The sequence below is a fragment of the Dyella ginsengisoli genome (assembly GCF_044904665.1).
Taxonomy (GTDB): Bacteria; Pseudomonadota; Gammaproteobacteria; order Xanthomonadales; family Rhodanobacteraceae; genus Dyella_A; species Dyella_A ginsengisoli.
In genome coordinates this window covers 508,232-565,902 of sequence record NZ_JADIKM010000002.1, presented here as the reverse complement: position 1 = coordinate 565,902, position 57,671 = coordinate 508,232, and the positions used below count along the sequence as shown (strand labels likewise).

50 protein-coding genes (2 of these 50 running past the window's edge) are annotated in these 57,671 nt (G+C 60.3%); 37 read left to right on the top strand and 13 right to left on the bottom strand.

The window, feature by feature from the left end; all coding sequences use genetic code 11:
• Positions 1-87 carry the 3' end of a thiol peroxidase gene (tpx, locus tag ISP17_RS09445; protein WP_404632424.1) on the top strand. It extends 417 nt beyond the left edge of the window, so only the last 87 of its 504 coding nucleotides appear in the window; its start codon lies off the left edge, out of view; it ends in the stop codon at positions 85-87.
• Positions 88-362: 275 nt separating this feature from the next.
• On the opposite strand, the gene gap is transcribed toward tpx, so the two are convergent.
• Positions 363-1,364 carry a type I glyceraldehyde-3-phosphate dehydrogenase gene (gap, locus tag ISP17_RS09440; RefSeq protein ID WP_404632422.1) on the bottom strand — a complete coding sequence of 334 codons (1,002 nt, stop codon included), beginning with the start codon at positions 1,362-1,364 and terminating at the stop codon, positions 363-365.
• Between the two features lie 150 nt (positions 1,365-1,514).
• Here gap and ISP17_RS09435 point away from each other — a divergent pair, with 150 nt between their 5' ends.
• From ISP17_RS09435 to ISP17_RS09415, 5 genes are all read left to right on the top strand, one after another.
• Positions 1,515-2,387, top strand: a complete 873-nt coding sequence (locus ISP17_RS09435; RefSeq protein WP_404632420.1) for a S1/P1 nuclease — start codon at positions 1,515-1,517, stop codon at positions 2,385-2,387.
• A gap of 76 nt (positions 2,388-2,463) precedes the next feature.
• Positions 2,464-3,939 (top strand): pyruvate kinase, encoded by a 1,476-nt coding sequence (gene pyk / locus ISP17_RS09430; protein ID WP_404632418.1) that lies wholly within the window; start codon positions 2,464-2,466, stop codon positions 3,937-3,939.
• 36 nt (positions 3,940-3,975) lie between these two features.
• On the top strand, positions 3,976-4,527 hold the full coding sequence (locus ISP17_RS09425; protein ID WP_404632416.1) for a hypothetical protein: 552 nt from the start codon (positions 3,976-3,978) through the stop codon (positions 4,525-4,527).
• A 36-nt stretch (positions 4,528-4,563) separates the two neighbouring features.
• On the top strand, positions 4,564-5,001 hold the full coding sequence (locus ISP17_RS09420; RefSeq protein WP_404632414.1) for an energy transducer TonB: 438 nt from the start codon (positions 4,564-4,566) through the stop codon (positions 4,999-5,001).
• Positions 5,002-5,136: 135 nt separating this feature from the next.
• Positions 5,137-6,144, top strand: coding sequence for a class I fructose-bisphosphate aldolase (locus ISP17_RS09415; protein ID WP_404632412.1), 1,008 nt, complete (start codon positions 5,137-5,139; stop codon positions 6,142-6,144).
• 93 nt (positions 6,145-6,237) lie between these two features.
• On the opposite strand, the gene ISP17_RS09410 is transcribed toward ISP17_RS09415, so the two are convergent.
• Together ISP17_RS09410 and ISP17_RS09405 are read right to left on the bottom strand one after the other, a co-directional pair.
• Positions 6,238-6,831, bottom strand: coding sequence for an outer membrane protein (locus tag ISP17_RS09410; protein ID WP_404632410.1), 594 nt, complete (start codon positions 6,829-6,831; stop codon positions 6,238-6,240).
• Positions 6,832-7,018: 187 nt separating this feature from the next.
• Entirely contained in the window at positions 7,019-7,663 is a 645-nt protein-coding gene (locus ISP17_RS09405) for an outer membrane beta-barrel protein (RefSeq protein ID WP_404632408.1), read from the bottom strand.
• Positions 7,664-7,941: 278 nt separating this feature from the next.
• On the opposite strand from ISP17_RS09405, the gene tkt reads away from it, so the two are divergent.
• Both tkt and ISP17_RS09395 read left to right on the top strand, forming a co-directional pair.
• Entirely contained in the window at positions 7,942-9,951 is a 2,010-nt protein-coding gene (gene tkt, locus ISP17_RS09400; protein WP_404632406.1) for a transketolase, read from the top strand.
• Positions 9,952-10,016: 65 nt separating this feature from the next.
• Positions 10,017-11,195, top strand: a complete 1,179-nt coding sequence (locus ISP17_RS09395) for a DegT/DnrJ/EryC1/StrS family aminotransferase (RefSeq protein ID WP_404632404.1) — start codon at positions 10,017-10,019, stop codon at positions 11,193-11,195.
• Between the two features lie 88 nt (positions 11,196-11,283).
• On the opposite strand, the gene ISP17_RS09390 is transcribed toward ISP17_RS09395, so the two are convergent.
• Entirely contained in the window at positions 11,284-12,462 is a 1,179-nt protein-coding gene (locus ISP17_RS09390) for a phosphoglycerate kinase (protein WP_404632402.1), read from the bottom strand.
• A gap of 171 nt (positions 12,463-12,633) precedes the next feature.
• Between ISP17_RS09390 and maiA the strand changes: the two genes are divergently transcribed.
• Positions 12,634-13,299 (top strand): maleylacetoacetate isomerase, encoded by a 666-nt coding sequence (gene maiA / locus ISP17_RS09385; protein ID WP_404632400.1) that lies wholly within the window; start codon positions 12,634-12,636, stop codon positions 13,297-13,299.
• A 145-nt stretch (positions 13,300-13,444) separates the two neighbouring features.
• Here the strand turns inward: maiA and ISP17_RS09380 are convergent, their stop codons facing one another.
• The gene (locus ISP17_RS09380; RefSeq protein ID WP_404632398.1) at positions 13,445-14,563 is read right to left on the bottom strand and encodes a PilT/PilU family type 4a pilus ATPase; all 1,119 of its coding nucleotides are present in this window, start codon (positions 14,561-14,563) and stop codon (positions 13,445-13,447) included.
• A 137-nt stretch (positions 14,564-14,700) separates the two neighbouring features.
• Between ISP17_RS09380 and ISP17_RS09375 the strand changes: the two genes are divergently transcribed.
• The 7 genes from ISP17_RS09375 to ISP17_RS09345 all read left to right on the top strand — a co-directional run bounded on the left by ISP17_RS09375 (position 14,701) and on the right by ISP17_RS09345 (position 21,975).
• The gene (locus ISP17_RS09375; RefSeq protein WP_404632396.1) at positions 14,701-15,228 is read left to right on the top strand and encodes a DUF4398 domain-containing protein; all 528 of its coding nucleotides are present in this window, start codon (positions 14,701-14,703) and stop codon (positions 15,226-15,228) included.
• Positions 15,225-15,866 carry a hypothetical protein gene (locus ISP17_RS09370; RefSeq protein ID WP_404632394.1) on the top strand — a complete coding sequence of 214 codons (642 nt, stop codon included), beginning with the start codon at positions 15,225-15,227 and terminating at the stop codon, positions 15,864-15,866. Before ISP17_RS09375 ends, ISP17_RS09370 begins: the two co-directional genes overlap by 4 nt.
• Before the next feature lie 331 nt (positions 15,867-16,197).
• The gene (locus ISP17_RS09365) at positions 16,198-16,425 is read left to right on the top strand and encodes a YdcH family protein (RefSeq protein WP_404632392.1); all 228 of its coding nucleotides are present in this window, start codon (positions 16,198-16,200) and stop codon (positions 16,423-16,425) included.
• A 179-nt stretch (positions 16,426-16,604) separates the two neighbouring features.
• Complete coding sequence (locus ISP17_RS09360) at positions 16,605-17,975, top strand: pyridoxal-phosphate dependent enzyme (protein ID WP_404632390.1); 1,371 nt, start codon at positions 16,605-16,607, stop codon at positions 17,973-17,975.
• Positions 17,976-18,105: 130 nt separating this feature from the next.
• Complete coding sequence (gene glmS / locus ISP17_RS09355; RefSeq protein WP_404632388.1) at positions 18,106-19,935, top strand: glutamine--fructose-6-phosphate transaminase (isomerizing); 1,830 nt, start codon at positions 18,106-18,108, stop codon at positions 19,933-19,935.
• Positions 19,936-19,948: 13 nt separating this feature from the next.
• The gene (locus ISP17_RS09350) at positions 19,949-20,569 is read left to right on the top strand and encodes a DedA family protein (RefSeq protein ID WP_404632387.1); all 621 of its coding nucleotides are present in this window, start codon (positions 19,949-19,951) and stop codon (positions 20,567-20,569) included.
• Between the two features lie 53 nt (positions 20,570-20,622).
• Positions 20,623-21,975 (top strand): phosphohexomutase domain-containing protein, encoded by a 1,353-nt coding sequence (locus ISP17_RS09345; RefSeq protein WP_404632385.1) that lies wholly within the window; start codon positions 20,623-20,625, stop codon positions 21,973-21,975.
• A gap of 166 nt (positions 21,976-22,141) precedes the next feature.
• Here ISP17_RS09345 and ISP17_RS09340 read toward each other — a convergent pair whose 3' ends face one another.
• The 5 genes from ISP17_RS09340 to rfbB all read right to left on the bottom strand — a co-directional run bounded on the left by ISP17_RS09340 (position 22,142) and on the right by rfbB (position 27,236).
• Positions 22,142-23,554: a mannose-1-phosphate guanylyltransferase/mannose-6-phosphate isomerase gene (locus ISP17_RS09340; RefSeq protein ID WP_404632383.1), complete on the bottom strand. Its 1,413-nt coding sequence runs from the start codon at positions 23,552-23,554 to the stop codon at positions 22,142-22,144.
• A 232-nt stretch (positions 23,555-23,786) separates the two neighbouring features.
• On the bottom strand, positions 23,787-24,716 hold the full coding sequence (gene rfbD, locus ISP17_RS09335) for a dTDP-4-dehydrorhamnose reductase (RefSeq protein ID WP_404632381.1): 930 nt from the start codon (positions 24,714-24,716) through the stop codon (positions 23,787-23,789).
• Positions 24,713-25,270 carry a dTDP-4-dehydrorhamnose 3,5-epimerase gene (gene rfbC, locus ISP17_RS09330; RefSeq protein WP_404632379.1) on the bottom strand — a complete coding sequence of 186 codons (558 nt, stop codon included), beginning with the start codon at positions 25,268-25,270 and terminating at the stop codon, positions 24,713-24,715. Before rfbC ends, rfbD begins: the two co-directional genes overlap by 4 nt.
• Positions 25,267-26,169, bottom strand: coding sequence for a glucose-1-phosphate thymidylyltransferase RfbA (gene rfbA / locus ISP17_RS09325; RefSeq protein WP_404632377.1), 903 nt, complete (start codon positions 26,167-26,169; stop codon positions 25,267-25,269). The genes rfbC and rfbA overlap by 4 nt, the downstream gene beginning before the upstream one ends.
• Positions 26,166-27,236 (bottom strand): dTDP-glucose 4,6-dehydratase, encoded by a 1,071-nt coding sequence (gene rfbB / locus ISP17_RS09320; protein ID WP_404632375.1) that lies wholly within the window; start codon positions 27,234-27,236, stop codon positions 26,166-26,168. The genes rfbA and rfbB overlap by 4 nt, the downstream gene beginning before the upstream one ends.
• 264 nt (positions 27,237-27,500) lie before the next feature.
• On the opposite strand from rfbB, the gene ISP17_RS09315 reads away from it, so the two are divergent.
• The 18 genes from ISP17_RS09315 (at position 27,501) to gmd (ending at position 50,922) form a co-directional block, all read left to right on the top strand.
• Complete coding sequence (locus tag ISP17_RS09315; RefSeq protein WP_404632373.1) at positions 27,501-28,667, top strand: trans-sulfuration enzyme family protein; 1,167 nt, start codon at positions 27,501-27,503, stop codon at positions 28,665-28,667.
• A 156-nt stretch (positions 28,668-28,823) separates the two neighbouring features.
• The gene (locus tag ISP17_RS09310; RefSeq protein ID WP_404632371.1) at positions 28,824-29,654 is read left to right on the top strand and encodes an ABC transporter permease; all 831 of its coding nucleotides are present in this window, start codon (positions 28,824-28,826) and stop codon (positions 29,652-29,654) included.
• The gene (locus ISP17_RS09305; protein WP_404632369.1) at positions 29,644-31,059 is read left to right on the top strand and encodes an ABC transporter ATP-binding protein; all 1,416 of its coding nucleotides are present in this window, start codon (positions 29,644-29,646) and stop codon (positions 31,057-31,059) included. The genes ISP17_RS09310 and ISP17_RS09305 overlap by 11 nt, the downstream gene beginning before the upstream one ends.
• Positions 31,056-33,806, top strand: coding sequence for a methyltransferase domain-containing protein (locus ISP17_RS09300; protein ID WP_404632367.1), 2,751 nt, complete (start codon positions 31,056-31,058; stop codon positions 33,804-33,806). The genes ISP17_RS09305 and ISP17_RS09300 overlap by 4 nt, the downstream gene beginning before the upstream one ends.
• Before the next feature lie 472 nt (positions 33,807-34,278).
• Positions 34,279-35,214 (top strand): GDP-L-fucose synthase family protein, encoded by a 936-nt coding sequence (locus tag ISP17_RS09295; protein ID WP_404632365.1) that lies wholly within the window; start codon positions 34,279-34,281, stop codon positions 35,212-35,214.
• Positions 35,211-37,253, top strand: a complete 2,043-nt coding sequence (locus ISP17_RS09290) for a glycosyltransferase family protein (RefSeq protein ID WP_404632363.1) — start codon at positions 35,211-35,213, stop codon at positions 37,251-37,253. Before ISP17_RS09295 ends, ISP17_RS09290 begins: the two co-directional genes overlap by 4 nt.
• A 287-nt stretch (positions 37,254-37,540) precedes the next feature.
• Entirely contained in the window at positions 37,541-38,617 is a 1,077-nt protein-coding gene (locus ISP17_RS09285; protein WP_404632361.1) for a glycosyltransferase family 2 protein, read from the top strand.
• On the top strand, positions 38,617-39,771 hold the full coding sequence (locus ISP17_RS09280) for an FAD-dependent oxidoreductase (RefSeq protein ID WP_404632359.1): 1,155 nt from the start codon (positions 38,617-38,619) through the stop codon (positions 39,769-39,771). Before ISP17_RS09285 ends, ISP17_RS09280 begins: the two co-directional genes overlap by 1 nt.
• 15 nt (positions 39,772-39,786) lie before the next feature.
• Complete coding sequence (locus ISP17_RS09275) at positions 39,787-40,572, top strand: NAD-dependent epimerase/dehydratase family protein (protein WP_404632357.1); 786 nt, start codon at positions 39,787-39,789, stop codon at positions 40,570-40,572.
• 4 nt (positions 40,573-40,576) lie between these two features.
• Positions 40,577-41,419 carry a sugar phosphate isomerase/epimerase family protein gene (locus ISP17_RS09270; RefSeq protein WP_404632355.1) on the top strand — a complete coding sequence of 281 codons (843 nt, stop codon included), beginning with the start codon at positions 40,577-40,579 and terminating at the stop codon, positions 41,417-41,419.
• A complete protein-coding gene (locus ISP17_RS09265) occupies positions 41,412-42,248 on the top strand; it encodes a glycosyltransferase family 2 protein (RefSeq protein WP_404632353.1) in 837 nt (278 codons plus the stop codon). The genes ISP17_RS09270 and ISP17_RS09265 overlap by 8 nt, the downstream gene beginning before the upstream one ends.
• Entirely contained in the window at positions 42,245-42,655 is a 411-nt protein-coding gene (locus ISP17_RS09260) for a GtrA family protein (protein ID WP_404632351.1), read from the top strand. The genes ISP17_RS09265 and ISP17_RS09260 overlap by 4 nt, the downstream gene beginning before the upstream one ends.
• A 5-nt stretch (positions 42,656-42,660) precedes the next feature.
• Positions 42,661-44,025: an FAD-binding oxidoreductase gene (locus ISP17_RS09255; RefSeq protein ID WP_404632349.1), complete on the top strand. Its 1,365-nt coding sequence runs from the start codon at positions 42,661-42,663 to the stop codon at positions 44,023-44,025.
• Positions 44,025-44,768, top strand: coding sequence for an SDR family NAD(P)-dependent oxidoreductase (locus tag ISP17_RS09250; protein ID WP_404632347.1), 744 nt, complete (start codon positions 44,025-44,027; stop codon positions 44,766-44,768). Before ISP17_RS09255 ends, ISP17_RS09250 begins: the two co-directional genes overlap by 1 nt.
• Positions 44,769-44,844: 76 nt before the next feature.
• Positions 44,845-45,615, top strand: coding sequence for an FkbM family methyltransferase (locus tag ISP17_RS09245; RefSeq protein ID WP_404632345.1), 771 nt, complete (start codon positions 44,845-44,847; stop codon positions 45,613-45,615).
• Positions 45,616-45,675: 60 nt separating this feature from the next.
• Positions 45,676-48,162 (top strand): hypothetical protein, encoded by a 2,487-nt coding sequence (locus tag ISP17_RS09240; protein WP_404632343.1) that lies wholly within the window; start codon positions 45,676-45,678, stop codon positions 48,160-48,162.
• A 506-nt stretch (positions 48,163-48,668) separates the two neighbouring features.
• Entirely contained in the window at positions 48,669-49,811 is a 1,143-nt protein-coding gene (locus ISP17_RS09235) for a glycosyltransferase (RefSeq protein ID WP_404632341.1), read from the top strand.
• A 25-nt stretch (positions 49,812-49,836) separates the two neighbouring features.
• Positions 49,837-50,922 (top strand): GDP-mannose 4,6-dehydratase, encoded by a 1,086-nt coding sequence (gene gmd / locus ISP17_RS09230; protein ID WP_404632339.1) that lies wholly within the window; start codon positions 49,837-49,839, stop codon positions 50,920-50,922.
• Between the two features lie 100 nt (positions 50,923-51,022).
• Here gmd and ISP17_RS09225 read toward each other — a convergent pair whose 3' ends face one another.
• Together ISP17_RS09225 and ISP17_RS09220 are read right to left on the bottom strand one after the other, a co-directional pair.
• The gene (locus tag ISP17_RS09225) at positions 51,023-51,970 is read right to left on the bottom strand and encodes an electron transfer flavoprotein subunit alpha/FixB family protein (protein WP_404632337.1); all 948 of its coding nucleotides are present in this window, start codon (positions 51,968-51,970) and stop codon (positions 51,023-51,025) included.
• A gap of 111 nt (positions 51,971-52,081) precedes the next feature.
• Complete coding sequence (locus tag ISP17_RS09220; RefSeq protein WP_404632335.1) at positions 52,082-52,828, bottom strand: electron transfer flavoprotein subunit beta/FixA family protein; 747 nt, start codon at positions 52,826-52,828, stop codon at positions 52,082-52,084.
• Between the two features lie 202 nt (positions 52,829-53,030).
• Here ISP17_RS09220 and ISP17_RS09215 point away from each other — a divergent pair, with 202 nt between their 5' ends.
• Positions 53,031-54,005, top strand: coding sequence for a glycosyltransferase family 2 protein (locus ISP17_RS09215; RefSeq protein WP_404632333.1), 975 nt, complete (start codon positions 53,031-53,033; stop codon positions 54,003-54,005).
• The gene (locus tag ISP17_RS09210) at positions 53,998-54,906 is read left to right on the top strand and encodes a glycosyltransferase family 2 protein (RefSeq protein ID WP_404632331.1); all 909 of its coding nucleotides are present in this window, start codon (positions 53,998-54,000) and stop codon (positions 54,904-54,906) included. Before ISP17_RS09215 ends, ISP17_RS09210 begins: the two co-directional genes overlap by 8 nt.
• Before the next feature lie 53 nt (positions 54,907-54,959).
• Here the strand turns inward: ISP17_RS09210 and ISP17_RS09205 are convergent, their stop codons facing one another.
• A complete protein-coding gene (locus tag ISP17_RS09205; protein WP_404632685.1) occupies positions 54,960-56,561 on the bottom strand; it encodes an electron transfer flavoprotein-ubiquinone oxidoreductase in 1,602 nt (533 codons plus the stop codon).
• 173 nt (positions 56,562-56,734) lie between these two features.
• Here ISP17_RS09205 and ISP17_RS09200 point away from each other — a divergent pair, with 173 nt between their 5' ends.
• On the top strand, positions 56,735-57,671 hold the 5' portion of the coding sequence (locus tag ISP17_RS09200) for an amidase (protein ID WP_404632329.1). It continues 461 nt past the right edge of the window; the window shows 937 of its 1,398 coding nt (coding positions 1-937); its start codon is at positions 56,735-56,737; the stop codon falls past the right edge of the window.

Sequence of the window (57,671 nt, the reverse complement as noted above, 5' to 3'; positions counted from 1 at the left end):
GAGCACGACCACGTGAAGTACGCCGAGCTGGTGCCGGAGATCACCCAGGAGCCGGATTACGAGGCGGCGCAGGCGGCGTTGAAGTAATCAGCTCAGAGCCACTCGGCAGCGTGCCGCTCAGCGGTCCCTGATCGCGCCCCGTGGCCGCCTCCGGCGAAAGCCGGAAGGACTCTGCAGCGGCAAGGCCGGTCATCCAGAACCGCCGTCGCGTCACGCGACTTGAGTCACGGGATCCCGGCTTTCGCCGGGATGACGCCTCTGGCTAGCCACCGTGCGTCGTGGTCGGTGATGCGAGCACGGCTATAACGATAAAAAAGAAAGGCGCCCTTGGGCGCCTTTCTTCATCTCGCGACCATGGCGAATTACTTTGCCACCACCCGCACCATCTCCAGGCACTTGTTCGAGTAGCCCCACTCGTTGTCGTACCAGGACACCAGCTTGACGAAGGTGGAGTCCAGCGCAATGCCGGCCTCGGCGTCGAAGATGGAGGTGCGCGCGTCGCCGCGGAAGTCGGTGGCAACCACCTTGTCCTCGGTGTAGCCCAGGATGCCCTTGAGCGCGCCTTCGCTCTGCGCCTTCATCTCGGCGCAGATCTCGGCGTAGGTGGCGGGCTTTTCCAGCTCGCAGGTCAGGTCGACCACCGACACGTCCGAGGTCGGCACGCGGAAGCTCATGCCGGTGAGCTTCTTGTTGAGCTCGGGGATCACCACGCCCACCGCCTTGGCCGCGCCGGTGGAGGAGGGGATGATGTTTTCCAGGATGCCGCGGCCGCCGCGCCAGTCCTTGTTGGACGGGCCGTCGACGGTCTTCTGCGTGGCGGTGGTGGCGTGCACGGTGGTCATCAGGCCGCGCTTGATGCCCCACTTGTCGTTGAGCACCTTGGCCAGCGGCGCCAGGCAGTTGGTGGTGCACGAGGCGTTGGAGATGATCGCCTCGCCCTTGTAGCTCTTGTCGTTCACGCCGTAGACGAACATCGGCGTGTCGTCCTTGGACGGGGCGGACAGGATCACCTTCTTCGCCCCGGCATCCAGGTGCTTCTGCGCGCCTTCCTTGGTCAGGAAGATGCCGGTGGACTCGATCACCACCTCGGCGCCGACCTCGTCCCACTTCAGCGCGGCCGGGTCGCGCTCGGCGGTGAGGCGGATCTTCTTGCCGTTGACGACCAGGGTGTTGCCCTCGACCGCCACGGTGCCATTGAAGCGACCGTGCACGGAGTCGTACTGCAGCATGTAGGCGAGGTAGTCGGGCTCGAGCAGGTCGTTGATGGCGACGATCTCGATGTCGTCGTGGAAGTTCTGCACGGCTGCACGCAGCACGTTGCGCCCGATGCGGCCGAAGCCGTTGATGCCCACCTTGATCGTCATTGCCTCGACTCCTGCGCCTGGCGTGGATTGGGGAAATAGCGTCCGAATTCTAGCAGGGCACCGTCGGCCATTGGACCGGACAAGGGGTCGCGGCGGCGTCATCGGGCTATGGCAGACTTGCCCGCTTTCGCTATCCGTCCGAGTGTCCGCATGTCCCTGCGCCTGCCCCGACCCGCTTCCGTCTTCTGCGCTGCCGCGTTCGCCCTGGTTGCGCCGCTTGCCCAGGGCTGGGGCCCGGAGGGCCACGCCATCGTCGCCGACATCGCCCAGCAGCACCTCGACCCGACGGCGGCGGCGCAGGTGCAGGCGCTGCTTCAGCTCGAAGGGTTGAGCCGGCTGGACGACATCGCGTCGTGGGCCGACAACACCCGCAAGGAGCGTCCCCGCACCGGTGGCTGGCACTACGTCGACATCCCCCTGCGCGCCGACGCCTACCTGCCCCCGCGCGACTGCCCCCGCGACAACTGCGTGATCGCGCAGATCAGCCATTTCAGTCAGGTGCTGGCGGATCGTTCCGCGGCGCCGGCGGCGCGGCTGGAAGCGCTGAAGTGGGTGGTGCATTTCGTCGGCGACGTGCACCAGCCGCTGCACGCCGAGGACGACGACGACAAGGGTGGCAACACCGTGCAGCTGCAGTTCTTCGGCCGCGGCACCAACCTCCACGCGGTGTGGGACGGCGGCTTGCTGCGCCACGCGCTGAACCTCGTGCCCGGCCCCAACTACAGCTTCGATCACGCCCTCGTGCAGGCCGATGCGATGCAACTGGATGCATCGATCAGCCCGGCCGATCGCGCCGCCTGGTCCGCCATCGGCGGCCTGCCGCAGCTGTACACCCAGACAGTGGCGTGGGCCGGCGAGTCGCATCGGCGCGCACGCGACGTCGCCTATGCACATCTGGACGGCCGCAGCCAGGCGGCCTGGTCGCAGCGTTATCAGGACGTGGCCTGGCCGGTGGTGCGCACGCGATTGCAGCAGGGCGGCGTGCGGCTGGCGGCGGTGCTCAACGAGTTGCTCGGCAGCTGAGGCGCGCGGCCGTTCGGCCGCGTATTGAAATCGAATGCAGTATGGCGCGATGCGCCGCTTCTGCTAGGTTTGCCGGATGACCCAGACTCCTCTCCGCCGCACCAAGATCGTCGCCACCCTCGGCCCCGCCACCGACGCGCCGGGCATGCTCGAGAAGATCATCGCCCAGGGCGTGAACGTGGCCCGCCTCAATCTCTCGCACGGCACGCCGGACGACCACCGCGCCCGCGCCAACGCGGTGCGTGACGCGGCGGCCAAGGTCGGCGTGGAGGTCGGCATCCTGGCCGACCTGCAGGGCCCGAAGATTCGCGTGGAGAAGTTCGCCGACGGTCCGGTGATGCTGGAGCCGGGCGATGCGTTCACGCTGGACTGCCGCGCCGATGCGCCGGAAGGCGACGCCACCCGCGTCGGCGTGAGCTACCTCAACCTGCCGCACGACGTGCATCCCGGCGACGTGCTGCTGTTCGATGACGGCCTGGTCGCGATGGATGTCGTGTCGATCGACGGTGACCAGATCCACTGCCGCGTCACCATCGGCGGCAAGCTGTCCAACCGCAAGGGTCTCAACCGCCAGGGCGGCGGGCTGTCGGTCGACGCGCTGTCGGACAAGGACCGCAACGACATCAAGCTCGCCGCCGAGATCGGCGCGGATTTCCTCGCCGTGTCGTTCGTGCGCTCGGCCGCGGACATGCACACTGCGCGCCGCCTGATGGAGGAAGCCGGCGGCGATGCCGGCATGGTCGCCAAGATCGAGCGCGCCGACGCGATTCCGGTGCTGGGCGAGATCATTGACGCCTCCGACGTGGTGATGGTGGCGCGCGGCGACCTGGGCGTGGAGATCGGCGACGCCGAGCTGCCCGGCCTGCAGAAGAAGATCATCCGCGAGGCAGTCCAGCGCAATCGCGCCGTGATCACCGCCACGCAGATGCTGCAATCGATGGTGCGCTCGCCGATCCCGACGCGCGCCGAAGTACTGGACGTGGCCAACGCCGTGATCGACGGCACCGACGCCGTGATGCTGTCGGAGGAATCCGCCGCCGGTGCACACCCGGACAAGGCGGTAGCCGCACTGTGCCGCATCTGCCTGGGTGCCGAGCGTCAGTTCGAGCCCAAGGACGAGCGCATGCTCGATGCCAGGCTGCAGCTGGACCGCGCCGACCAGGCCATCGCGATGGCGGCCATGGTGCTGGCTGGTCATCTGGGCGTGCGCGCCATCGTCGCGCTGACCGAATCGGGCGCCACCGCGCAGTGGCTGTCGCGTTACCGCAGCGCCGTGCCGATCTATGGCATGTCGCCGTTCGGCGAAGCGCGTCGCCGCATGCAGGTGCTGCGTGACGTGCATCCGGTAGCCTTCAGCCACGGCGACCAGCAAAGCATGGCCGCCTCCACCCGCGCCGCCGTGCGCCTACTGTTCGAGCAGGACAAGCTGGGCGAGGGGGACCGCGTGGTCATCACCTACGGCGATCGCGTCGGCCACGCTGGCGGCACCAACACGCTCAAGCTGCTGCTGGTGGGCGCCGATGGCATCGTGGAGAGCTTGCGCGATCTGTAAGCTCCGGCTGGAAGCCAACATCAGGCGAGGGACCGCATGAAGACAACGCTCCACACGGCACTTTGCATCGCCATCCGCATTGGCGCAGTGCTGCTTGCCCTTGATGCGCTGGAACGGGTGGCCTCGCTGCTGACGATTGGCGAGGCTGATCCGCATCGCTTCTTCGGAGCCATGTTGTTCTCCGCGCTATATCTGGGGGTGGCTGTCGTGCTGTGGCTCTGGCCAGGCATGCTTGCCTGGTGGGCGAGCAGCCGGGCCAGCAACGAGGTTTTCGTGAGCTACCTTGCCGGGTACGACTGGCAGCGGATTGCGCTCGCTGTCGTGGGGGTCTGGCTTGCAGTAACCGGGCTGTCGGGATGTCTCGGCCATGGTCTGCTCATGGTTTTTCTGGGCGAGCGCATGCGGGATTATTCAACCGGCCTGCTGCCCACCACGGAGTGGTACTGGCTGATCCACTATTCAGTTCAGACGGTGGCAGGTGCGGCGATCCTGTTGGGCTCGTCGGGCCTCGTGTCGCTTTTGGCACGAATCCGCCGCTATCCGGCTGTCACGGCGATCGAGGAGCCGGATGGTCAAGGTAGAGGCTAGACTGAGTCTCCCACCTGCGATCCCCGGAGGCTTCCCATGAATACCCTGTTTCGCGTGCAGCTGCCGATCTGCCTGCTGGCGTTGGCGGCCGCCTTTCCGGCCGTTGCGCAGAATCGCCGGCTGCCGCCGGAACGGCTCAACGCCTACTGGATCCTGCTCAACCAGCACGTCGGCGTGGATGTGCCCAACAGCGGCCGCAACCTTTACAAGCCCGGCTGCGTGGCGGTGACCTATACCGTAGGTTCCGACGGCCTGCCTCGCGACGTGAAGGCGGTGAAGGTGGTGCCCGACAGCGACCTGGGCAAGGTCGCCGAGAGCGCGGTGAAGAACTTCACCTACGGCCCGTCGCTGACCAACCGCGCCGGCGAGCCGATCGATACGTACTACGTGATTCCGTTCAACGGACCGAGCGACAAGGCCGGCCAGCAGGCCTTGATGGCACCCTGCCAGCTGCCCGGTTACGACGCCGGCTGATCCGCGCGGGGCGCCGCATGGTCGGTGCCGCCGGGCGATCTGGCCTATAATCCGCCGCTTTCAGCCTTGCCGCTCCTTCGGAGCGGCTTCCATCTGGCGCGGTCGAGCGGCCGCCGTCGTTTCCACGGAGTCGTCATGAGCATCGAAGATCTGGAAAGCATCGCGCTGGCGATGGTCGCGCCCGGCAAGGGCATCATCGCCATCGATGAGTCGACCAAGACCATCGCGAAGCGGTTTGAGGCCGTCGGCATCGAGAACACCGAGGAAAACCGCCGCGCCTACCGCGAGCTGCTGCTCACCGCCCCGGGCCTGAACGAGCACATCTCCGGCGCGATTCTTTACGACGAGACGATCCGCCAGTCGACCAAGGACGGCGTGCCGTTCACCCAGGTCATGAAGAAGCTCGGCATCATCCCCGGCATCAAGGTGGACAAAGGTCCGGTGCCGCTGGCCGGCTTCCCGGGCGACGTGGTCACCGAGGGCCTGGACGGCCTGCGCGAGCGCCTGCAGGAATACGCCAAGCTCGGCGCGCAGTTCGCCAAGTGGCGCGCGGTGATCAACATCTCCGAGGACAACCCCAGCTCCACCGCCATCGAGGCGAACTGTCACGCGCTGGCCCGCTACGCCGCACTGTGCCAGGAAGCGGGCATCGTGCCGATGGTCGAGCCGGAAGTGATCATGGATGGCGACCACAGCATCGAGGTCAGCTACGAAGTGCACGAGGCGGTGCTGCGCAGCCTGTTCAACGCGCTGTACGAGCAGAACGTGATGCTCGAAGGCACCATCCTGAAGGTCTCCATGGTGATCGCGGGCAAGGATGCCGAGGAGCAGGCTGACGTGGAGGAAGTCGCCGAGGCGACCGTGCGCGTACTCAAGAGCACCGTGCCGGCCTCGCTGCCGGGCATCGTGTTCCTCTCCGGCGGCCAGACCGACGAGCAGTCCACTGCCCACCTCAATGCGATGAACCGCATCGGCCCGCATCCGTGGCCGCTGTCGTTTTCCTACGGCCGCGCCATGCAGCAGGCTGCGCTCAAGCTGTGGGCGAAGGACATGAAGGCGAACTACGCCGAGGCACAGAAGACCGTCGCCGCCCGCGCGAAGGAAAACGGCCAGGCCGCGCTCGGTCGCTGGACCGGCAAGTAAGCTTCGTCGCGCCTCGCGCGTCGGAAAACAAAAAAAGGGGCGCCCATTGGGCGCCCCTTTTCCGTTTGGCCCGGGGGCCGTGCGGCGGGTCGATCAGAAGCGGTATTCAGCGCTCACCGAGACCATGTCGGTGCTCAGATCGACGTTGCTCTTCTTGGCGTCGAAGTAGTCGTAGTTGACGCCGACACTGACGTTGTTGCTGAAGTCGTAGCCCACGCCCGCGCCGGCATACCAGCTGGTCTTGTCCAGGCTCTGGCGGATCGGGTTGGAGTCGTTGCTGAGGCCGTGGCCCTTCCACGCGTACAGGCCGGTGCGCGCGCTGACGTACCAGTTCGGGGTCACGTTGAAGTGCCCGTTCACGCCTGCGGTCCAGCCGTGCAGCTGCGACTTGCGCTGGTCGACCACGTTGTTGCTGTTGAAGATGTTCTTGACGTGGATGTTGCCCAGGTCGTTGTAGCCGGCCTCCACACCAAGCGCCACGCTCGGCGCCACGCTCCAGCGGTAGCCGCCGTTGAGGGCGTAGCCGGTGTCATGGCCGTCGTACGGACCCTTGTTGATCGACGTGCGGCCGACGTTGCCGTTGACGAACCAGCCGCCGTTGTCCGCGGGGGCGTTCTGCGCGAAAGCGGCCGGTGCGGCCACCAGGCCGGCGGAGACGAGGGCGAGAGCAAGCAGAGTCTTTTTCATCGGGGATATTCCTTTGTTTTTGTTCGCGACCGCGGCGTGGGGAGCGCCGGTGCGGTCGTCGGGGAGTGCGTCATTGCAGCAACGCACTGGGCTTAGATAAGGCAATCCGCAGAAGATTCAATACCGATGAGTTCAGTATTAATCCAGAGTTAAGAATGGGCGCCGCGCCGGGCGACGCCCGGATGCCTCAGAAACGGTATTCGGCGGTCACCGACGCGGTGTCGGTGCTCAGGCTCACACCGTCCTTCTTGGCGTGATAGACGTCGTAGGACACGCCCAGACCGAAGTGATCGCTGAAGTCGTAGCCGACGCCGGCGCCCGCGTAGTAGTCGACCTTGTCCAGGTTGTGACGGTTGATGTCCTGGTTGTTGTAGCCGTGGCCCTTCCAGCCGTAGACGCCGGCGCGCCCGCTCACGTACAGCCCGCGATACACATCGATGCGGCCGTTCACGCCGGCGGTCCAGCCGCGCAGCGCGTTGCGCTGGTCGGTGAGGTTGACGTCGTTGCTGTTGAAGGCGTTCTTGACCTTGAAGTTGCCCAGGTCGTTGTAGCCCACCTCGACGCCCAGGCCCATGTCCTGGCCGACCTTCCAGCGGTAGCCGCCGTTGATCGCATAGGTAGTTGGGTGATCGTTGTACGGGCCCTGGTACAGGTGTGACTGGCCCACGCTGCCACTGAGGAACCAGTTGCCGCTGCCTACGGCCTGGTTGGACTGATAGTTGCCCGAGGCGGCCGGGGCGGTGGTATCGGTGCCGGAAGCATCCTGTGCGAGAGCGGGGAGCGCGCAGGCGCCGGCGGAAATGAAAGCAAGGGCAAGCAGTGACTTCTTCACGGAGATATCTCCTTCTTATGGTCTTGTGCTGCCGACGCGTGGGGACACGATCGGCAGGGCGCTTGGGGATGAGCGCGGCGCCATTGAACGAAGGCGAGGCTGAAGCGTTCCGGTATTCGGACCGGAAAAGTTAAGGGCCAATTAATCGTGCCGGCTCTACGCGGGTGCGAGCGCGCTGCTGCAAACGAAGTGCGATGCGTGACTTTCACGGCGCCGGCGCACGCACCTCCCGGGAATCGGCGACAATAGTCATTTTTACGCACCCTCCGGAGACGCCGATGACCACCCGCCGCGAACTCGCCAACGCCGTGCGCGCCCTTGCCATGGACGCCGTGGAGGCGGCCAAGTCCGGCCATCCGGGCATGCCGATGGGCATGGCGGACATCGCCGAAGTGCTGTGGAACGATTTCCTGCGCTTCAACCCGACCAACCCGAAGTGGGCCAACCGCGACCGCTTCGTGCTCTCCAACGGCCACGGCTCGATGCTGCAGTACGCACTGCTGCACCTGACCGGGTTCGACCTGCCGATGGACCAGCTGAAGCGCTTCCGCCAGCTGCATTCCAAGACCGCCGGTCATCCGGAAGCCAGCGAGACGCCCGGGGTCGAGACCACCACCGGCCCGCTGGGTCAGGGCCTGGCTAATGCCGTGGGCATGGCGCTGGCGGAAAAGGTGCTTGCTGCGCATTTCAACCGCCCCGGCCATGCCGTGGTCGACCACCACACTTACGTGTTCCTTGGCGACGGCTGCCTGATGGAAGGCATCTCGCACGAAGTCGCCTCGCTGGCCGGCACCTGGGGTCTGGGCAAGCTGGTGGCGATCTACGACGACAACGGCATCTCCATCGACGGCGAGGTGCACGGCTGGTTCACCGACGACACCCCGGCGCGCTTCGAGGCCTACGGCTGGAACGTGATCCGTCACGTCGACGGCCACGACGCCGAGGCGATCAAGGCGGCCATTACGCAGGCCACCGCGCAGTCCGCCAAGCCCACGCTGATCTGCTGCAAGACCATCATCGGCTTCGGCGCCCCGCACAAGCAGGGCAAGGAAGAGAGCCACGGCGCGCCGCTGGGCAAGGACGAGATCGCCGGTGCGCGCGACGCGCTCGACTGGCGTCATGCCCCGTTCGAGATCCCCGCCGAGATCTACGCCGGCTGGGACCACAAGGCCAAGGGCGCGGCCATCGAGCAGGCCTGGAAGGACGCCTTCGCGGCGTACGCCAAGGCCTATCCGGAGCTGGCTGCCGAGTTCCAGCGCCGCTTCAGCGGCGAACTGCCGGCCGACTGGGCGGAGAAGTCGCAGGCATACATCGACAAGCTGCAGCTGGAAGGCCCGGAAGTGGCTTCGCGCAAGGCGTCGCAGATGACGCTGGACGCGTTCGGCCCGCTGCTGCCGGAACTGATCGGCGGCTCGGCCGACCTGGCCGGCTCCAACCTCACCAAGTGGAAGGGCAGCCTGGACGCGGGCAACGGCGACAGCGCCGGCGGCAAGGGCAACTACGTCTACTACGGCGTGCGCGAGTTCGGCATGACCGCGATCGCCAACGGCCTGGCGCTGCACGGCGGCTTCATCCCGTACGACGCCACCTTCCTGGTGTTCTCCGACTACGCTCGCAACGCGGTACGCATGAGTGCGTTGATCCCGGCGCATGCCATCCACGTCTACACCCACGATTCGATCGGCCTGGGCGAGGACGGCCCGACCCACCAGCCCGTCGAGCACCTCGCGTCACTGCGCTACATCCCGAACAACCAGGTGTGGCGCCCGTGTGATGCGGTGGAATCGGCGGCGTCGTGGAAGGCGGCGATCGAGCGCAAGGGTCACCCCGCCTGCCTGGTGTTCTCGCGCCAGAACCTCAAGCACCAGCACCGCACGGCCGAGCAGGTGGCGGACATCATGCGCGGCGGCTACGTGCTGTCCGATCCGGCGGATACCAAGTTCCAAGCGATCCTGATCGCCACCGGTTCGGAGGTGGAGCTGGCGATGGAGGCGATGCGCACGCTGGCCCAGCAGGGCGTGGCGGTGCGCGTAGTGTCGATGCCGTGCACCGAAGCGTTCGACGCCCAGCCGCAGGCCTACCGCGAAGCAGTGCTGCCGGGCTGGTGCCGCGCGCGCGTGGCGGTGGAAGCGGCCACGGCCGACTTCTGGCGCAAGTACGTGGGCCTCGACGGCGAGGTGATCGGCATGACCACCTTCGGCGCCTCGGCGCCGGCGCCGCAGCTGTTCGAGTACTTCGGCTTCACCGTCAGCCACGTGGTGGATGCGGTCAAGCGCGTGGTGGGCTGAAGCCACTGACCTCGTTCTCGATCGGGCCGCGCAAGCGGCCCGATCGCTTTCATCAGGACGCCCGCATGGCCGAGCACGACCGATTCATTGTCTTTGGCGCACCGAGCATCGGCGAGGAGGAGATCGCCGAGGTCACGGCCTGCATGCGTTCGGGCTGGCTGGGTACCGGACCAAGGGTCGCGCGCTTCGAGCAGGCGTTCGCAGCCTACAAACAGACACGAGCCGACCAGGTGGCGGCAGTGAACTCCTGCACCGCCGCGTTGCACGTAAGCATGGTGGCGGCGGGGCTGGAGCCCGGCGCCGAGGTGATCACTACCCCGCTGACGTTCTGCGCCACCGTCAACGCCATCGAGCACGCCGGGCTCACACCGGTGCTGGCCGATGTCGACCCGCGCACGCAGAACATCGATCCGGACGCGATCGAGGCGGCGATCACGCCACGCACGCGGGCGATCCTGCCGGTGCACTTCGCCGGGCATCCGTGCGCGATGGATCGCATCATGGCGATCGCGCAAAAGCATGAGCTGGTGGTGATCGAGGACTGCGCGCACGCCATCGAAACCACGTTCCGCGGCCAGCCGGCCGGTACGTTCGGCGACTTCGGCTGCTTCAGCTTCTACGTCACCAAAAACGTGGTGACCGGCGAGGGCGGCATGATTCTCGGCGGTGATGCAGGGCGTATCGCGCGGGCGCGGATGCTCGCGCTGCACGGCATGAGCAAGGACGCCTGGCACCGCTTCGGCGACGCGGGCTACAAGCACTACCAGGTGCTCGAGTGTGGCTTCAAGTACAACATGATGGATTTGCAGGCGGCCATCGGCCTGCCTCAGCTGGCCAAGGTGGAAGACCACTGGCAGCGGCGCCAGGCGATCTGGAAGCGCTACGACGAGGCCTTCGCCGATCTGCCCATTGATCTGCCGGCGACGCCCGAGGCCGACACCCGCCACGGCCTGCATCTGTACACGGTGATGATCGACGAGGAGCGCTGCGGCATGACGCGCGACGCTTTTCTGGATGCCATGAACGCCGCACGCATCGGCACCGGCGTGCACTACCTGTCCGTGCCCGAGCACCCTTACTACCAGCAGCGCTACGGCTGGCACTCCGAGCAGTGGCCGAACGCGATGCGGCTGGGTCGGCAAACCGTCAGCCTGCCGCTGTCGCCGGGGTTGTCCGACGACGATGTGGAGCGCGTCATCACCGCCGTGCGCCGCATCCTGCTGCAGGGTGCGGCGCCAAGGTGAGTGGCTTTTGCGGGAGCGCACTCCGTGTTCGCGACGGGCTGGAGCGTCATGTACACACGCCCCGCATCGCATGCGCTCCCACGAAATTTCAGGAGCGCGCGCGCGCCTTAAGCGCCGCTACCGCCGGCAGCTCCTTGCCTTCCAGGAACTCCAGGAACGCGCCGCCGCCGGTGGAGATGTAGGACACGTCCTGCTCGATGCCGTACTTCTCCACGGCCGCCAGCGTGTCGCCGCCGCCGGCGATGGAGAACGCCTTGGAAGCGGCGATGGCGCGGGCCAGCGTCTCGGTACCCTTGCCGAATGCGTCGAACTCGAACACGCCGACCGGGCCGTTCCACACCACGGTGCCGGCCTTGGCGATCAGCTCGGCGTAGCGTTTGGCCGTCTCCGGCCCGATGTCGAGGATCATCTCGCCGTCCTTGACCTGGTCCACCGGCTTCACCGTGGCCGGGGCGTGCGCGGAGAACTCCGGCGCTACCACCACGTCCACCGGCATCGGCACCTCGGCGCCGCGGCGCTTGGCGTCGGCCAGCACCTTCTTGGCTGCGTCGAGCAGGTCGCGCTCGTACAGCGAGTTGCCCACGTTGTGCCCGGCAGCCGCGATGAAGGTGTTGGCGATGCCGCCGCCGACGATCAGCTGATCGACCTTGCCGATCAGGTTCTCCAGCAGGGTGAGCTTGGTGGAGACCTTGGAGCCGGCGACGATCGCCAGCAGCGGCTTGGCCGGGTGCTCCAGCGCCTTGCCCAGTGCGTCGAGCTCGGCCGCCAGCAGCGGACCGGCGGCGGCCACCTTGGCGAAACGGATCACGCCGTGGGTGGAGGCCTGCGCGCGGTGCGCGGTACCGAAGGCGTCCATGACGAAGATGTCGCACAGGGCGGCGTACTGCTTCGACAGTGCCTCGTCGTCCTTGCCTTCGCCGACGTTCATGCGGCAGTTTTCCAGCACCACTACCTCGCCGTCGGCCACCTCGACGCCGCCGAGGTAGTCGCGCACCAGCCGCACCGGCTTGCCGAGCTTGTCGCCCAGCCAGGCGGCGACCGGCGCCAGCGACGATTCCTCGTCGAACTGACCTTCCTTCGGACGGCCCAGGTGCGAGAGCACCATCACCCTGGCGCCGGCATCGCGCGCAGCCTTGATGGTAGGCAGCGAGGCGTCCAGCCGCTGGGTGGAGGTAATGCGGCCGCCCTCGATCGGCACGTTGAGGTCTTCGCGGATCAGCACGCGCTTGCCGCGCAGATCGAGGTCGCTCATGCGGAGAAAGGACACGGCAGGACTCCTGGTGTGATCGTGTGATGTGATCATGATTGACACGATGGCCGGCGAGACCGGCTCGCCGCACCGCGGCCCTGCATTGTCGCGGCCGCCTTGCGACGATGCAAACCCGCTCGCGGGTATGCTTGGCGCCGGTTCCACCCCCTTTCTGCGGAGGATGCACGCATGGCTTCGGACCTCGCCCTGTACGGCTACTGGCGCTCCACTGCGGCGTATCGCGTACGCATAGCGCTCGAACTCAAAGGCCTCACCTGGGAAAACCGGCCCGTCCATCTGCTGCGCGACGGCGGTGAGCAGCACGGCGCGGCCTTTCGCGTGCTCAATCCGCAGGAGCTGGTGCCGGCACTGCTGGACGGCGAGCGCGTGTTCACCCAGTCGCTGGCCATCGCCGAATATCTGGACGAGACGTATCCGGAGCCACCTTTGCTGCCGGTCGATCCACGCGGTCGCGCACGGGTGCGCGCGCTGGCGCTGACCATCGCCTGCGACATCCATCCGCTGGGCAATCTGCGCGTGTTGCAGCAGCTGGAGCGCCAGTTCGGTGCCACCGAGGCGCAGCGGGCCGAGTGGGTGCGGCACTGGATGGCGCAGGGGTTTGCCGCGATCGAGACCCTGCTGGCCGACAACGTCGCCACCGGCGCGTTCTGCCATGGCGACACGCCCGGGCTTGCGGATATCTGTCTGGTGCCGCAGGTATACAACGCGCTTCGCTGGCAGCTGCCGCTGGACCCGTATCCCAACGTGCAGCGTATCCATGCGGCGTGCACCGAGCTTGAGGCGTTCCGCACCGCAGTGCCGGAGCTGCAGCCGGACGCGCCGGTCGCGGGATGAGGCGAATATCGACCTGTCGGGGCTGAAGCCCCTCCTGCAGAGGGCCAGGCGCAGGGCGAATGTGGGAGTAGCCTCAGCCGCGACGCTTCCGGACTGAGCCGACCGGGTCATCGGGGCTAAAGCCCCTCCCACAGAGAACAACGAATCAAAAGCCCAGCCCGTACGGATCGTTGCCGGCCAGTTCGTTGTCCGCGCTGGCGCCGCCGCCTTCGGACAGGCGGATCTTCAGCGCCAGGCCGTCGCGCGAATCGGCCTTGGCCAGCGCCTCTTCCAGCTCGATGCGACCCTCGCGGTAGAGCTTGTAGAGCGACTGATCGAAGGTGCGCATGCCTTCCTGCAGGCTGCGATCCATCGCTTCCTTCACCTCGTGGATCTGGCCGCGGCGGATCATGTCGCGAATCAGCGGGGTGTTCAGCAGTACTTCCACCGCGGGCAGGCGGCGCCCGTCCTTGCCGATCACCAGGCGCTGGCTGATCACGGCGCGCAGGTTGAGCGCCAGGTTCATCAGCACGTTCTTGTGCGCCGACTCGGGGAAGAAGTTGAGAATGCGCTCCAGCGTCTGGTCGGCGTTGTTGGAGTGCAGCGTGGCCAGGCAGAGGTGGCCGGTCTCGGAGAAGGAGATCGCCGCCTCCATCGTGTCGGTGTCGCGGATCTCGCCGATCATGATCACGTCCGGCGCCTCGCGCATCGCGTTCTTCAGCGCCTCGTGATAGCTGTGCGTATCCAGGCCCACCTCGCGCTGGTTCACGATCGACTTCTTGTGCCGGTGCAGGAACTCGATCGGATCCTCGATGGTGAGGATATGGCCGGGCGAATGGGCGTTGCGATGGTCGATCATCGCCGCCAGCGTGGTCGACTTGCCCGAGCCGGTCGCGCCCACCACCAGGATCAGCCCGCGCTGCTCCATGATCAGGTCGCGGAAGATGCTCGGCAGCTGCAGCTGCTCGACGTTGGGGATGTCGCTCTTGATCGCGCGGATCACCATGCCCACTTCGCCGCGCTGCTTGAACACGTTGATGCGGAACCGCCCGGCTTCCTTCACCGCCAGCGCCATGTTCAGTTCGAGGTCGCGCTCGAACTGCGGCACCTGGCCCTCGTCCATGAGCGAATAGGCGATCTTCTTGACCATGCCACCCGGCAGGCCGGTGTTGCCGAGCGGATAGAGCTTGCCCTCGACCTTGATGTTCACCGGGGCACCGGTCGTCAGGAACATGTCCGACGCGCCCTTGTCCACCATCAGCTTGAGGAAGTAACCGATATCCACCTGAAGTCCCCTGAATTCAACTACATTGCATTGGGCGATTATGCCCACCGACAATACGCCGCAACACTACGAGGTACTGAGTGATGGTGCACAGCTTTTCCCGGCCTGCTGCACGCCCCGGAAGTATCGGCAGGAGCATGCAGGGCTTGACCCTGTGCGCCCTGCTGGCACTCGGTGGCTGTGCCAGCGTCCCCCCGCCCGATGGCGCCATGAACATGGCGCAGATCCAGTTGCAGGCTGCCCGCGACGCCGACGCGGCCGATTATGCGCCGGTGGACCTGGGTTTTGCGCAGAACAAGTTCCAGCAGGCGCAGGCGGCCATGGCCAGTCGCAAGTACGAAGACGCGGCCAATCTCGCCGACGAGGCGCGTTCCGATGCCGAGCTGGCCCTGGCCAAGGCACGCCTCGGGGCGGCGCGCGCCAAGATCCAATCCAAGGTGGATGAAAACAGCCGTCTGCGCGAGCGGATGGAGCAGGCGCATCCGGAGCTTTCCGGCCAGCCATCTTCGATGCCCACCGGCCTGCCGGCGGCGGCCCCCACGGGCGACATGCCGGCGCCTTCGTCCTCGGTACTGCAGGCGCCATTGCCGGGTGCCGGCGGCTTCCAGACGGTGCCGCAGGACGGCGCCCCTCCCACCGATACCCATCAGGGAGCCCAGCCATGAAGCGTTTGACGATTCTGTTCGCCGGCGCGGTGTTCGCGCTCGGCAGCAGCGTTGGCCGTGCGGCCAGCGACGACATCGACGTCAGCCGTCTCAACGGCAGTCTCGACCAGCTCGCGAACGACCCGGTGCTGGGCCACTACGCGCAGGCCGAGCAGGCGCGCGCGCGCGACGCGCTGGCCCAGCTCGCGCAGGCGCGCTCGAAGGAACGGCCGCATGCGCTGTATCTGGCCGAGCGCCGCGTCGACCTCGCACGCGCCGCGGCGCAGCTGCAGGACGCGCAGGCCAAGCTGGCCCAGCTCGACCGCGAACACGACCAGATCATGCTCGAATCGGCCCGCCGCGACGCCGAGGCGTCGAGGCTCGAGCTGGAGCGGCAGCGCTTGCAGTACCAACTGGCCCAGGAAGAAGCGGCCCGCCTGCAGCAGCAGGGAATGGAGGCCAACCAGGCGGCGGAGCAGGCCAGGGCCGAGGCTGAACGCGCCCGCAAGCTTGCCGCGGCGCAGAGCCGGGTGGCCAACGCGGCCAAGCGCGAAGCGGCCCTGGCTGCCCAGGCGGCGCGCGCCTTGCGCTCGCAGATGCAGGACGGCGACACGGTTTCCAAGCCGGCTTCCAAGCCGCCCAAGAAAGGCAAGCCCTGAGCCGATCCGGCCTTTCGGGACGATGTTGGCCGGCACGCATCGCGTGCCGGTGCTCCCCGGGCAACAAGCTGTTTTGACAGGCTTTTGTCCTGCGCCTTGATTGCATCAGGCATGCCACGGGCTGCGCTTGCGAGGCCCGGTTGGCCGGAGTAGCGTCGGTCATCCGCGTGGCATCTGCGCCGCGTGGATCACTGACCTGAAGCATGCGCTCATCCTTCCGAAGCTCAGTCGTTGCCGCGCCGACCGTTCTCGGCGCGGGGATGATGCGCACGCGTCACACCGCCACGGGCGCACCGGTCACGCGCCCGCTTGTCCTGCGAGGAGGTCGCTCATGTTCGAAAACCAGCAGCGTGATGATGTCGAGGCATTGCTGAAGGCCGATGCGGAGTTCCGCCGCCTTTACCAGCGTCACCGCGAACTCGACAGCAAAGTGCATGACGCCGATATCGGCGTACTCCCGATCCCCGAGGCCAAGCTCTCGGTCATGAAACGCGAGAAGCTCTACGCCAAGGATCGACTGCAGCGCATCTGGGACGCGAAGATGCAGCGACGACACTGATTCACCCTGCCAGATTCGACTCCGTTCGCCACATCCGCGGCCCGGCTTTCCTGACGAAAGCCGGGCCGCTTCCGTTTGAGCCGGCTCAATCCGGGCGGCCGTACCGCTCGGTTATCATGGCCGCCCGCCGGCGCCGGTTCGCGCGCCCGGTTGCCTCTTTCCTGCCCAACGGAGTTTCCATGTCGGTTCACCAGAGCGTCCTCGATCTGATCGGCCACACGCCCATGGTGCGGGCCAACCGCCTGGACGCAGGGGAGTGCGAGCTGTTCCTCAAGCTGGAGAGCGCCAACCCCGGGGGATCGATCAAGGACCGCATCGGCCTGTCGATGATCGAAGGCGCCGAAAAAGCCGGCAAGATCCGACCGGGCGCCACGCTGGTGGAGGGCACCGCCGGCAACACCGGCATCGGCCTGGCGCTGGTCGCCCAGCAGAAGGGCTACAAGCTCACCCTGGTGGTGCCGGACAAGATGAGCCGCGAGAAGATCTTCAATCTCAAGGCGATGGGCGCAGAGGTGGTGCTCACGCGCTCGGACGTGGCCAAGGGCCATCCCGAGTACTACCAAGACATGGCCGAGCGGATCGCCCGCGAAACGCCCGGCGCCTACTTCATCAACCAGTTCGGCAACCCCGACAACCCGCGCGCGCACTACGAGACCACGGGCCCGGAGATTCTCGAGCAGATGGACGGTCGCGTCGACGCCATCGTGTTCGGCTGCGGCTCGTCCGGCACCATGACCGGGCTGTCGCGCTACTTTGCCGAGCATTCGCCGCAGACCGAGCTGATCCTGGCCGATCCGGTGGGTTCCATCCTCGCCCAGTACATCAACGAGGGCGTGCTCTCGACCAAGTCCGGGAGCTGGATGGTCGAGGGTATCGGCGAGGATTTCCTGCCCGTCATCAGCGATTTCTCGCGGGTGAAGAAGGCCTACGCGATCTCCGACAAGGAGAGCTTCCTGGCCGGCCGCGAGTTGCTGGCCAAGGAGGGCGTGCTGGGTGGCTCGTCCGCGGGCACGCTGCTTGCCGCGGCACTCAAGTATTGCCGCGAGCAGACCGCGCCCAAGCGGGTGGTGTCGATCGTGTGCGACACCGGCAACAAGTACCTGTCGAAGATGTACAACGACTACTGGATGCTCGACAACGGCTTCCTCGAGCGCGAGCAGCATGGCGACCTGCGCGATTTGCTGCTGCGCCCGTTCGCCCAGCGCGACACCATTGTGGTGGGGCCGAACGAGCTGCTGATGACGGCTTACACACGCATGAAACTGTACGACGTCTCCCAGCTGCCGGTGATGGACGGCCAGCAGCTGGTGGGCATCCTCGACGAGTCCGACGTGCTGATGCACGTGCACGCGGACCAGTCGCGATTCCGCGAGGCGGTGTCCACCGCGATGATCACCACGCTGCAGAAGATCGACATGCGCTCGCCCATCGAGGCGCTGCTGCCGGTATTCGAACGCGGCCTGGTGGCGATCGTGATGGATGGCGAACACTTCATGGGCCTGATCACGCGGATCGATCTGCTGAATTACCTGCGCCGACGCGTGCCCTGAGCGAGGCGGCCCGCCGCTGGCCCGCCTCGGGCCACGAGGGCGCCATGAAAGGGCGTTGGAATGATCGGTTGCCAGCATGCCGCGGCATCGCGGGTGGTGGCGCCCGATCCCTCAAGAAGGACACCAGAACATGTGCGGAATCGTTGCTGCAGCAGCCCAGCGTGACGTGGCTCCCCTGCTGATCGCCGGCCTGAAGGCTCTGGAATATCGCGGCTACGACTCGGCCGGCCTGGCCGTGCTCGACGGCGGCGACATCCAGCGCGTGCGCGCCAAGGGCAAGGTGCGCGAGATGGAGGCGCTGTACCTGGCCGATCCGCTGCCGGGCGGCACGGGCATCGCGCATACGCGTTGGGCCACGCACGGCGTGCCCAGCGAAGCGAACGCTCACCCGCACGTCGCCGGCCGCGTGGCTCTGGTGCACAACGGCATCATCGAAAATTACGCCGGACTGCGCTCCACGCTGCAGGCGGCCGGGCACGTGTTCACCTCCGAGACCGATACCGAGGTGATCGCCGCCCTGATCGAGGCGCGTCTCAAGCAGGGCGGTCGCCTGCGCGACGCCGTGCTCGCCGTCGTGCGCGAGCTGGAGGGCGCCTATGCCATCGCGGTGATCAATCGCGACGAGCCCGGCCACGTGGTGGGGGCGCGCCGCGGCGCGCCCCTGCTGGTAGGCGTGGGCATCGGCGAGAACTTCCTGGGCTCCGATGCCCAGGCGCTGATCCAGGTCACCAACCGCATGATCTATCTGGAAGAGAACGACGTCGTCGAGATCACCCGGGAGCGCGTGCAGATCTTCGACATCGCCGGCGTACCGGTCGAGCGCGCGGTGCACGAGAGCGAGCTGTCCACCGATGCGGTGGAACGCGGCGAATACCGCCACTACATGCAGAAGGAAATCTTCGAGCAGCCGCGCGCGGTGGCCGACACGCTGGAGTCGCGCATCGGCCCGCACGGCGTGCTGCCGAACATCTTCGGCGTGGGCGGTGACGAGTTGCTGGCGAAAGTGCAGGGCATCCACATCGTCGCCTGCGGCACCAGCTACCACGCCGGCATGGTGGCGCGTTACTGGATCGAGGAGTTCGCGCGCTTGCCGGTCAGCGTCGAGGTGGCCAGCGAATACCGCTACCGCGACGTGGTGGTACCGGCGAACACGCTGTTCGTGGCCATTTCCCAGTCCGGCGAGACTGCCGACACGTTGGCGGCGATGCGCGAATCGCGCCGTCGCGGTTATCTGGGCACGCTGGCCATCTGCAACGTGCCGGAGTCCTCGGTGGTGCGCGAGGCCGACCTCAAGCTGATGACCCGGGCCGGTCCGGAGATCGGCGTGGCTTCGACCAAGGCATTCACTACCCAGCTGACCGCGCTGGCCCTGCTCACGCTGCAGCTCGCGCAGCAGCGCGGGCTGGATGCCGCACGCCATGCCGACCTCTGCCAGCAGCTGATTTCGTTGCCGCGCGCCATCGAGCGTGCGCTGGCGCTGGAGCCGCAGGTGATCGAGCTGGCGACGCGCTTCATCCATCGCCAGCATGCGTTGTTTCTCGGTCGCGGCGCGCAGTATCCGGTGGCGCTGGAGGGCTCGCTCAAGCTCAAGGAAATCTCCTACATCCACGCCGAGGCCTACCCGGCCGGCGAGCTCAAGCACGGTCCGCTGGCGCTGGTCGACGAGGAGATGCCGGTGGTGGCGGTTGCCCCGAGCGGTCCGCTGCTGGACAAGCTCAAGTCCAACCTGCAGGAAGTGAAGGCACGTGGTGGCGAGCTGATCGTGTTCGCCGCCGGCGACGCCGGCATGGATACCGAAACCGGCAAGGGCGTGGCGCTGCGGCTCGATCCGGTGGGTGAGTTCATCGCTCCGGCCGTGTTCACCATCCCGCTGCAGCTGCTCGCCTACCACGTGGCCGTGCTGCGCGGCACCGACGTCGACCAGCCGCGCAACCTCGCCAAGTCGGTGACGGTGGAATAGGCCGGCCCGCTCCGTGATCGAAAAACTGATCGCCGCACTCGCCGGCTTCGTCATCGGGGTGATCTCGCACCTGCAGTACGCCGGCATCGCGTTGCTGATGGCGATCGAGAGCGCGTGCGTGCCGCTGCCGTCGGAGATCATCATGCCCTTCTCGGGTTATCTGGCTTCCCGGAGCGAACTGGTGCTGTGGCTGGTGGCCCTGGCGGGCGCCGTGGGTTGTGTGCTCGGCTCCTGGCTGGCCTATGCGGTGGGCGCGTGGGGCGGTCGGCCGCTGGCCGAGCGTTACGGTCGTTACCTGCTGGTGTCGCATCACGATCTGGACCTGGCCGACCGCTGGTTCCAGCGCCACGGCGACATCACCATCTTCGTCGGCCGGCTGCTGCCGGTGGTGCGCACCTTTATCGCGTTTCCCGCCGGCGTGGCGCGCATGCCGCTGTGGCGCTTCACCGCCTACACCTTTCTCGGCTCGCTGATCTGGTGCTGGGGGCTGGCCTGGATCGGGCTGAAGCTCGGCGAGCACTGGAATACGCTGGGCGTCTATTTCCACCGCTTCGATGCGCTGATCGGCGTGCTGATCGTGCTGGGCATCGTGCTCTATGTATGGCGGCACGTGCGGCATACGCGTCGAGGCTGATAAGTGGTGACGACCTTAATTACCCGCAAAAAAACCGAAGGAACGAAAACAGCATGAAGTGCTTCAAGGCCTATGACATCCGTGGGCGCCTCCCGGACGAGTTGAATGCCGACATCGCCTACCGCATCGGCCGCGCCTTTGCCGAGACGGTCGGTGTCGGCAGCGTGGTCGTCGGCTACGACGTGCGGCTGGATAGTCCAGCGCTGGCCGATGCGGTCAGCCGCGGTCTCAACGACGGCGGCTGCGACGTCATTGACATCGGGCTGTGTGGCACCGAGGAGGTCTACTTCCAGACCGCCCACCGCGGCGCGGCCGGCGGCATCATGGTGACCGCCAGCCACAACCCCATCGACTACAACGGCATGAAGCTGGTGCGCGAGGGCGCACGGCCGATCAGCGGCGACACCGGCCTGCGCGAGATCGAGCGCAAGGTCGAGGCGAACGCTTTCGCCGCGCCCGTGGTGCCGGCGGGCAAGGTCACCCGCGACCACGACAAGTCGGCCTACATCGCGCATCTGCTGGGCTATGTCGACACGGCCAAATTGCGGCCGCTGAAGATCGTGGTCAATGCCGGCAACGGTGGCGCCGGGTCCGTGGTCGACCTGCTGGCACCGCACCTGCCGTTCGAGTTCGTGCGCATCCACCACGAGCCAGACGGCCGCTTCCCGCACGGCATCCCGAACCCCCTGCTGCCCGAGAACCGCGAGGCGACGGCCCGTGCAGTCATCGAGAACGGAGCCGACTTCGGCATCGCCTGGGACGGCGACTTCGACCGCTGCTTCCTGTTCGATGCGGCCGGTCGCTTCATCGAGGGCTACTACATCGTGGGACTGCTCGCCGCGCAGATCCTGGAAAAACATCCGGGCGCGAAGATCATCCACGACCCGCGCCTGACCTGGAACACCATCGACATGGTGCAGGCGGCAGGCGGCGTGGCGATCGAGAGCAAGACGGGCCACGCCTTCATCAAGGAGCGCATGCGCAGCGAGGACGCGGTGTACGGCGGCGAGATGAGCGCACACCACTACTTCCGCGATTTCGCGTATTGCGACTCGGGCATGATTCCATGGCTGCTGGTCGCCGAGCGCATCGGTTCTACCGTTACCCCGCTGGCCACGATGCTCGAGGAGCGCATGCAGGCGTATCCTTGTAGCGGCGAGATCAACTTCCGGGTCGCAGATGCAGCTGCCACCGTGGCGCGGGTGCTTCGCTTCTACGCGCCGCAGCAGCCGCAGGTGGAGCACGTGGACGGCGTCAGCGCCACCTTTGATCGCTGGCGCTTCAACCTGCGCTCGTCCAACACCGAGCCGCTGCTGCGGCTCAATGTGGAATCGCGCGTTGATCAGGCGCTGATGCGTGAGAAGACCGCCGAGCTGGAAGCGCTGATCCAGCAGGGAGCCGGATAGACTCGGCCTGCCAAGAACGTCGTGGCTGAAGCCCCTCCCACAAATAGCCATCAAGTCCATGGCCTCTTGTGGGAGCTACTTCAGTCGCGACGCTCTGGGTTTGAGCTGATCAAGTCAGCCGCGGCTGAAGCCTCTTTCGGAGAGCCGCGATAACGTCAGGCGAAACTCAAGCGCGCCCGTAGACATCGTCGAAGCGCACGATGTCATCCTCGCCGAGGTAGCTTCCTGACTGCACCTCGATCAGCTCAACCGGTACCTTTCCCGGGTTGCGCAGGCGGTGGACGCTGCCCAGCGGGATGTAGGTGCTTTGGTTCTCGCCGAGCAGAAATACCTTCTCATCGCAGGTCACTTCGGCGGTGCCTGATACCACGATCCAGTGCTCGGCGCGGTGGTGGTGTTTCTGCAGGCTCAGGCTGGCGCCGGGCTTCACCACGATGCGCTTGACCTGGAAGCGGTCGGCCGCTTCCAGCGAGTCGTAGCTGCCCCAAGGGCGCAGCACCATGCGGTGCAGCGAGTGCTCGCTGCGGCCAGATGCTTTGAGCTGATCCACCACTTTCTTTACGTCTTGGACTGCATCGCGATGGGCAACCAGGGTTGCATCGGGAGTGCTCACCACGATCAGATCATCCACGCCCACGCTGGCGATCAGGTGCCGATCATGCGAACGCAACAAGCAGTTGCGACTGTCTACCGCCAGAGTATCGCCTTCGCGCACGTTGCCATCGGCGTCCTTTGCCCCGGTCATCCATAGCGCCGACCACGAGCCAATATCGCTCCAGCCGCAGCTCACAGGAAGCACCGCAGCGCGATGGGTCTTCTCCATCACCGCGTAGTCGATCGAGTTGTCGGGTACGGCGGCAAACAGCTGCGCATCAATCCGAATGAAGTCGAGGTCGTGGCGCGCCGAAGCGTATGCCGCGCGCACAGCCACCAGCATGCCTGGCGCATGCAACTCCAGCTCCTCCAGATAGCGGGCGGCCCGGAAGAGGAACATGCCTGAGTTCCAGTCGTAGCCGCCATCGGCCAGGTAGGCCTCGGCGGTGGCTAGGTCAGGCTTTTCCACAAAGCGCTCCACCTGAAAGCCGCCTTCGGGTAATGCCTTGGCGCGACGGATGTAGCCGAACCCGGTTTCCGGGCGATCTGGTCGGATGCCGAATGTGACCAACCATCCTTTCTCGGCCATGGGTAGCGCCTGCACGACAGCTTCCTCGAATTGGCCGGTGTCGCCGATGAGGTGGTCGGCAGGCAAGACCAGAATGATCGCGTTCCGGTCGGCTTCGAGCGCACGCAAGGCACCCAGGGCAATGGCCGGAGCGGTATTACGCGCGCATGGCTCCAACAGAATGGTTGGGGTCGATACGCCCGCTTCGAGCAGCTGCTCTGCGGCAAGGAAGCGATGATCTTCACTTGCCACCACGATTGGTGTGCCTACCGCCGTGAGGCCTCTGGTGCGTTCCACGGTCTGCTGAAAAAGCGTGCTCTGTCCAGTGAGAGCAAGAAACTGCTTCGGGAGGTTGCGCCGGGACAACGGCCACAGGCGCGTACCGCTTCCGCCGCTGAGAATGAGGGGGGTCAACATTAAGTCCGGATCCTTATGGTGCGCCGTAGGCGACGACTGTTCGTCTCGCCAAGGGAGAATTTGGGCATTTTCACGCAGCCGGGCGTAAGTGGCTAGCCTCCCACGCTAGAACTTGCGCACAGACGCCGCGCGCCACCCGCGCTTGAGGATCGTTTGGCCGAAATCTTGCAGTCAGAGCCACCCATTGCCCGTTGCCGCGCCCCTGCGGTGCCTGCGGCACAATGACAACTGATCAGCCCCCCTCTAGCTGATCCATCACGCGATCGAGCGCAGCTCGCCACCCCGGTGCCGCGTAGCCGAAGTGCGTGAGCATGTCCTCGTTCGACAGCACCGACCAGGCCGGCCGTCGCGCCGGGGTCGGGAACTGGGCGGTGCCGATCGCGCGGACCGTGGGCACCCGCGCAAGCAGTCCGCGCTGGTGGGCGGCCTCGAAGATCGCCTCGGCGAAACCGTGCCAGGTGGTCGTGCCGCTGGCGACGAGATGATGGATGCCCCGCATGGTCTCGCGCGTCTCGACGTCGGCCGACTTCCACGCCGCGAGCGCGGCCAGCGTGCCCTCGACGATGACCTCGGTGCTGGTGGGGGCGCCGAATTGATCCGCCACCACGTTCAGCACGTCACGCTCGCCGCCGAGGCGAAGCATCGTGCGCATGAAATTGTGGCCGTGGGCGGCGTAGACCCAGGCCGTGCGAAAAATCAGATGATTCGCTCCGCTGGCAGCCAGGGCCTGTTCGCCGGCCAGCTTGCTTCGTCCGTAGGCACCGAGTGGGCCGGTTGGATCGTCGGTGCGGTAGGGCAACCGTGCGCCGCCGTCGAAAACGTAGTCTGTCGAGTAATGCATCACCAGCGCGTCGTGCGCGGCGGACCATCGGCCGATGACTCCCACCGCCTCGCCGTTCACGCGCGTGGCCAATGCCTCCTCCTGCTCGGCGCGGTCGACGGCGGTGTACGCCGCGGCGTTGACGATCACGTCGGGGCGTCGCGCGTCCAGCAGGGATTCGAGCGAGCCCGGCGCCGCCAGGTCGGCGGTATCGATGGACACGCCGTCGAAGCGCTGGCCGTCACGGCTCGCCGTGTGCAGGTCACCTGACAGAGCCAGGCGACCGTCTTCCACAAAGCTGCGGCCAAGCTGGCCGTTCGCGCCCAGCAACAGGATCTTCATGCACCCAGTACCGGAAGGCGCTCGGCAGGCACGTCGCGCAGCAGGGGGGCCTTGTCATCCTTGCCCGAGAGCAGCGGCTCGCTCACTGGCCAGTCGATGCCGATCTCAGCATCGTTCCACGCGATTCCCGCATCCGCCCTGGCGTCGTAGAGCGCCGTGCACTGGTAGATGAAGGTCGCGTATTCGGAGAGCACGCAGAAGCCGTGGGCGAAGCCTTCGGGGACCCAGAAGTGGCGGTGGTTCTCCGCCGTGAGCATGACGCAGGCCCACTGACCGAAGGTGGGCGAGCCGCGGCGGATGTCCACGGCCACGTCGAACACCTCGCCCTCGAGCACGCTCACCAGCTTGCCCTGCGGATTCGGCCACTGGTAATGCAGGCCGCGCAGCACGCCGCGCGCCGAGCGCGAGACGTTGGATTGCACGAAACACCGGTCGATGCCCGCCTCGCGGTACTTCGCCTCGTTGTAGCTCTCGTAGAAGAAGCCGCGCGCGTCGCCGAACACCTGCGGTTCGATGACCACCGCGCCCGGCAAGCGAGTCTCTATCACCTTCATCGGGCATGCCCTTCTTCGACCAGCTTGCGCAGGTATTGGCCGTAGCCGGTCTTGGACAGCGGTTCGGCGAGCTTCAACAGCTGGGCGTCGTCAATCCAGCCGTGAAGGTGGGCAATTTCTTCCGGACAACACACCTTGAGGCCCTGGCGGTTCTCGATCGTCTCGATGTAGTTGCCCGCTTCCATCAGCGATTCGTGCGTGCCGGTGTCGAGCCACGCGAAGCCGCGGCCGAGCTGTTCCAGATGCAGCGAGCCATCGTCCAGATAGCAGCGGTTGAGGTCGGTGATTTCCAGCTCGCCGCGCGGCGAAGGCTTGAGCGCGGCGGCGTAGTCGCACACGCGTTCGTCGTAGAAATACAGGCCGGTGACCGCGTAGGGCGACTTGGGTTTGGACGGCTTTTCCTCCAGCCCGACCACGCGACCGGCAGCGTCGAACTCTGCTACGCCGTATCGCTCCGGATCCTTCACCCAGTAGCCGAACACGGTGGCGCCATGTTCGCGCGCTGTTGCACGCTGGAGGCTTTCGGTCAGCCCGTGGCCGTAGAAAATGTTGTCGCCCAGCACCAGACAGCTCGGATCGCCGTCGATGAAGTCCCGGCCAATCAGGAACGCCTGTGCGAGACCGTCCGGCGAGGGCTGCACGGCGTATTGCAGGTTCAGGCCCCACTGCGAGCCGTCGCCGAGCAGACGCTGGAACAACGCCTGCTCGTGCGGCGTGTTGATGATCAGTACGTCGCGGATGCCGGCCAGCATCAGCGTGGCCAGCGGGTAGTAGATCATCGGCTTGTCGTACACCGGCAGCAGCTGCTTGCTGACCGCCTGGGTGATTGGGTAGAGCCGGGTGCCGGAGCCGCCGGCCAGGATGATGCCCTTGCGCTTTGGTGTACTGGCCTGACTCATGATCCCAGGCGCTCCATGCGGTAGCTGCCATCGAGCACACGCTGCACCCACGGCTGGTGCTCGAGGTACCAGTTGACTGTGGCGGCGATGCCGCTCTCGAACGTCTGTGAAGGCTTCCAGCTGAGCTCGCTTTCCAGCTTGCTGGCATCGATGGCGTAGCGGCGATCGTGGCCGGGGCGGTCCTTGACGTGGGTCATCAGTGACTCGCGCGCGCGGCCGTCCGCCAGCGGGCGGCGCTGATCCAGCAGCGTGCAGATCGTCTTGACTACGGTGAGATTAGTGCGCTCGGCATTGCCGCCCACGTTGTAGGTTTCACCGATGCGGCCGGCTTCCAGCACCCGGCGGATCGCGCTGCAGTGATCGCTCACGAACAGCCAGTCGCGGATGTTCAGGCCGTCGCCGTAGATCGGCAGCGGCTCGCCGGCGAGCGCCTTCTGGATCACCAGCGGAATCAGCTTTTCGGGGAACTGATAGGGGCCGTAGTTGTTCGAGCAGTTGGTGGTGAGTACCGGCAGCCCGTAGGTGTGATGGAACGCGCGCACCAAGTGGTCCGAAGCCGCCTTGGAGGCGGAGTAGGGCGAGTTGGGCGCATAGGCGGTCTGCTCGGTGAACTTGCCCTCGTCACCCAGCGAGCCGTAGACCTCGTCGGTGGAGACATGCAGAAAGCGGAAACCCTCGCGCGCCGCGCCCTCCAGCGACCGCCAGAAATCCCGTGCGCACTCGAGCAGGCCCAGTGTGCCGACCACGTTGGTCTCGACGAACGCAGCCGGGCCGTCGATCGATCGATCGACGTGGGACTCGGCGGCAAAATTCACGATCGCATCGGGCTTGTGCTCGGCCAGCAGGCGCGCGATCAGGCTGCGGTCGCCGATATCTCCCTGAACGAAAGCATGCCTGGGGTTCCCCTGCAGGGATGCGAGTGTGTCGAGATTGCCGGCGTACGTGAGCTTGTCGAGATTGACAACCGTCAGGCCATCCGCGACCGCCTGCAGGACGAAGTTGGCGCCGATAAAGCCGGCTCCACCGGTCACCAGCAGGGTCCGGGAGCGATGTACTCGGTCAATCATGAATGGGATCCATTGAGGCTAACTTCCATCCGCGGAGGGTGCGGCGGCATGCGCAACCCTGCAATGATGCCCGTTCGGCGAATTACGTCCAACTCGCGGACGCGCCACGATGATCCTCAGCTACAGCGTCGCAGTGTTGAAATTTCCTGCAGAAATTCGTGAACGAATCGCCTGCGCGTGCATCGGCAAAAGTCCCCATCACAGCTAAGATGCCGGTTTCGACGGTCACAGGATGGCCCGTTAGATGGGCCCGGGAAGCAATTCATGAGCAAGCAGACAAAGCGGCCACCGTTGGGGCTGGGTACCCGCGCCATTCACGCGGGTCAGCATCCCGACCCCAGCACCGGCGCCATCATGACGCCGATCTACGCGACCTCCACTTACGTGCAGCGCAGCCCGGGCAAGCATCAGGGCTACGAATACTCCCGCTCGCAGAACCCCACCCGCATGGCCTATGAGCGTTGCGTGGCCGAGTTGGAGGGAGGGGTGGCCGGCTTCGCGTTCGGATCGGGGCTCGCAGCCGCCTCCACCGTGCTGGACTTGCTCGACTCGGGCAGCCACGTGATTGCCATGGACGACCTCTACGGCGGTACCTACCGCTTGTTCGAGCGGGTGCGTCGCCGTTCGGCCGGGCTGGATTTCAGCTTCGTCGACCTGAACGACGGCCAGGCCCTGAAAGCGGCGCTGAAGCCCAATACACGGATGATCTGGGCGGAAACACCGACCAACCCGATGCTGAAGTTGGTGGATCTTGCGAAAGTGGCTGCGTTCGCAAAAAAGCACGGTCTCATCCTGGTAGTCGACAACACCTTCTGCTCGCCGATGCTGCAGCGCCCGCTGGAGTTTGGCGCTGACCTGGTGCTGCATTCAGCCACCAAGTACCTCAACGGCCATTCGGACATGGTCGGCGGCATCGTGGTGGCCGGCGCCAAGGAGCTGGCCGAGCAGATGGGGTTCCTGCAGAACTCGGTCGGCGCCATCGCCGGCCCGTTCGATGCATTTCTGGCCATGCGTGGCTTGAAGACATTGCATCTACGCATGAAGGCGCATTGTGAAAGCGCGCTAGAGCTGGCGAAGTGGCTTGAAAAGCACCCGGCCATCGAGCGGGTGATCTACCCGGGTCTGAAGAGTCACCCGCAGCACGCACTGGCCAAGCGCCAGATGGATGGCTTCGGCGGCATCATCAGTGTCGAAATCAAGGGAGGCCTGAAGAAGGCTAGGCGCATGCTCGAGCGTTGCGAGTTGTTCGCGCTGGCCGAGTCGCTCGGCGGCGTCGAGAGCCTGATCGAGCATCCCGCCATTATGACCCATGCCTCGGTGCCGGCGGCCAATCGCAAGCGGCTGGGAATCAGTGACGGGCTGGTTCGATTGAGCGTGGGCGTCGAGAACGTTGAGGATCTGAGGGGTGAGCTACAGCGCGCCCTGGCCTGAAGAGTAATACCGGGATCAAATCCACGTTTGTTGTGTTCCAAATCCAATCCCGGCGCGCTAGTTAATGCTCTTATGGTGTGCTCGATCCAGTGATGAATGCTATTAACATAGCGTTGAATGGATTCTTCTGAAACTAAATAGTCAACAAAACTAATTATGAATCCACATCAGTCTCAGCCCGCGTCACTTTGGGCTCTATTTGTTAGCTTGGTAAAGAATCGGCAACTGGCTCTGCAAATGATGCGGCGCGAAGTTATCGGGCGATACCGTGGATCAATGATGGGCCTCGCATGGTCTTTCTTTAATCCCTTATTCATGCTTAGCATCTACACCTTTGTGTTCACAATTGTATTCAAGGCGCGGTGGGGCGTCGAAGCTGGCGGCGGGAAAGCCGATTTTGCGATCCTTGCCTTTGTTGGCTTGATTGTGCATGGGTTGTTTGCCGAATGTATAAATCGGGCGCCGACATTGGTAATTGCGAACGTCAATTTTGTAAAGAAAGTCATTTTTCCGCTGGAAATATTACCTTGGGTTGCGTGCGGGTCTGCGCTGTTTCATGCGGCAATTAGCCTGCTGGTCCTCCTGCTGGTTCAGCTTCTGTTTCAGCATCAAATACCATGGACGGCAATCTTCTTTCCTCTTATTCTCCTTCCGTTGATTTTTATGGCCATGGGTTTTTCCTGGTTTCTCGCCTCTCTTGGCGTATATCTTCGGGATGTGGCTCAGGTTACCGGGATACTTACAACGGTTCTTATGTACATATCGCCCGTCTTCTATCCTGTAAGCGCACTGCCGCCTCAGTATCAAGGATGGCTTCAGCTCAATCCGCTGACGCTCATCATAGAAGACGGTCGGAATACCCTTACCTTGGGCCAATTGCCTCAATGGGGTGCTTGGTTTCGGCTGCTGGTCATAAGCATCGCAGTTGCGTGGGTGGGGTACGTCTGGTTTCAGAAGACAAGAAAGGGCTTTGCCGATGTCCTCTGAAGATACAGTAATCAGAATATCTGACGTTTCCAAACGTTATGAGCTTTACGAAAAGCCACGGGACAGGCTGAAGCAGTTCGTTCTGCCGCGGTTGCGGCAACTCGCTGGGCTGAAGCCGAGGCGATATTTTCAGGAGTTCTGGGCGCTGAGGGATGTCTCTTTCGAGGTAAAAAGAGGCGAGTCAGTAGGAATCATAGGGCGCAATGGAAGTGGCAAGAGTACCCTTTTGCAAATAATAACTGGGACGCTTTCGCCGACCTCAGGATCCGTCTATACGCGGGGAAGAATCGCTGCGCTGCTAGAGCTGGGTTCGGGTTTCAATCCGGATTTCAGTGGCCGGGAAAATGTCTACCTCAACGGTGCTCTGCTCGGCTTTAGCTCCGAAGAGATCGACGAAAAGTTCGATTCGATCGCTGCTTTTGCAGATATTGGAGATCACCTCGATCAACCCGTAAAAACGTATTCCAGCGGCATGTTGGTTCGATTGGCGTTTGCCGTGCAGGTGCAAGCCGAGCCGGACATCCTCATCATCGATGAGGCGTTGGCTGTGGGCGATGCGCTGTTTCAAAAACGGTGCTTCCAGAGAATCGACCAGTTGGTGTCGCGTGGCACGTCACTGCTTTTCGTGTCGCATGATCAGGAGAGTGTTCGCACGCTCACCAAACGTGCAGTTTTGCTAAACCGGGGCAATGTCGTCCAATGGGGCGCTTCGTCGGATGTCGTGTTGGAGTACCGCAGGCTTCTTCATGAAGAGGAAGCTGCCTATTTTGGCGCAGTAGCGAAGGGGCTGTCGGCCAAGGCGCAGGAACAGAGCTTGATGTCCGTTCCGCCGGTGCATCCGGCTCCTGATTCAGGCCGGTTGAGCGAGGTATCTTCGAGCGCCGAAGACCCCGTCCCTATGCCGGAAAGGCTCTCGTTTGGTGACGGTGGTATCCGGATAGTCAGGGTGGAGACCCTGGACGGTGATTTGTGTCCCTGTTCGGCCTTCTATCCCGGGGACAAACTGAAAATACGAATTGTATGCCAGTCAGCAATGGAGAGCAAAAACCTAAACGTGGCTGTTCGACTGCGAAACAAGGAAGGGGTGAAGGTTTATTCCTGGGGCACGCTTAACCAAGACATGGAAATCAGGGCACACCATCTCTCGGACAAAGTTTTCTGGGCCGAAAGCGTGGGAATAAATGGGGAATTGGAAGTTATTTTTGAGTGCGACTGCAACCTAGGAGTTAATCTGTATGAGGTCCAGGCTGCGGTTTCGTACGAGGCGACTCCCGACTACATGTCTCAGCGAATGTTGCACTGGATGGACGAGGCAGCTTTTTTTCAGGTTCTGATGAGGAAGGATGAATATTTCTTTGGTGGCGTCGTCGATCTGAAAATGAAGGCCGAGTGGAACATAGAATGAATTACTCCAGCGAATACAATCTGTACTGGTTACAGAGTGACCGTATTGGTGAATCCAGCGGGGACCTTCAGCGAGTGGCAAATGAGATATTGCTCACCTGCGGTAGTGGAACGATTCTGGATATTGGTTCGGGCGAAGGGGAGCTTGTCTGTGCGCTGCTCGACCGCGGCGTGAGTGCCGTCGGACTGGATGTCTCCGAGGTGGTCGTGGCTCGCAGCAATGACCGCGCACCTGGTCGCTTCTTCCCGGGATCGGTTCTCGCGCTGCCGTTTGATGACGATGCTTTTGAGACCGTGGTTTCCACTGATTGTATGGAACACCTTGCGCCTGAAGACGTGCCGGCTGCGCTTCGTGAAATTCTCCGGGTTACGCGGAAGAATGTCTTTCTTAAAATCGCGACTACCCAAGACAGGGACGGTCATTGGCACTTGACCGTTGAGGGGCGGGCTTGGTGGGAGGCACGGTGCTTTGAAGCCGGTTTCCGGAAGCATCCCGCTTATTACAAAATAAATAATTACGAATCCCTCAACAATGAAGGCTGGCAGATCAGCATTGTGCTGGAAAAGCTGCCCGCGGCGGCCGCCAATGCCTTCCCCCTGGAGTCCCTCAGCGAGGAGCGTGGACTTCACATGGATATGCTGCGTGATGCTGGGGAGCGATCGGATGCCCATGTCATTCGTTACGATTGGGCAAGCGGGTATGTCAAGCCCGGCGATCGCGTCCTTGATGCGGCATGTGGCCTCGGTTATGGCGGACGGGTTATTGCTGCCAGTACCAGGGCGGACAGGATAATCGGGATTGATGGTAGCAAGTATGCGATCGACTACGCCAAAATGTCCTTTTCGGAAGATGGTGATCGTGTCCGCTATGAATTGGGAATGCTCCCGGAGGCGCTCTCCGCTTTGGAGGATAACTCGGTTGATCTTGTCACCTCATTTGAAACACTCGAGCATGTCGCGGATCCCGTAGCGGTACTGCGCGAGTTCCACCGGATTCTTGTGCCGGGTGGGCGGATTCTTGTAAGTGTGCCGAACGATTGGAGCGACGCGTCCGGAGAGGACCCGAACCCTTACCATCTGCACGTCTATGACTGGGGCAGGCTGAAAACTGAGATCAGTGAGTTCTTCACGCTGGAGGAGGCTTACGCCCAAACCGCAAGTCAGTGCAAAGTTCCTGCGCTCGGTGCAAATGTGTGGGAGCGGCGAGGGAGGATGTTGCGAAGAGTCGAGATTGCTGAAACTTCGCCCATGGATTGTGAGTGGTGGTTGATGGTCGGCATGAAGTCTCCTCTGGAGTCATCCGTGGGCTATTCGGAGCGAGTATTTTCCAACATCGCGAACACAGGGCATCCGTCTATCCGGTACGGCGAATTTTTCTCCATTCCGTGGTTGATGCATTCGATGGTGAATGTCACCCATCGTCTCAAAGATGTTGAAAAATTGGATGACCTGTGTGGCGCTGTGCTTGACAAGGCTGCGGCCCATTCAAATGACTACCGGGCCGCGTTGTGCGTGCAGGCCTACCGCGCCCTGGATCCGCGCGAACGCCAGTCGCGGAACATGCTGAATGTGATCGCTCTTATCGACGAAGAAGTAGCGATATCACCAGGCAGTGAGATGGCGTTGCGTTGGCGGATTTCGCTCCTTTTTGCAAAGGCAAGGCTCCTGCAAGCTCTCGGAGACCTCGCAGGGGCAGCGTCCGCATACGAAGATTGCGCTGGTCACGACGTTCGCGCATTTGGGGTGCACCTTGCCACCAAAACTACCGAGGCGAGCTTTGTTGGCGGAAGGATTGCTCTTTCCTTGGGGCAAACAGACAGGGCGCGAGCGTGCTGGGAGCGCGGACTGGCTATAGGAGAGCAACTGCTAGGCGTTTCTCTGGATGACATACTCATCAACCGCTCGCATCCTAACTTGTTCAATCATGGCGACGGGGTCCGCGAATACACCCTCGCCTGGGACAATATCGCTCGCTGTGCAAATGGATTGGCGCTGCTGGCTGAAGGACGTGGTGTGGATGAGTCGCTGCTGCAGGGGTCTTTCCAGACGGAATATTCGGTTGTAACTCGTGATGTGCTGTCATGCCGTGGCCAGCTTGGTGAGCAATCGCTTGAACTGAAGTCGGAACGTCGAGCGCTTGAGGAGCGCACCAAGCTGCTTGAGCAGGCAAACGTGGCGCTCGAAAGCGTCACAGATGACTTGGTGGGTGCACGATCGGACCTGGCTGATCGGAGCGATGAGTTGGTCCGCGCGAGGCTGGATCTCGTTGAGCGCACCAAGCTGCTTGAGCAGGCAAACGTGGCGCTCGAAAGCGTCACAGATGACCTGGTGGGTGCACGATCGGACCTGGCTGATCGGAGCGATGAGTTGGTCCGCGCGAGGCTGGATCTCGTTGAGCGCACAAGGATGCTGGAGCAAGCCAATGAGGCATTGGCCAATCAAACCGAAGAGCTGGTTTGGACGCGGCAAGAGCTGGTTGAGCGTACTGGGACGCTTGAGCGGGTCATCACGGATCTTAACGAGCGGACGGCGAGGCTGGAGCAAGCAAACGCGGCGTTGGATAACTCTGGGGCCGAAGCGCTGGTGCTTGCCAATCGCGAGCTCCACACACGCAGCTCAGAGCTCGCGGCTGCCCTCAGGTCCCTTGAAGAGAAGGAAGAGTTGCTGAAAACGGCAAATGCAAAAATAGTCAGCCTGTCGCAGGGAGTCTTGAGGAAGATGTGGCGACGTGTACGTCGGGGCAACTAGTTCATTGGGGCGTCCTGGACGGTCGGGCGCAGGGCTCTCTCGCCTCAGCTCATGGCTGGGGCGGGCGCCTCGATTGTCTGTTGGCGTCCATGGCTCGGCTTGTTGGCCTTTCGAGCGGTGTGATGCAGCTCCAAAAGACAACCTGCTCGGACGTATGGGCTCGGCGTCAGTGGGTGATCTCCGGGCGATGGCGACATGGTGGTTGGCGGGATATGGGTACGGACTTCGATGCAGCCCGGTGCAGGCAAACGACCAGCCTGAAACCCGGAAACAATGCCGATCCGGAACTCGGCATGTGACAATACATGCCGATTTGTTCCTGTTGGTCTGGGTCGGAGGGGGCTCCCGACGAGTTTCCGGGCTAACGGTCTTGGAGCTTGCTGGATGCCCCGCACGCTTGGCCGGCTATCGTCATCCACTTGGCGATTGAAACAAAGGTGGAAACAAATTTATTTGGCAGATGGATAACGCGATGAATAAGAGCGACAAAATTTTGATTACCGGGGGAAAGGGCTTGTTTGGCTCTGCACTCGTCGATCAACTTACGCGGCAGGGATACAAAAACGTAGTCGGCTTGGGGCGCGAGGATGGCGACTTGACCCATACCGAGGCGACCCGGGATTTATTCGCGAAACACTCGCCCGATTACGTTTTCCATGCCGCTGGTCGCGTGTACGGGATCATGGGCAACATGAAAAACAAGGCGTTGTCGTTCTATGACAATGTCATGATCAACACCAATGTCGTCGATGCTGCGCACCGCGCAGGCGTAAAAAAGATCGCCGTAATGGGAACGGGCGCGGTGTATCCGTATCCGCCACCGGGACTCCCGTTTCGCGAAGAAATGATTTTCATGGGCGAACCTCATCATTCAGAGGACTCCTACTCGCACGCCAAGCGCGCCATGCTCGGTATGTTGCGCGCTTACAGCGAGAGCTACGGGCTGCAGTGGACTTATATTGTTTCCTGTAACTTGTTTGGCCCCAGAGACAGGTTTGACTCGGAACAGGGGCATGTCATTCCTTCACTTATCAAGCGCTTCTACGAAGCCAAGGTTGCTGGCACTGAAGTCGTGGTTTGGGGTGACGGAACTGCCCAGCGCGACTTCCTCTACGTCTACGACGCGGCAAAGGCCGCTACAGCGGTAATGCAACAGCTCGAGGGACCAGTAAATATCGGGAGTGGGAACGTTTACACGATCAGACAGGTGGTCGATATTCTCACTGAAGTCACGGGCATGCATGGTCGCGTGCTTTGGGATGCCAGCAAGCCGAACGGCCGCGAATATCTTGGTTACGACCTATCGAAGCTTCAATCGACCGGGTTTACCTGTGATTACACACTTCGCCAGGGCCTTGAGCAAACTTGGGCCTGGTATCAGAACCACATGGAGCCGATGTCCGCATGACAGTATCAACTTCGCCCCGTGTCCTGCTGGTCTCACAGTGGCCAAAAATCAAGAACGCCGAATATGAGTTGATCGAGAAGATTCGCCAGACGGGTTTCAAGATCACCGTTGTCGACTATCTCGGGTTTGATGTTGCGACTGGCGCGTGTATTAACGATGTGGCCCTGCCAGACAACTACGATTTTGCGATTTCCTTTCATTACGACACGCCGAAGTTCCTGAACTTGAAGACCTTCCTGTGGGTGGCCAACCCGCTGGAATTCATGCATTTTCAAGGAAATTATCGGACCGCGCTAATCCATCACTTGCGAGCCTATGATGGATACCTTTACAACGGGTCCGAGCTTCTGAAAGGACACATTGCACGCGTGCTGGGTAGCGAGCTTCCGGATGCGGATCTTCGCTTCATCGGTTCGTGCTCAAGCAAAGCAATGCTTCCGCCCAGAGGGCCAGATGCGCAGAGAGCACATCCCGATAAGATTTTCTATTGTGGCGTGAACTGGGAGCGTGGCTCGGGCAAGTCTGGTCGCGCGCAAGGGTTGCTGGACGTGCTCCAAGACCGCCAGCTCGCAGAATTCTATGGGCCTCGCGAGCTTGCAGGTATCAATCCATGGGAAGGCTTTACCTCCTATCGGGGTGAGATCCCATTCGACGGTGCGAGCATGTTCCTCACCATGCAGGAATATGGGGCAGTGCTTGCCGTTTCATCCCCCGCGCATCTGAAGTCGAAGACCGCGTCAGGGCGCGTTTTTGAAGGTCTTGCGGCCGGTGTGCCCGTAATTTCCGATGAAAACCCCCACATCAGGCACCAGTTTGGGGATTTGATCTATTACTTCAGTGGAAATTCGGAACACGAACGTGCGGACTCGATTCAGCGTGCTTTCGAGAGCATCCGGAGCGATCCTCAGGAAGCCGCCCGAAGGGTGGTTGAAGCGCAGGCGCTGATTGCACGGGAGTACTCCTTCGAGGTTTGCCTGGAGCAAGCCTTGGAGCACACAAGGTATGCATCAAGCTCGGCAAAGAGCCTCGTTGCGGATGCACCGTCGCCCGCCTGCGCGGTGGACATCTTTCTCGTTTCCCACGACCCGTACGGCCCGGCAGTCTACGATGGGAACCCATTCCCAAATCTGCCGCATGTATTGCGAGCCATCAGGGAGCTTCCTGCGGGGTACCGTGTCAACATTCACTACAGTTGCCCTGGTTTTGAATTCGAGCCGGTTTCTGTCGATGGGCCTGTCAAGATCGAGTGGAAGGCATTTGAAGCGCCTGCGTGTACTGCCGCCGATTGGCGAGCAATGAAACTGGGTGAAAAGGTCTCGATCCTCGCACCGCGTTCGTCTGGAGACTTTGCGGTCTTTTTCACGCAGTTCGATTATCCGCATTACGACTATTTTGAAAAAACCATTGCTTGGTTTGACGCTTCCGGCCGAGACGAGCAGGCCGCCGTCCACATAGCGGGTTTTTTTGTCAACAATTTCGCTGCTCCCGCTCCACCCAGTCCCGCTGGCATCCTGCGTAACAATGCGTCGGTGGGCCTGTATCGTTGGGGGCAGGACAGTATTGCTGAGCATCAACTTGGGCAGTACTGCTTCAATAAGAAGGCGATGGTCGCTCTAGATTTTCCCCGCCTCGCGGGCTTCGATGTGCTTCTTTCCACGAGCATATTGCTAGAGGCGACTGATAAAGACGTGAGAGTCTATCGTTCACGTTACCTGTTGCTTCGAGTCCTTTATGGCTACTTCCACCGCTATCACGCTGCTCACAGCGAAGCCGAAACCAAAGGATTTTGGGCACTACAATACGATCTGATGAGTAACTATACGCATGAGATCAATGCGCTTTATGACGTCTTTCACGAGTGCGGCGCTGCGGTCGCAATAGCTGACCGCATTTCTGGCCACGATCTTCCGCGTATGCCGGGAGTGGATCCGGCAGTCATCCGGGTTAACTACGTACTTGATCGATTGCGACCTACATACAGGAGGTTGCGCGGCATCTGGCGTTGGGTGAGTTTTTCTCACCTCCGCAAAGCGAGCTAAATAACTTAAGAGCTTTGAACAGCACCGGGTTTCGTGGAGGTTGTTGGGTTTAAGTCAGGCGTCCTGACGTCGTCCTGGAAGTTCGTAGTCATTCAAAAGTAGAGGTAGGGGCGCTTTGAGGCATACCGGAAGGGATCGGAGGAGCGATAAAGAAGTCGAGGTTCACCGAGAAGCAGATCGCCTAAGCGCTGCGGCTGGCGCCAATAGATGACAAGAGCAGCGCTGAGTCGTAAATAGATGTCGCTTGCTGAGAGAGCGCTTCGAGGGGCGAAATTCAGGTCCCCCGCATGAACCAAGGCACTCGCCACATTTTCGATAATGCTTTTAGAGAGATTTCAATGAAGTATTTTCCAATTTTCCTCTCCGTTGTTTTCGTTGTGCGTAACCAGTCGGGCGCTATTGCACAAATACTTCTTGAGGCCGCAAGCGTCATCGCCGAGCATGTAAGCGACTACGAGATCATCGTTGTAGATAACGCGTCAAACGATGACAGCATCTCTGTCTTCAAAAGGCTAGCGGATGAAGGCGGGCAACCCAACTTGCAGGTATATGCATTAACTAAAGAAGTAGATGCTGACACTGCATCGTGGGTAGGGCTAGAAAACGCGTTGGGTGACTTTGTTGCCGTTCTCGATCCTTTTATCGACGACATCAAATTTCTCCCTGAGATGCTTGACGAGGCGGCGGCTGGAGCCGACGTCGTGTTTGCGAATAATGATCAGGAGCCAGCTCAAAACTTTGCCTACAGGGCTGCAAAATTGGTTTTTAACGGCCTTTATAAGTGGCTCAACGGAATCAATTTGACCAAAGAAGCACCCCACTATCGAATTTTGAGCAAAAATGTCATCGGTTTCATTTTGCAGCATCGGCAACCGGCCACCACTTATCGCCATCTGCCGGCGACAGGTGGTTTTTCACGCGTTAACCTCAAGTATAGCGCGAGGCCGCGGAGTGTAAGCCCTAGGCGACTGGGAAAAAGCGTTGATTTGGGTATGCGGCTGCTGGTTTCAACCACCCAAGTACCGATGCGTCTCGTTACTTCGCTTTCCTTATTTGGAGCCACAGCAAACATTTTGTACTGCATGTACGTTGTGTTTATTGCTTTTTGGAAAGTTGATATCGCACCCGGGTGGATAAGCTTGTCGCTGCAGCAATCAGGCATGTTCTTCTTGCTCTCGATGGTGTTGTTTGTACTTGGCGAGTACATATTGCATATGGCTAGTCTATCAAATGAAGGCCCGCTCTATCATGTCGGGCAGGAATTCACTAGCGCCCGGATGACTCGACGCGAGAGATTGAATATTGAAGCGGCGGAAGAAAATCCATCGATTTCAACTCATACCCCAACAGAAGGGGGGGGCTGATGCAACCTGACCAGGCTAAGCAAGATGTGGTGATTTTGGGTGGCGGGTTTTATGGCGCGGCTATAGCGATTTACCTCTCAAGTCGCCGCAAGTTCAAGCGCGTCCAACTGGTAGAGAGAGAGCAAGCGCTCCTCTCGCGAGCCTCATATAACAATCAGGCGCGTGTGCATAATGGCTATCATTATCCGAGAAGCTTCACGACTGCGTACCGCAGCAGAGTCAATCTCCCCAAATTTTTGCGAGACTGGCCAAGCGCGGTGAAGAAGGACTTTACTAAGATCTACGCAATCGCGCGTCGTAATTCGAAAGTTACCGCCCGACAGTTCGAGCGATTCTGTGGCGAGATTGGAGCCATAATTAAACCCGCGGATCTCGTGCTGCGGGAACTATTTGAACCTCGCCTCATTGAGAAGGTATTTGCTGTTGAGGAATACGCCTTTGACACTACGGAGTTGGCGGCTTGGGCGGAGCGAGAATTGATTGCATGTGGGGTTGAGGTTTGCTTGGGGACTCATGCTACGGCAATTTCACGCGGAGCAGGAGGGACTCTAGATGTAACTGTGCGGTCGGACGAAAGCTCCGAGAAGGTTATTTCTAGCCGGTACGTCTTCAATTGCACCTACAGTGGATTAAATCAGCTCAAGGGGGACTTTCCTGGAACCAGAGCTTGTCTTAAGCAAGAAATTACCGAAATGGCATTAATGCGGCTTCCAGGCGAACTTGAGGGTCTAGGTATCACTGTGATGGATGGGCCCTTTTTCTCATTAATGCCATTCCCTGCTCGAAATGGACTCCATACCGTGTCTCATGTGCGTTACACGCCACACATGCATTGGACGGACGAGCGTGGGATAGACCCTTACCAAAAGCTTGCCCAATACGACCAAAGTGAAACCCGCGTTGACCGCATGCTAAGAGATATAGGTAGATATCTCCCGGCAGTACAGCGAGCAAAATATGTTGACTCTCTATTTGAGGTGAAAACAATTTTGACAAAAAATGAATGTGACGATGGGAGACCAATTCTGTTCGAAAAGCATGATGATTTGCCAGGGTGTTATTCAATTCTTGGCGGAAAGATCGACAATATCTATGATGTACTTGAAAAGCTTGATGCTGAAGATTTCGTTGGAAGTAGCATTAATTTCATATGACATCTGGAGTATTTTGTGGCTGATGCATTGATTGGATATTCAGGCTTCGTGGGCAGTACGCTTCTTAAGCAAGCGAAATTCGAGTCACTATACCGTTCAACAAATATTGGCGATATTCGTGAGCAATCGTTTGACACAGTTGTCTGTGCTGGTGCACCGGCACAAAAGTGGATTGCCAATAGGGAGCCTAACGCAGATCGTCAGAATATTGATGGCCTCATAGCCCACTTGGACGCTCTTCATTGCAAAAGATTCGTGTTAATAAGCACGGTGGATGTATTTAAACGTCCTATAGGCGTTGACGAGAGAACCGCTGTTGATGTGGAAGGAAACCATCCCTACGGCACCAATCGGCGCCTTCTTGAATCATTTGTTGAGAGTCGCTTTTCCAATCACCTTATTGTCCGCCTGCCCGGGCTCGTTGGTCCCGGCTTGCGCAAAAACGTCATATTCGACCTTCTGAACGAAAATAAACTCGAGGCGATCGATAGTCGAAGTTTGTTTCAGTTCTACCCAATGGTGAACCTTTGGCATGACATTCAGATCGCGATATCGGCCAAATTGAGCTTGGTCCATTTGACGGCAGAGCCAATCAGCGTCGCTCGTATTTCCGAGCAGGGTTTTGGGAAGGTATTCCAACATGTTTTAGCAAGTTCTCCGGCCGAATATGACATGCGCACGGTTCATGCGAATATCTTCGGTTCATCAGGTAGCTACCAATACAGCGCACGGGAAACCATCCAGAGCGTTAGGGCTTACGCACAATCAGAGCCTCTTAGAATCCAAGCAACAGGGGGTTGAAGCCATGAGGCTGGCTATTTCAAATATTGCGTGGGAAACCGTTGAAGATGAAGTAGTGGCCACCACACTTTCGAGGCTAGGTATCGATGCGATTGATATTGCGCCGGGAAAGTATTTCCCTGGACCGACTGCGGTACGCGACGATGATATCGCTAGAGTCCGAAATTGGTGGGCTACTCGTGGCATCGAAATAACGGGTATGCAGGCGTTGTTGTTTGGTACAACGGGCCTGAATGTGTTTGGCCCTCCGGATACTCAAAGTGCGATGTTGCAGCACTTGACTGCGGTGGCGCGAATCGCCTCAGGCCTCGGGGCAAAACGGCTTGTATTCGGCTCACCGAGGAATCGAGATCGCACCGGTTTGAGTGCTGAAGAAGCGATCGATCGGGCGGCAACATTCTTTCGTCGCCTTGGGGGCGTCGCAGAAAGCTACGGCGTTGTGTTCTGCCTCGAGCCGAATCCGGTGTGCTACGGGGCCAATTTCATGACCACCAGCGCTGAAACTGCCGATGTGGTAGCACGAATTGCTCATCCGGCCATTAGGATGCAGTTAGATACCGGGGCGATTACACTGAATGGTGAAGATGTCGGCTCAACCATTGAAAAATATGCCCATTTATTTGGGCATGTTCATATCAGCGAACCTGAGCTTGTTTGCCTTGGAGATGGTCGTACCGATCATGCCGCTGTAGATCTTGCGTTGCGAAAATGGCTACCAAATTCTGTGATATCTATTGAAATGTTAACCGCCAAGGATGAGCCTACGCTGTCTGCGATATCCCGGGCGATAGGCACTGCTAAACGCTATTATCAAAATATAGGACTTGGACAATCTACCCATGATTAATTCAACGATCTCGGAGAGGGTAGAGCCACCAGCACTGTCTGTAATAATTCCATGCTACAACGAAGAGTCAGTAATTAGCGATACAGTCAGAAACCTCTCTGTGGCGCTTAGAAAAGCTGGCATCTCGCACGAAATTATTTGCGTGAATAACGCCAGCTCTGATCGAACTGAGGAGGTTCTCTCAGAGCTGGCAGGCGAAATACCAGACGTTCTGTATATAACAACGCCTCCCATCCCGGGCTATGGCGTGGCCGTGAGATGGGGTCTTGATTTTTTCTCCGGAAGTGCCGTTGTCATTGTAATGGCCGATGGATCGGAGGATCCGGATGACGTGGTGGCATTCTTTCGAAAAATAGAAGATGGGTATGATTGCGCTTTCGGTAACCGATTCGAGACTGGTGTCTCGGTTGTCGGATATCCTCTATTCAAGCGACTGCTTAACAGGCTAGGCAATGCGCTTATCGCTTCAATTACCAAGGCAGATTATGGCGATTTCACGAATGGATTTAAGTGCTACAGACGACACGTTGTGGATTCTATGAGACCTTTGTGTTCTGATCAGTTTAATCTTACCGTCGAAATGTCTATTAATGCGGTATTGTCTGGCGCGCGGTTCGCCGTAGTCTCTAATTCATGGAAGGATCGCGACGCCGGGGTGAGCAAATTCGGCGTTCTAAAGCAATCCAAGCTTTACCTAATGACGATCGCCTACTGTTGGCTTCGTGCGCGGCTGCGCGGGAAAAGTTGGAAAGATTTTCAAGAACAGCTGGCTTCCGAAAAAAAGCTACGGGGATTGGGCACCAAGTGCGGTCCGGCCGAAGATCTATGACTATGGTATTTCAAGACGTAAAGGCAATCTTTCGGCCAGGCGCTGGACACCGACAAGTGGCGATATTTGCGCTCGTAGGAATCTCATCGAGTCTCACATATTTAGCTGTACTCGCCACTCTGGCAAGGGGTTTTGGTTGGGGAAATACGCCGTCAATTGTTGTGGCTTATCTTGTTGGGACTTTGGTTTCCTATCTGGGATCTGGCATCTTGGCCTTTCGAAAGCGGATGACGGGTTCAAACTTGACGAAATTTCTGGTGGTAGTTGGACTATCATTCCTAGCGAATATTGCTGTTTCCGAGGTTCTGTCGCCGCTTGGCGTTCGCGCCATCACTATTGGTATTATTAATGTCGTTTTTGTAGGTGCATTTAACTTTCTCTGCCACAAATTTTGGACATTTCGATAACTACCATGGATAAAAACGAGCGCCATCTTCATCAGGCTCCTTTACCTCGAGTTACTTGCTCGGGGTTCGGCGGTTATCGACGTGCTGAGCAAGATTTCATTCGCCCTGAGCGCTTTGATGGTCTAAAGCCTGCCCTGAATGCAAACGTAGCAACAATTGCGCCTCGCGGACTTGGAAGGAGCTACGGTGACGCTGCATTGAATGAGAATGGGGCATTGCTATTCGTTGGTCGCCTTGATCGCTTTCTCGCGTTTGACCCGGAAACCCGCGTGCTTAGAGTCGAGGCGGGCGTTCGAGTGTTGGATATCATGCGAATGGCCGTTCCCATGGGGCTCACTCTTGCTGTTGCTCCAGGATTAAGTGATATCACCGTCGGTGGGTGCGCCGCTTTTGATGTTCACAGTAAGAATCATTGGCGCTGTGGCGGTTTTGGCGACTGGGTCCTTTCCATGCGCGTGATGCTCGCCAGTGGGGAGATGGTGGACTGCACTCGCACCTCGAATAGTGAATTATTCTATGCGACGCTTGGCGGCCTTGGGTTGACTGGAATAATCGCTGAAATTGAGATTCAGCTCGAGATATTGGCCGGAACTTTGGTAAGGAATAAGTCAGATGCGTTCGATGGTCTAGACGACTTGTTTCGAAAATTTGAAGACGCTACCGTCGAAGCCGGCCACTGCGTTGCATGGCTCGATATACTAAACGGTCGAGATCCTAATGGAATAGTGATTTCCTCTGTAGTTACTAATGAGGCTTGTCCCGACAGGAAGCTATCGTGGGGCGAGATGGAGAGAAAACCCCTCGGGTTAATAGCTCCATTTTTCAATAAGCTATCGAATCGCGCTTTCAACTTGATGTACGCAGCGAAGCATAGGGTATTTCCTCACGGGGACATCGATCTGCGATCATTTCTTTTTCCCTGGGATGCGCTCCCAAACTGGAATCGCTTATACGGAAAGCCTGGTTTTGTTGAATATCAATGCTGCTTCCCGCTGGAAGGTGCAAAACGTGGGTTTGAGGAATTAATATCTGCGGTCGCAAGACAAAGGTCCAACTTTCCGGCATATTTCGCTGCGGTAAAACGCATGCGGGCGGGCATCGGCATGCTTTCATTTCCAATCGAAGGGTATAGTCTGCTCCTTGACTTCCCGGTTCGTGTCGGGCTCTTTGAGTTTTTGGATGAACTTGATGAAATTGTGGCGGCGCACGGTGGGCGTGTTTACCTCGCTAAGGACGGCCGTCTTTCGGCATCTGCGTTTTCTCGCATGTATCCGAATCGGGACGATTGGATGAAAGTACGTGCGAAAGTGGACCCAGGACAACGATTTTCTTCAAATATGGGCCGCAGATTAAATCTGGGGTGCAGATAATGTCGAGATGCATTGTTGTCCTAGGGGCCAGCTCAATGATCTGTAGGCAGGCGACGCTGGAAATGGTCAGGCCTGGCGATCGCGTGTGCTTGGCGGCGCGCAACGCGTCTGAATTGTCGCGTATTGCTTCCGATCTGCAGATACGAAGAAAACCAGAGCTAGTTATTACCCGGCTATTTGACACTAATGATTTCGGTGACCATCAGCGGTTTATAGAAGAGATTCACCAAACCTTGGGTGCGCTAGACATTATTCTGGTGGGCACAGGTGTGCTTGGTGATCAGATCGCTGCGCGTAGTTCGATACCCGCCATCAGAGAAATTCTAAACTCCAACTTTGTGGGGATCGCCACGCTGCTTTCGTCAGTCGCTAACATAATGGAAAGCCAACGTAGCGGAATTATTGCGGTATTGTCTTCGGTTGCAGGAGATCGGGGACGACAAAGCAACTATATCTATGGTTCTGCGAAAAGTGGTATGACGGCTTACCTTAGCGGTTTGCGTAACCGCTTGTCTGACAGCGGGGTGAGAGTTCTTACGATAAAGCTCGGCTTCGTAGATACCAGAATGATCGCTGGTATGGGGGGGGCTTTCTTGCGAGCGTCGCCCTACTACATTGGCCGAAGGATTGTGGCTAAGTTAGATGGCGAGTCAGGAAATGTGTATTTACCGTGGTTCTGGCGCTATATCATGCTCGTTATTGTTCATATCCCTGAGGGAATTTTCCGCCGCCTTAAATTGTAAGGAATTTCTAACTGACGGTTCGGGCAAAAAGTTTAGAGTCGATTAGAATCGGTCGATAGCCTCCATCGGAGTAAAAATGTACAGCAATTTAAAGACGGTCCTGCAACGTGTGGCAGTGTCAAATATCAGGCTCTACGCATTCGTAAGAAGTAATGTGGGGCGATTTGGATTTTTGCTGCCCCATGATTCCTCATTCTATGCTTTCAAGAAGTTAGGTGGGGGGCGAGGGATATTTCTTGACGTGGGCGCCAATGATGGGATTTCGGCTCGGTCGTATCGTAAATTAGTACCAAATCGGCCCATTGTGAGTATTGAGCCGAATCCACATCACGAGGCTTCGTTGTTAAGAGTAGAAAAGTCGATTGAAGATTTTTCCTTCATGCTAATTGGTGCTGGGGAGGCGAACGGAGAGTTAGTTCTTCATACTCCTATTTACAAGGGATTCGCACTCACCAACTACGCTTCGCTTGACCCCGAGTCTGCACGGAAGAATCTTGAGAGACATATGAACATCAGAAACATCGGAAAGAATTCGAAGTTTTCTGAAAATAGAATCCCTATCAAGAGGCTGGACGAACTCAATTTTGAACCGGCTATCATAAAAATAGATGTGGAAGGCTTTGAGGATATGGTTATTTCTGGTCTGAGGGATACCATCATAAGGGCGCAGCCTCTGCTGATGATCGAATACAATCAGCGCAGTTTTTCGACGGCAAAGACTATTATGACCGAGTTGGAATATACCGCAAAATCATACGATGTTTCGAGTGATAAGTTTGTCGCATTCAACGAGACAACGCCTAGCCTAAACGTTTTCTTTCTCCCGAAAAATGCAACGTATTCGTAATTGACGACGGCTCATAATGGTACGTTTACGGTCTTCATTTGAAGACAAGAAGGGGGACTGATGCCGACGATCTTTAACACGAAGCATTTGAAGGCGGTTGATTTATTGACTTGGCTGCTCGTATTAGTCGCGCCTTTCGCTATTGCTTTCGTCGCGTTCGGAGGGGCTGGCTGGGATTTCAGTGTTCCGATGGTTTATGGGAAATATGACGACATCTGGCAGCTGATTTTGACTAAGTCACTGCTTGATAACGGATGGTTTCTGAATAACCCATATCTTGGCGCCCCTGGAATAGCAAACGGCTACTTTAATTCGGCCGCGCAGACGAGCTCCATTCACTCCGTTATCATGAAGGTAATCGGAATTTTTGTTTCAGATTCAGTGAGGGTGCAATATTACTACTACTTTCTCAATTTTCCGCTTATCTCCTTCACCTCTTACATTTCCTGTCGGATGCTCCGCGTGTCTCGACTATTTGCGGTGTCGGTAGGAATTCTCTTTTCCTTGAGCCTCTATCGGCTCAACTTTCCATATTTCGCGTTCATCAGTAACTATTTTATGGTGCCCTTGGCCATTTTGGTCGTTATCTGGTGCGCAAAGGGTGCATACCTGAAAGGCGAAGCCAAATCGTTTAAGGAGGTGGTTCTTGAGCTGAAAGCGTCGGGAATGTTCTGGCTTTCCGTTTTAATCGTCTTCTTGATGGCGATTTCAGATGGTTATTATGCCTTTTTCACTGCTCTCCTGCTCGGTTTTGCCAGCTTGGTTGTTGTTTTTCAGAAAAGACATCGGCCATTTTTGAATGGTCTTGTGCCGTTGTTCTTTGCAGGTTTGATTATAAGCATAACGCTTATAATGATGATTCCGTTAACGCAGTATAGGAATGCACACCCCGAAGAGTTCTTTCCCGGCGGCGTGCAAGATCCGGCGCTTACGATTCATCCATTTGAGGCCGAGGTTTACGCCAGCACCCTCAAAGTAATGTTGACACCTAACCTAAATCACCGCGTGCATTGGATCGCTCGTCTGGCTGAAAAGATGCGGCAATCTGGCGCGCCTGCTAGAAAGTATGGCTATGGGGTGAGTGGGCAGCTCGCCAGTCTTGCAAGTATTTGTTTCTTGCTCCTAATGAGCGTCTTCTGCTTTCCTAGATGGATTTTGGAGAATAGATTTGTAAATAATCTCGCTGAAGTTCCCGAAAGCGGTGATCCGGGACAGATTATCTATATTCTGGGTCTTATTGCCGCATTCATTTTTGTGACTGAGACTATGGGGGGCGTTGGCTCGCTTATAGCCCTTGTCTATCCATTTATCAGGGCGTATGAGAGACTCTCTATATTTCTGATATTTGTTGCGCTTTTGGCTGCCGCATTATTTCTTACGAACTTACTTTCAAGGCGTGTGAAAAATAGTCCCGTGACGTTGTTGCTGGTGGGCATCGTGACAATGATCGCACTTCTGGATCAGATTCCCGTAAATCTGGCACGATCCATGTCATCGCCCGACGCACAGCGTTTTCTGGCCGAAAGGACATTGGTACATGAGGTTGAAAGTCAGCTGAAGCCAGGTGCAATGGTCTACCAATACCCATATGCGCAATACATGGCGCCGAGTCCGTATTATGGTATGGGTTCACAGGCACAAACGAGATCTTACCTTCATTCCCATACTCTTCGATGGAGTAATGGCGCCTCTAAGAATAGTGCAGTTGATTTATGGCATCGCGATCTTGCCAAGCTTGGTCCTGTGGATCTTATGGACGAATTGGTGGATTATGGATTTCGGGGCGTTCTCATTGATCGGTGGGTCGTCAATGATCACGAGTTTGCGGCGGTGGGAGATGCGATTAAGTCAATCGGTGGTAGGGAGACCGCGGAGAACTCTACTGCAAGGATGGCGTTCTTCAAACTGCCCGATTACGGATTTCATTTGCAGATGGACAAGGATTTTCAGGTTCCGTACCGACTCGTTCTGCACGAAGACGTACCTCTAGATTATGCAAGGCTTCCTCCCTATGTGGATGGCGATCTTTTGAAAGAGATATTGCAATCCTATAAGGGTGGGCTGCCAAAGCAGTTGGAGTTTTCTAAATATCCCGGGCTTCTCGATGTTCCGCTTTATTCGACGATCGTTCGTGGCTTCGTCGAGAACGTTGATCAAAAGAAGCTTCTGGGTGATGTTGATTGTGTTTCGCAAAAGGTCAGCGATTTTAGTGGGCCTTATACCAACATTCCTCTGCAACTGACAAATAACTCGACTTTCGCCTGGAGGCTGGGCGCAGGTTCGCATCCGATTACGCTTGGCTATCACGTCGTTGACTCTGAAGGCGCAGTGGTGAGCTGGGATAACGGGTTTCGAATCAAGTCCGGGTTACTTCTCTCTCCCGGCAAGTCTCAGCGCGTCGTTTTAAAGATACCCAGCTCCGATTTCCAGCAATATATTGGTAGAGACTACCGGGTGGTTTTTGAGCTACTTCAAGAGGGAAACGCATGGTTCGGAGTAAACTCAGTGAACAATGCATGTAGCATGCGGTTGCCGCCGGCTTCCTAGGGTGGCTGGCCCCGATCCGTAATGTCGTGTGAGATACCATTCACATTGACCGTTATTTCTCAATTTAAGTGTTTGGATAGTGCGAATACAGGTGTTGCTAAATGTTGCGTTTGCTCGCCTCGGGCCTAGGCTTTCGAGGTGGTTTGGTAATCAGTCTTAACTATGTAAGGATGCGGAACTAATTTGGTGTTTTGATGCGCTTGTCTTCTTTTCTCATTCTAGATAAGGCGCGCACAGTAATCTGCGCCTTGATCAGAAGTGTGCTCGCGCGTTGTAAGTTGTTTTTCGAGGTGTTATTAATGTCAGTGCCGACTCAAAAAGCGAAGGGCGATAGAGCTCGCAAGCAACTGCCATTTCGATTGCCAATTTTGAAAGTCTGGAAACCTTCACCGTCAGAACTTGCTAAAGTTAACTTCTAAAGTAGAGCGATCTTTTCAGAAGGGGTCGTTACTCCTCCTCGCAACATTGGCCTGCGCAGTATGGATGTACGTTTAAGAAAGTTTCTGTTGGTAAGCTACTACATGCCTTGTCGGGGGCATGGAGGCGGTCTACGGCTGCTGGATCTTTATTCGATCATCAGAAAGTCCTTTCCAGGCGCCCGTCTCGATCTTGTTGCCGCAAAGTCCGCTCCGGATGACGCGCCTGAAGCGGAAGTTCTTGCGCTGTTCGATCAAATTCGACTTCTGGATCCTTCCGATTTTTCTGTTGAAGGCTTTGCGTCAGTTGGAATTCTATCGATTGATTACGATGTTGTTGATCTTCAGTACCTGCAGTCCGGTAAATTCATTCGTGCGTTTCGGCAGGCAGGCGCGAAAAAGATCATCTTTTCGCCGATGGAGTCTATGGTTCGGGCACTAGGCACAATCTTTAGGGGTTTCGCCCTCAGGCGTGCCCAGATTGGGCAGGCGTGGCTGAATATCACCTTCGCTGCGAAGGAGCTCCGCTATCTATTTTCTGCCGACGCTGTGCTATGTGTCTCCAAAGGAGATGCAAAAGTGCTGCGCTGGTTTCGCTGGTGGGGAGGCGTGTCTGAGATAGAGACTGGTGTTTCTCCGTTCGAATTTCGGGAGAGTCTGAAAGAAGCGTCGCATCGGCGAGACCTCGACGAGGTTCGGCGCATCGTTTTTATCGCCTTTTTCGGGTCGGCGACCAATAGGGATGCCCTGAATTGGTACTTGCGCGAAGTCCATCCGCTCGTTCTGAAGTCCGTTCCGGGTTACCGCTTTCAGGTTGTCGGCAGAGGCCTGTCGGCTGAAGAAGTGCAGGCGGAGTCGGTTGATTTGATCGGGGAGGTCGAGCGTATCGAGCCCTGCCTCAGTGGGGCCTGGGTCGGGATTGCCCCCGCTTTGTCTGGCGCGGGGCTGCGGGGAAAGATCAACCAATATGCGGTCGCCGGAATACCATGTGTTGCGGCGACGCTTGCGGCCAAGGGGCTCGCCTACCGTGACGGCCTAAGTATCTGTCTGGCGGGGGATGCTGCAACCTTCGCCAAACATTGCATTAGGCTGCTATTGTACCCGCTGGAAAATAAGGACATGGGTCTCGCGGCTCGGAAGGTTTGTCTCGCTAACTACGTGTGGGAGGCGAAGACAGGCCAGATATCGAGGTTGTACGGCGGGGCTCGCGACGCAGATTCTCGTAAGAATTGACAAAAAACGGCAGGAAGATAGATAGATGAGTAAAGTCGCCTTAATCACTGGTGTGACTGGACAGGATGGATCGTACCTCGCGGAATTTCTCCTGAACAAAGGCTACATCGTGCACGGTATCAAGCGCCGTAGCTCGCTGTTCAATACGAATCGTATTGATCATCTGTATCAGGATCCGCACGACCAGGATCGGCGGTTCATTCTTCACTATGGCGACATGACCGACTCCAGTGCGCTCATTCGTATAATTCAGCATACTCAACCTGACGAAATTTACAATTTGGCGGCTCAAAGTCACGTCGCTGTTTCATTTCAGGAGCCGGAGTACACCGCTAACTCCGACGCGCTGGGTCCCTTGCGTGTGCTTGAGGCAATCCGAATTCTTGGACTGGAAAAGAAAACGCGCTTCTATCAGGCGTCGACTTCCGAACTTTATGGCCTGGTGCAGGAGATTCCCCAGAAGGAAACGACTCCATTCTATCCTCGCTCGCCCTATGCTGTGGCGAAGATGTATGCGTACTGGATTACGGTCAACTACCGAGAAGCTTATGGAATGTATGCGTGCAATGGCATACTTTTCAATCACGAATCGCCTGTTCGAGGGGAGACGTTCGTAACCAGGAAGATTACTCGCGCATTGGCGCGCATAAAGCTTGGTTTACAAACGTGTCTGTATCTAGGCAATCTCGATGCTCTGCGCGACTGGGGGCATGCGAAAGACTATGTCGAGATGCAGTGGTTGATGCTCCAGCAGGAGCAGGCTGAAGACTTCGTGATTGCGACGGGCGTTCAGTACAGCGTTCGTGAGTTCGTGAACGCGGCTGCAGCGGAAATCGGAATCACGGTTCGCTGGGAAGGAGAGGGTGCCGCTGAGAAGGGGTACGATTCCTCGGGCAAATGTATCGTCGCAGTCGACCCTCTTTACTACCGGCCAGCAGAGGTGGAGACGTTGCTGGGCGATGCTTCCAAGGCAAAGGAAAAACTTGGTTGGCAACCGAAGATCGGCTTCAAGGAGCTGGTTGCCGAAATGATGCGTGAGGATCTGAGGTCAGCTGAAAGAGACGAGCTGGTGAAAAAGCATGGTTACCATGCTTTTGATTTCCACGAGTAAACTATTTAATTCAGCGACACCTGGGTTTTCCCGAGGCTATGGGGCGCCTTCATCCAATGGAGGCGCCCCTTTTAAATAGTCGAACGGTAATCCCCGGCAATCATCCGGCGAGCGCTTGTTCCAGCTCTGGAATGATCTTAAACAGATCCCCGGCCAGACCGAAGTCGGCGACCTCGAAGATTGGCGCCTCGCCATCCTTGTTGATCGCCACGATGGTACCCGCGTCCTTGATGCCGGTGAGGTGCTGGATGGCGCCGGAGATGCCGATCGCCATGTACAGTTCGGGGGCGATGATCTTGCCAGTCTGGCCGACCTGCAGCTCGTTCGGCACGTAGCCGGCGTCGACCGCGGCGCGCGAGGCACCCACGGCGGCGCCGATCTTGTCTGCGAGCTTGTAGATGATCTCGAAGTTTTCCTTCGAGCCGACGCCGCGGCCGCCGGACACCACCTTGTTGGCGCTCTGCAGGTCGGGACGGTCGCTCGAGCCCTGCTGCAGTTCGACGAAGCGGGTGTGTGAGGGCAGGGCGACATCCAGCACCAGCGCTTCAACCGGTGCCTTGTTCGCGCCGCTGGCGGCGGCCGGCCAGGACGCGGTGCGGATGGTGGCGACCACGGCGTGCGCCGGGTTGGCCTCGACGGTGACGATGGCGTTGCCGGCGTAGATCGGGCGCTTGAAGGTATGCGTGCCTTCCACGCTCATCACGTCGCTGACCTGGGCCACGCCGAGCAGGGCGGCCACGCGTGGAGCGAGATCCTTGCCGAAGGTGGTGGAAGGCGCGAACACGTGGCTGTAGCCGGCGGCGGCCTTGGCCACCTGCGGCGCCAGCACGGCGGCCAGCGCATGCGCGTTCTCCGCGTGGGCGACGGTGAGCACGCGGCTGATGCCCTCGATGGCGGCGGCCTCGGCGGCGATGGCGTCGACGCTGTCGGCCAGCACCAGCACGTCGATGGAGTCGGGCTTCACGGCGGCGGCGGCGCTAACAGCGCGCGCGGTGGCCGGGTTGAGCTTGCCGTGCAGGTGCTCGGCGATAACGAGGATCTTGCTCATGGGTGTCTCCGGATTTGTTTGCAGGAGCCTGTGCGTGGGCGAGGCCCTTCGCGCTGGATCAGCATCGAAACTAAAGCATCGCCCGCTGGCGGGCTCCTACAGGAAAAGGATTTACAGCAGGCCTTTCTGCTTGAGGGCGGCGACCAGTTCGGCGGCGTCCTTGACCATCACGCCCTTGCTGCGCTTGGCCGGCGCGGCGTAGTGGGTGGTAGTGAGGTGGTCGTGCGCTTCCACGCCCAGCGAGGCGAACTCGATCGTGTCGATCGGCTTGGACTTGGCCTTCATGATGTCCGGCAACTTGATGAAGCGCGGTTCGTTGAGGCGCAGGTCAGTGGTGACCACGGCCGGCAGCTCGGCCTCGATCACTTCCAGGCCGGCATCCACTTCACGGGTCACGGTGGCATTGCCGTCGGCGATCTCCAGCTTGCTGGCGAAGGTGGCCTGCGGACGGTCCCACAGCGCGGCCAGCATCTGGCCGGTCTGGTTGGCGTCGTCGTCGATCGCCTGCTTGCCCATCAGCACCAGGCCCGGCTGCTCCTTCTCGACCAGCTTGAGGAAAGCACGCGCTGCGGTGAGCGGCTGCACGGCCTCGCTGGTGACCACGTGGATGGCGCGGTTCGCGCCCATGGCCAGACCGTTGCGCAGGTGCGCGGTGAGGTCGGCCGGACCGATACCCACCACGATCACTTCGGTGGCGATGCCCTTCTCGCGCAGGCGCAGCGCTTCCTCCAGCGCGATGTCATCAAACGGGTTGGCGGAGAGCTTCACGCCATCGGTCACCACCCCGGTGCCGTCGGGCTTGACCTGGATGCGCACGTTGTAGTCCACGACGCGCTTGTAGCCGACCAAAATCTTCATCTACGAGTCCTTTGATTTGGGCTGCCTGCTTCGGTGGCAGCTTTTACTTCACTCACCAGTTTAGCTGGAGCGAAGGGCTGAGTCTCGCCTGTCGGAACCCCGAAGCGTTTGAAACTTGCGGGCCGACGGCGCGCCCCTTCCCGTTGCGTTTGCCGCGGGCCATCATTCGGGATCTTTATCAAGAGCGACCGCTGGGCAGGCGATGACTTTGACGGTTTCAGTGGTCCTATGTACCTACAACGGAGAGGCCTACCTCGGTGAGCAGCTCGACAGCCTGTTGTCGCAGACACGCTTGCCTGATGAGGTCGTGATCGGTGATGACGGCTCCACCGATGCCACACCGGCGCTGCTCGAGTCGTTCACGGTTCGTGCAAAGCAGCTGGGAATTGTGGTGCAACTGGTCCACCGATCACACAACCTCGGGTTCATAGGAAACTTCTCGGAAACAATGCGCCTTGCGAATGGAGATCTCCTTTTTCTGTGCGACCAGGATGACGTTTGGCTGCCAGGCAAGTTGGCCACCATGGAGCAGCGCTTCGACGAAGATCCGGACCTGCTGATGCTTTGCACAGATGCGCAACTTATCGGAGCGCGCGGCGAGGATCTTGGGGTGACGCTGTTCGGTGCGCTCGAACTGAAATCGTGGGAGCTGGCGCAGGTGCACGGCAATTGCGCTTTTGGCGTGCTGCTTCGTCGAAGCATGGTGACCGGAGCGACGGCCGGCTTGCGCAAGACGCTGGTGTCCAGTGCACTGCCCGTAGGACCCGGCTGGATCCACGACGAGTGGCTGGCGATCGTCGCGTCAAGCATGGGCCGCATGGATGCGCTTGAGGAATCGTGGATCAAGTACCGGCAGCACACGCACAATCAAATCGGCATGCGCAAGCGGGGCGCGTTGGACAAGTGGCGTGATCTTGTCCGTCCGCGGCGTGCGCAATTCGAGGCTGAATTGGTTCGTCTCGCTGCGCTTCAGGCACAGTTGGAGCGCTCGGGTGCCGTGGCGCAGCTTGCGGAGTTGGCCCGCAAGAGCGGACATTTTCGCATCCGTGTGGCCTTGGGGAGGCGTTCCCGCCTGCTGCGGTGGCCGTTGGTAATGCGTGAGGCGCGTGCGGGCAACTATCGGCGGTACGGCACTGGAATGCGCTCTGTGTTGCGGGATCTTCTGCGCCATGACTGACGATCGCCACGCCGCGGTATGTGCAGTCGTGGTAACCCACTATCCCGATTCCACGGTGTTGCAAGGCCTGCTTGCTTCGGTATCGGCGCAGGTGGGTTGCGTGGTGGTGGTGGACAACTCCGCCGAGGACATGGAGCTTCCGCCAGGCCATGCCGACGTGACGCTTATCCGCCAGGGTCGCAATGGCGGTCTTGCGCAGGCGCAAAACGTGGGGCTCGACTGGGCCCGACAGCACGCCTTTGATTACGTGCTGCTGCTGGACCAGGACAGCACGCCTGACGATGGCATGGTGTGCGCACTGCTGGATGCGCTGCGGCGCCTTGGCGATTCCGCCAGGGTCGCGGCTGTTGGGCCGCGCTTTCACGACGTGCTGGAGGCGCGCGACGCTCCCTTCGTAAAAGTGGGTTTCCCCCTGAACCACAAGCGCTGGTGCGACCATCCCGGGCAACTGTTGGAGTGCGATTTCCTGATCAGCTCAGGCGCACTGATTCCGCTGACTGTCATCGACGACATCGGGTCGATGGATGAAAGTCTTTTCATCGACAATGTCGATCTGGAATGGAGCTTCCGGGCGCGTGCCCGTGGTTACAAGCTCTACGGTGTGTGCGCCGCGGCGATGCAGCACCAACTGGGCGATTCCCGTCGTCAACTGCCGTTCGGCCTGGGCCAGGTCATCGTGCACGGGCCCGTGCGGCTCTACTACATCATGCGCAATAGGTTCAGGCTTTACCGATTACCGCACACGCCGTGGATCTGGGTCGCACAGGACATGCCCCGGTTGGCGGTAAAGCTGTTCCTTTTTGCCGCGATGATCGGCCCGCGCGCGCGAAACATTCGCTTCATGCTTCGCGGGCTGTGGGACGGCTTTCGCAGCAAATCTGGGCCCTGTCCCCTGGCGTGAGGTCTGCTCTGGCGGTGGATATTCAGCCCACCGCCGTGATCCGGATGCCTGCATCACATGTTCTGGTAATTCGGCCCCGACCCGCCTTCCGGCGTGACCCAGTTGATGATCTGGTAGGGGTCCTTGATGTCACAGGTCTTGCAGTGCACGCAGTTGGCGGCGTTGATCTGCAGGCGCTTGCCCGCCTCGTCGTTGACGATCTCGTAGACGTTGGCCGGGCAGAAGCGGGTGCACGGGTTGCCGTACTCCTCGGCGCACTTGGTCACGCAGATGGAGGTGTCGGCCACGTGCAGGTGGATCGGCTGGTCTTCCTCGTGCTCGGTGGCGGCGAAGTACACGCCGGCGAGGCGGTCGCGCGGCGGCAGCTCGCGCTGCACGTAGTCGCGCTTCGGTTCCTCCTGCTCGCCGAGCTTGTGCAGCGAGGACCAGTCCGGCTTGTTCTTCAGCGTCCACGGCGAGGCGCCGCCGACGGCGGTCTCCCAGGCGGCGTTGAGCATGCCGAACCACAGGCCTTTCTTGAAGGCGGGCTTGATGTTGCGCACCTTCTTCAGCTCGGCCATCACCTCCGAGCCGCGCAGCCTGGCGTCGAAGCCGGCCGCGGAGAGTGCGTTGGCCGCCAGGTGTTCGGCGGCGAGCATGCCGCTCCGGATCGCCTGATGCGTGCCCTTGATCTTCGGCACGTTGAGCAGGCCGGCGGTGTCGCCGATCAGCAGCGCACCGGGCATCTCCACCTTGGGCAGCGACTGGTAGCCACCGGTGACGATGGCGCGCGCGCCAGCCGAGAGAATGGTGCCGCCCTCGAGCAGCGGCTTCATCATCGGATGGTTCTTCCACTGCTGGAAGGCTTCCCACGGCTGATAGTTCGGGTCGGTGTAGTCCAGGCCGCTGACGTAGCCCAGCGCCACGCGGTCGCCGTCCAGGTGATAGAGGAAGCTGCCGCCGTAGGTGCGCGTGTCGGCCGGCCAGCCGAAGCTGTGCACGATCTTGCCCGGCGTGACGCGCCCGGCCGGCAGCTGCCACAGCTCCTTGATGCCGATGGAGTAGCCCTGCGGGTCGCTGTCCGCATCCAGCTTGAAGCGCTTGACCAGCTGCTTGGTGAGGCTGCCACGCGCGCCCTCGGCGAGCACGGTGACCTTGGCCTTGATGTCGATGCCCTGGGTGTAGCCGGCCTTGTGCGAGCCGTCCTTCGCCACGCCCATGTCGCCGATGCGCACGCCGGCGACCGAACCGTCCTCGTTATAGATGGTGTCGGCGGCGGCGAAGCCGGGGAACACGTCCACGCCCAGCGCTTCGGCCTGCGGCGCCAGCCACGCGCACATGGCGCCCAGCGAGACGATCACGTTGCCGTGGTTGTTCATGCCCGGAGGAACCGGCAGCTTGCGCCCGCCGGTCTTGCTGAGCAGCCAGAACTCGTCTTCGGTCGCATCCACGCAGATCGGCGGCGGGTTGCTGCGCCAGTCCGGCAGCAGCGCATCGAGCGGGCCGGTTTCGATGACGGCGCCGGAGAGGATCTGCGCGCCGATGGTCGAGGCCTTCTCGATCACACATATAGATGTGTCGGGCTGGAGCTGCTTGAGGCGGATCGCGAACGACAGGCCGGCCGGGCCTGCCCCCACCACGATCACGTCGTATTCCATCGTCTCGCGTTCGCTCATCGCTGGCTCCATCGTCTCGTGCGGGCGCGCGGGCGGACCGTGCGCGCGGGTATCGATCAGGACGCGCATTGTCCGGTTTCGCGTGCCGCGCGGCAACGCGTGCTGCGCCACCGCTTGCAATCGCTTCGTTCCGGGCGGTGATAATCCCGGCAAGTCACTTACAGGGAGTCTGCATGAATTCGTTGCCGCCGATCGCCGAACGGGACATGCGCCGCGCCACGCTGTGCCAGCTGCTGCACTGGCTGGCCGCCGATCGCGTGCAGCCGCAGGTGCTGGCGGACGTGTATCTCGATGCAATCGAGCGCATCGACCCGCAGCTCAACGCCTATGTCGACGTGCGCGGCAGTCTGCTGCAGGAACAGGCGCGCACCGCGGGCAAGCGACGGCGCGACGGCGTGATGGGTCGGCTCGACGGCATTCCGATCGCGCTCAAGGACAACTTCGACGTGGCCGGCTGGCCGACCCGTGCCGGACTGCCGGGGCGCAGTGCGCCCGTCGCCGACGACGCCCACGTCGTGGCCCGACTGCGTGCCTCCGGTGCGCTGCTCATCGGCAAGACCAACATGGACGAAGGCGCGCTCGGCGCGCTCACCGACAACCCGCATTTCGGCGCCACCCACAACCCGTACCGCCACGGCTACAGCGCGGGCGGCTCGTCCGGTGGCGCAGCGGCGGCGGTGGCGGCGGGCTTGGCGGTGGCGGCGGTGGGTTCGGACAGCCTCGGCTCGATCCGCATTCCCGCCAGCTACTGCGGCGTGTACGCGCTCAAGCCCACGCACGGCGAAATCTCCGCGCGCGGCATGCTGCCGGCGGCGCGTCGACTGGATGCCGTGGGCCTGCTCGCGCGCGGCGTGGACGATCTCACCGTGCTGCTGCAGGTGCTGGCCGGTTACGACGCGGACGACGCGCGCTCGCGCCGCCGCCGCGTGGCGTTCGACCTGCCGGACTGGGAGCCCGGCCGCCTGCGTGCCGGCCTGCTGCCGGATCTGGCTGCCGTGGGTGTGTCGCCCGACGTGCACGCGGTGTTCGAGGCCGCGATGGAAAAGCTGCCGCGCGAGGTGGGCGAGCGGCGCACGGTGGATTTCAGCGACTGGGATTTCGCCCGCACGC

What these genes read in the sequence shown, in the direction of transcription:
- ISP17_RS09370 (WP_404632394.1), top strand. Translation starts at nt 15,225, where the DNA reads ATGAAGCGTTTGACGATTCTGTTCGCCGGCGCGGTGTTCGCGCTCGGC.
- ISP17_RS09365 (WP_404632392.1), top strand. Translation starts at nt 16,198, where the DNA reads ATGTTCGAAAACCAGCAGCGTGATGATGTCGAGGCATTGCTGAAGGCC.
- rfbB (WP_404632375.1), bottom strand. Translation starts at nt 27,236, where the DNA reads ATGATTGACCGAGTACATCGCTCCCGGACCCTGCTGGTGACCGGTGGA.
- glmS (WP_404632388.1), top strand. Translation starts at nt 18,106, where the DNA reads ATGTGCGGAATCGTTGCTGCAGCAGCCCAGCGTGACGTGGCTCCCCTG.
- ISP17_RS09415 (WP_404632412.1), top strand. Translation starts at nt 5,137, where the DNA reads ATGAGCATCGAAGATCTGGAAAGCATCGCGCTGGCGATGGTCGCGCCC.
- ISP17_RS09425 (WP_404632416.1), top strand. Translation starts at nt 3,976, where the DNA reads ATGAAGACAACGCTCCACACGGCACTTTGCATCGCCATCCGCATTGGC.
- maiA (WP_404632400.1), top strand. Translation starts at nt 12,634, where the DNA reads ATGGCTTCGGACCTCGCCCTGTACGGCTACTGGCGCTCCACTGCGGCG.
- ISP17_RS09220 (WP_404632335.1), bottom strand. Translation starts at nt 52,828, where the DNA reads ATGAAGATTTTGGTCGGCTACAAGCGCGTCGTGGACTACAACGTGCGC.
- ISP17_RS09280 (WP_404632359.1), top strand. Translation starts at nt 38,617, where the DNA reads ATGCAACCTGACCAGGCTAAGCAAGATGTGGTGATTTTGGGTGGCGGG.
- gmd (WP_404632339.1), top strand. Translation starts at nt 49,837, where the DNA reads ATGAGTAAAGTCGCCTTAATCACTGGTGTGACTGGACAGGATGGATCG.
- ISP17_RS09315 (WP_404632373.1), top strand. Translation starts at nt 27,501, where the DNA reads ATGAGCAAGCAGACAAAGCGGCCACCGTTGGGGCTGGGTACCCGCGCC.
- rfbA (WP_404632377.1), bottom strand. Translation starts at nt 26,169, where the DNA reads ATGAGTCAGGCCAGTACACCAAAGCGCAAGGGCATCATCCTGGCCGGC.
- ISP17_RS09210 (WP_404632331.1), top strand. Translation starts at nt 53,998, where the DNA reads ATGACTGACGATCGCCACGCCGCGGTATGTGCAGTCGTGGTAACCCAC.
- ISP17_RS09310 (WP_404632371.1), top strand. Translation starts at nt 28,824, where the DNA reads ATGAATCCACATCAGTCTCAGCCCGCGTCACTTTGGGCTCTATTTGTT.
- ISP17_RS09340 (WP_404632383.1), bottom strand. Translation starts at nt 23,554, where the DNA reads ATGTTGACCCCCCTCATTCTCAGCGGCGGAAGCGGTACGCGCCTGTGG.
- tkt (WP_404632406.1), top strand. Translation starts at nt 7,942, where the DNA reads ATGACCACCCGCCGCGAACTCGCCAACGCCGTGCGCGCCCTTGCCATG.
- rfbC (WP_404632379.1), bottom strand. Translation starts at nt 25,270, where the DNA reads ATGAAGGTGATAGAGACTCGCTTGCCGGGCGCGGTGGTCATCGAACCG.
- ISP17_RS09345 (WP_404632385.1), top strand. Translation starts at nt 20,623, where the DNA reads ATGAAGTGCTTCAAGGCCTATGACATCCGTGGGCGCCTCCCGGACGAG.
- ISP17_RS09435 (WP_404632420.1), top strand. Translation starts at nt 1,515, where the DNA reads ATGTCCCTGCGCCTGCCCCGACCCGCTTCCGTCTTCTGCGCTGCCGCG.
- ISP17_RS09305 (WP_404632369.1), top strand. Translation starts at nt 29,644, where the DNA reads ATGTCCTCTGAAGATACAGTAATCAGAATATCTGACGTTTCCAAACGT.
- ISP17_RS09420 (WP_404632414.1), top strand. Translation starts at nt 4,564, where the DNA reads ATGAATACCCTGTTTCGCGTGCAGCTGCCGATCTGCCTGCTGGCGTTG.
- ISP17_RS09375 (WP_404632396.1), top strand. Translation starts at nt 14,701, where the DNA reads ATGCAGGGCTTGACCCTGTGCGCCCTGCTGGCACTCGGTGGCTGTGCC.
- ISP17_RS09290 (WP_404632363.1), top strand. Translation starts at nt 35,211, where the DNA reads ATGACAGTATCAACTTCGCCCCGTGTCCTGCTGGTCTCACAGTGGCCA.
- ISP17_RS09215 (WP_404632333.1), top strand. Translation starts at nt 53,031, where the DNA reads ATGACTTTGACGGTTTCAGTGGTCCTATGTACCTACAACGGAGAGGCC.
- ISP17_RS09360 (WP_404632390.1), top strand. Translation starts at nt 16,605, where the DNA reads ATGTCGGTTCACCAGAGCGTCCTCGATCTGATCGGCCACACGCCCATG.
- gap (WP_404632422.1), bottom strand. Translation starts at nt 1,364, where the DNA reads ATGACGATCAAGGTGGGCATCAACGGCTTCGGCCGCATCGGGCGCAAC.
- ISP17_RS09300 (WP_404632367.1), top strand. Translation starts at nt 31,056, where the DNA reads ATGAATTACTCCAGCGAATACAATCTGTACTGGTTACAGAGTGACCGT.
- ISP17_RS09225 (WP_404632337.1), bottom strand. Translation starts at nt 51,970, where the DNA reads ATGAGCAAGATCCTCGTTATCGCCGAGCACCTGCACGGCAAGCTCAAC.
- pyk (WP_404632418.1), top strand. Translation starts at nt 2,464, where the DNA reads ATGACCCAGACTCCTCTCCGCCGCACCAAGATCGTCGCCACCCTCGGC.
- ISP17_RS09255 (WP_404632349.1), top strand. Translation starts at nt 42,661, where the DNA reads ATGGATAAAAACGAGCGCCATCTTCATCAGGCTCCTTTACCTCGAGTT.
- ISP17_RS09250 (WP_404632347.1), top strand. Translation starts at nt 44,025, where the DNA reads ATGTCGAGATGCATTGTTGTCCTAGGGGCCAGCTCAATGATCTGTAGG.
- ISP17_RS09410 (WP_404632410.1), bottom strand. Translation starts at nt 6,831, where the DNA reads ATGAAAAAGACTCTGCTTGCTCTCGCCCTCGTCTCCGCCGGCCTGGTG.
- ISP17_RS09295 (WP_404632365.1), top strand. Translation starts at nt 34,279, where the DNA reads ATGAATAAGAGCGACAAAATTTTGATTACCGGGGGAAAGGGCTTGTTT.
- ISP17_RS09205 (WP_404632685.1), bottom strand. Translation starts at nt 56,561, where the DNA reads ATGAGCGAACGCGAGACGATGGAATACGACGTGATCGTGGTGGGGGCA.
- ISP17_RS09245 (WP_404632345.1), top strand. Translation starts at nt 44,845, where the DNA reads ATGTACAGCAATTTAAAGACGGTCCTGCAACGTGTGGCAGTGTCAAAT.
- ISP17_RS09395 (WP_404632404.1), top strand. Translation starts at nt 10,017, where the DNA reads ATGGCCGAGCACGACCGATTCATTGTCTTTGGCGCACCGAGCATCGGC.
- ISP17_RS09260 (WP_404632351.1), top strand. Translation starts at nt 42,245, where the DNA reads ATGACTATGGTATTTCAAGACGTAAAGGCAATCTTTCGGCCAGGCGCT.
- ISP17_RS09240 (WP_404632343.1), top strand. Translation starts at nt 45,676, where the DNA reads ATGCCGACGATCTTTAACACGAAGCATTTGAAGGCGGTTGATTTATTG.
- ISP17_RS09285 (WP_404632361.1), top strand. Translation starts at nt 37,541, where the DNA reads ATGAACCAAGGCACTCGCCACATTTTCGATAATGCTTTTAGAGAGATT.
- ISP17_RS09270 (WP_404632355.1), top strand. Translation starts at nt 40,577, where the DNA reads ATGAGGCTGGCTATTTCAAATATTGCGTGGGAAACCGTTGAAGATGAA.
- ISP17_RS09265 (WP_404632353.1), top strand. Translation starts at nt 41,412, where the DNA reads ATGATTAATTCAACGATCTCGGAGAGGGTAGAGCCACCAGCACTGTCT.
- rfbD (WP_404632381.1), bottom strand. Translation starts at nt 24,716, where the DNA reads ATGAAGATCCTGTTGCTGGGCGCGAACGGCCAGCTTGGCCGCAGCTTT.